At 37.8% G+C, this 57,671-nt stretch carries 60 protein-coding genes and 1 riboswitch (1 of these 61 running past the window's edge); of the genes, 23 read left to right on the top strand and 37 right to left on the bottom strand.

The features are described from left to right. Positions 1–64 precede the first annotated feature (64 nt). From ABMQ40_RS11480 to ABMQ40_RS11505, 6 genes are all read right to left on the bottom strand, one after another. Positions 65–1,684: a right-handed parallel beta-helix repeat-containing protein gene (locus tag ABMQ40_RS11480; RefSeq protein WP_370899681.1), complete on the bottom strand. Its 1,620-nt coding sequence runs from the start codon at positions 1,682–1,684 to the stop codon at positions 65–67. A 259-nt stretch (positions 1,685–1,943) separates the two neighbouring features. Further along, positions 1,944–2,648: a class I SAM-dependent methyltransferase gene (locus ABMQ40_RS11485; RefSeq protein ID WP_370899683.1), complete on the bottom strand. Its 705-nt coding sequence runs from the start codon at positions 2,646–2,648 to the stop codon at positions 1,944–1,946. 167 nt (positions 2,649–2,815) lie between these two features. Continuing rightward, complete coding sequence (locus ABMQ40_RS11490) at positions 2,816–4,444, bottom strand: efflux MFS transporter permease (protein ID WP_370899685.1); 1,629 nt, start codon at positions 4,442–4,444, stop codon at positions 2,816–2,818. Between the two features lie 50 nt (positions 4,445–4,494). Further along, on the bottom strand, positions 4,495–5,607 hold the full coding sequence (locus tag ABMQ40_RS11495) for an HlyD family secretion protein (protein ID WP_370899687.1): 1,113 nt from the start codon (positions 5,605–5,607) through the stop codon (positions 4,495–4,497). 23 nt (positions 5,608–5,630) lie between these two features. Further along, the gene (locus ABMQ40_RS11500; protein WP_370899689.1) at positions 5,631–6,941 is read right to left on the bottom strand and encodes a TolC family protein; all 1,311 of its coding nucleotides are present in this window, start codon (positions 6,939–6,941) and stop codon (positions 5,631–5,633) included. Positions 6,942–7,030: 89 nt separating this feature from the next. Beyond that, positions 7,031–7,876, bottom strand: a complete 846-nt coding sequence (locus ABMQ40_RS11505) for a helix-turn-helix domain-containing protein (RefSeq protein ID WP_370899691.1) — start codon at positions 7,874–7,876, stop codon at positions 7,031–7,033. 71 nt (positions 7,877–7,947) lie between these two features. Between ABMQ40_RS11505 and ABMQ40_RS11510 the strand changes: the two genes are divergently transcribed. Continuing rightward, on the top strand, positions 7,948–8,421 hold the full coding sequence (locus tag ABMQ40_RS11510; protein ID WP_370899693.1) for an Mpo1 family 2-hydroxy fatty acid dioxygenase: 474 nt from the start codon (positions 7,948–7,950) through the stop codon (positions 8,419–8,421). Here the strand turns inward: ABMQ40_RS11510 and ABMQ40_RS11515 are convergent. The 7 genes from ABMQ40_RS11515 to ABMQ40_RS11545 all read right to left on the bottom strand — a co-directional run bounded on the left by ABMQ40_RS11515 (position 8,418) and on the right by ABMQ40_RS11545 (position 18,626). Continuing rightward, positions 8,418–9,482, bottom strand: coding sequence for a DUF2891 domain-containing protein (locus tag ABMQ40_RS11515; protein ID WP_370899695.1), 1,065 nt, complete (start codon positions 9,480–9,482; stop codon positions 8,418–8,420). The two genes, ABMQ40_RS11510 and ABMQ40_RS11515, sit on opposite strands and share 4 nt — an antisense overlap. A gap of 246 nt (positions 9,483–9,728) precedes the next feature. Beyond that, entirely contained in the window at positions 9,729–10,217 is a 489-nt protein-coding gene (locus tag ABMQ40_RS11520; protein ID WP_370899697.1) for a hypothetical protein, read from the bottom strand. A 15-nt stretch (positions 10,218–10,232) separates the two neighbouring features. Then, positions 10,233–10,979, bottom strand: coding sequence for a hypothetical protein (locus ABMQ40_RS11525; RefSeq protein ID WP_370899699.1), 747 nt, complete (start codon positions 10,977–10,979; stop codon positions 10,233–10,235). Between the two features lie 160 nt (positions 10,980–11,139). Further along, positions 11,140–11,682, bottom strand: a complete 543-nt coding sequence (locus tag ABMQ40_RS11530; RefSeq protein WP_370899701.1) for a hypothetical protein — start codon at positions 11,680–11,682, stop codon at positions 11,140–11,142. Between the two features lie 6 nt (positions 11,683–11,688). Next, a complete protein-coding gene (locus tag ABMQ40_RS11535; RefSeq protein WP_370899703.1) occupies positions 11,689–18,159 on the bottom strand; it encodes an RHS repeat-associated core domain-containing protein in 6,471 nt (2,156 codons plus the stop codon). Positions 18,160–18,174: 15 nt separating this feature from the next. Further along, a complete protein-coding gene (locus tag ABMQ40_RS11540; protein WP_370899705.1) occupies positions 18,175–18,450 on the bottom strand; it encodes a T9SS type A sorting domain-containing protein in 276 nt (91 codons plus the stop codon). Between the two features lie 14 nt (positions 18,451–18,464). Then, complete coding sequence (locus tag ABMQ40_RS11545; protein ID WP_370899707.1) at positions 18,465–18,626, bottom strand: hypothetical protein; 162 nt, start codon at positions 18,624–18,626, stop codon at positions 18,465–18,467. A gap of 443 nt (positions 18,627–19,069) precedes the next feature. Between ABMQ40_RS11545 and ABMQ40_RS11550 the strand changes: the two genes are divergently transcribed. Then, positions 19,070–19,909: a DUF4349 domain-containing protein gene (locus tag ABMQ40_RS11550; RefSeq protein ID WP_370899709.1), complete on the top strand. Its 840-nt coding sequence runs from the start codon at positions 19,070–19,072 to the stop codon at positions 19,907–19,909. Positions 19,910–19,985: 76 nt separating this feature from the next. Here ABMQ40_RS11550 and ABMQ40_RS11555 read toward each other — a convergent pair whose 3' ends face one another. From ABMQ40_RS11555 to dnaA, 4 genes are all read right to left on the bottom strand, one after another. After that, a complete protein-coding gene (locus tag ABMQ40_RS11555) occupies positions 19,986–20,363 on the bottom strand; it encodes a hypothetical protein (RefSeq protein WP_370899711.1) in 378 nt (125 codons plus the stop codon). Positions 20,364–20,457: 94 nt separating this feature from the next. Beyond that, complete coding sequence (locus ABMQ40_RS11560) at positions 20,458–21,156, bottom strand: SAM-dependent methyltransferase (protein ID WP_370899713.1); 699 nt, start codon at positions 21,154–21,156, stop codon at positions 20,458–20,460. A gap of 17 nt (positions 21,157–21,173) precedes the next feature. Then, a complete protein-coding gene (locus tag ABMQ40_RS11565; RefSeq protein ID WP_370899715.1) occupies positions 21,174–21,638 on the bottom strand; it encodes a low molecular weight protein-tyrosine-phosphatase in 465 nt (154 codons plus the stop codon). A gap of 121 nt (positions 21,639–21,759) precedes the next feature. Then, positions 21,760–23,214 (bottom strand): chromosomal replication initiator protein DnaA, encoded by a 1,455-nt coding sequence (gene dnaA, locus ABMQ40_RS11570; protein ID WP_370899717.1) that lies wholly within the window; start codon positions 23,212–23,214, stop codon positions 21,760–21,762. 137 nt (positions 23,215–23,351) lie between these two features. Between dnaA and ABMQ40_RS11575 the strand changes: the two genes are divergently transcribed. From ABMQ40_RS11575 to ABMQ40_RS11595, 5 genes are all read left to right on the top strand, one after another. Continuing rightward, a complete protein-coding gene (locus ABMQ40_RS11575) occupies positions 23,352–23,765 on the top strand; it encodes an acyl-CoA thioesterase (protein ID WP_370899815.1) in 414 nt (137 codons plus the stop codon). 12 nt (positions 23,766–23,777) lie between these two features. Beyond that, the gene (gene pheA, locus ABMQ40_RS11580) at positions 23,778–24,626 is read left to right on the top strand and encodes a prephenate dehydratase (protein WP_370899719.1); all 849 of its coding nucleotides are present in this window, start codon (positions 23,778–23,780) and stop codon (positions 24,624–24,626) included. Positions 24,627–24,931: 305 nt separating this feature from the next. Then, positions 24,932–25,651, top strand: a complete 720-nt coding sequence (locus tag ABMQ40_RS11585) for a hypothetical protein (protein ID WP_370899721.1) — start codon at positions 24,932–24,934, stop codon at positions 25,649–25,651. A gap of 117 nt (positions 25,652–25,768) precedes the next feature. Next, the gene (locus tag ABMQ40_RS11590) at positions 25,769–27,973 is read left to right on the top strand and encodes a DUF2339 domain-containing protein (RefSeq protein ID WP_370899723.1); all 2,205 of its coding nucleotides are present in this window, start codon (positions 25,769–25,771) and stop codon (positions 27,971–27,973) included. A gap of 111 nt (positions 27,974–28,084) precedes the next feature. Further along, positions 28,085–28,516, top strand: coding sequence for a hypothetical protein (locus ABMQ40_RS11595; protein WP_370899725.1), 432 nt, complete (start codon positions 28,085–28,087; stop codon positions 28,514–28,516). A gap of 51 nt (positions 28,517–28,567) precedes the next feature. Here the strand turns inward: ABMQ40_RS11595 and ABMQ40_RS11600 are convergent, their stop codons facing one another. After that, entirely contained in the window at positions 28,568–29,845 is a 1,278-nt protein-coding gene (locus tag ABMQ40_RS11600) for a replication-associated recombination protein A (protein WP_370899727.1), read from the bottom strand. Between the two features lie 99 nt (positions 29,846–29,944). Between ABMQ40_RS11600 and yidD the strand changes: the two genes are divergently transcribed. Then, a complete protein-coding gene (gene yidD / locus ABMQ40_RS11605; protein ID WP_370899729.1) occupies positions 29,945–30,187 on the top strand; it encodes a membrane protein insertion efficiency factor YidD in 243 nt (80 codons plus the stop codon). Between the two features lie 432 nt (positions 30,188–30,619). Further along, on the top strand, positions 30,620–31,486 hold the full coding sequence (gene lgt, locus ABMQ40_RS11610) for a prolipoprotein diacylglyceryl transferase (RefSeq protein ID WP_370899817.1): 867 nt from the start codon (positions 30,620–30,622) through the stop codon (positions 31,484–31,486). Between the two features lie 92 nt (positions 31,487–31,578). Here the strand turns inward: lgt and ABMQ40_RS11615 are convergent, their stop codons facing one another. After that, complete coding sequence (locus ABMQ40_RS11615; RefSeq protein WP_370899731.1) at positions 31,579–33,096, bottom strand: NAD(P)H-hydrate dehydratase; 1,518 nt, start codon at positions 33,094–33,096, stop codon at positions 31,579–31,581. Positions 33,097–33,255: 159 nt separating this feature from the next. On the opposite strand from ABMQ40_RS11615, the gene mscL reads away from it, so the two are divergent. Then, positions 33,256–33,636: a large conductance mechanosensitive channel protein MscL gene (gene mscL / locus ABMQ40_RS11620; RefSeq protein ID WP_370899733.1), complete on the top strand. Its 381-nt coding sequence runs from the start codon at positions 33,256–33,258 to the stop codon at positions 33,634–33,636. A 60-nt stretch (positions 33,637–33,696) separates the two neighbouring features. Here mscL and ABMQ40_RS11625 read toward each other — a convergent pair whose 3' ends face one another. After that, positions 33,697–34,656: a D-2-hydroxyacid dehydrogenase gene (locus ABMQ40_RS11625; RefSeq protein WP_370899735.1), complete on the bottom strand. Its 960-nt coding sequence runs from the start codon at positions 34,654–34,656 to the stop codon at positions 33,697–33,699. Between the two features lie 81 nt (positions 34,657–34,737). After that, positions 34,738–35,142, bottom strand: coding sequence for an LNS2 domain-containing protein (locus ABMQ40_RS11630; protein ID WP_370899737.1), 405 nt, complete (start codon positions 35,140–35,142; stop codon positions 34,738–34,740). A 275-nt stretch (positions 35,143–35,417) separates the two neighbouring features. On the opposite strand from ABMQ40_RS11630, the gene idi reads away from it, so the two are divergent. Genes idi through gcvT form a run of 3 tightly spaced genes read left to right on the top strand, consistent with a single transcriptional unit; the run spans position 35,418 to position 37,486 of the window. Next, positions 35,418–35,927, top strand: a complete 510-nt coding sequence (gene idi, locus ABMQ40_RS11635; protein WP_370899739.1) for an isopentenyl-diphosphate Delta-isomerase — start codon at positions 35,418–35,420, stop codon at positions 35,925–35,927. 3 nt (positions 35,928–35,930) lie between these two features. Next, positions 35,931–36,404 (top strand): hypothetical protein, encoded by a 474-nt coding sequence (locus ABMQ40_RS11640; RefSeq protein WP_370899741.1) that lies wholly within the window; start codon positions 35,931–35,933, stop codon positions 36,402–36,404. Between the two features lie 5 nt (positions 36,405–36,409). Beyond that, a complete protein-coding gene (gene gcvT / locus ABMQ40_RS11645; protein ID WP_370899743.1) occupies positions 36,410–37,486 on the top strand; it encodes a glycine cleavage system aminomethyltransferase GcvT in 1,077 nt (358 codons plus the stop codon). A 52-nt stretch (positions 37,487–37,538) separates the two neighbouring features. Here gcvT and ABMQ40_RS11650 read toward each other — a convergent pair whose 3' ends face one another. After that, positions 37,539–37,970, bottom strand: a complete 432-nt coding sequence (locus ABMQ40_RS11650) for an Hsp20/alpha crystallin family protein (RefSeq protein WP_370899745.1) — start codon at positions 37,968–37,970, stop codon at positions 37,539–37,541. Positions 37,971–38,075: 105 nt separating this feature from the next. Beyond that, positions 38,076–38,435, bottom strand: coding sequence for an arsenate reductase family protein (locus ABMQ40_RS11655; protein WP_370899747.1), 360 nt, complete (start codon positions 38,433–38,435; stop codon positions 38,076–38,078). Positions 38,436–38,520: 85 nt separating this feature from the next. Here ABMQ40_RS11655 and ABMQ40_RS11660 point away from each other — a divergent pair, with 85 nt between their 5' ends. From ABMQ40_RS11660 to ABMQ40_RS11685, 6 genes are all read left to right on the top strand, one after another. Continuing rightward, positions 38,521–38,988, top strand: a complete 468-nt coding sequence (locus ABMQ40_RS11660; protein WP_370899750.1) for an acyl-CoA thioesterase — start codon at positions 38,521–38,523, stop codon at positions 38,986–38,988. Positions 38,989–38,995: 7 nt separating this feature from the next. Further along, complete coding sequence (locus tag ABMQ40_RS11665; RefSeq protein ID WP_370899752.1) at positions 38,996–39,865, top strand: sugar phosphate isomerase/epimerase family protein; 870 nt, start codon at positions 38,996–38,998, stop codon at positions 39,863–39,865. A gap of 23 nt (positions 39,866–39,888) precedes the next feature. Then, a complete protein-coding gene (locus ABMQ40_RS11670; RefSeq protein ID WP_370899754.1) occupies positions 39,889–40,728 on the top strand; it encodes a GLPGLI family protein in 840 nt (279 codons plus the stop codon). 18 nt (positions 40,729–40,746) lie between these two features. Next, positions 40,747–40,814: riboswitch (Fluoride riboswitch) on the top strand. Positions 40,815–40,844: 30 nt separating this feature from the next. Then, positions 40,845–42,149, top strand: coding sequence for a voltage-gated chloride channel family protein (locus ABMQ40_RS11675; RefSeq protein ID WP_370899756.1), 1,305 nt, complete (start codon positions 40,845–40,847; stop codon positions 42,147–42,149). Positions 42,150–42,282: 133 nt separating this feature from the next. Further along, positions 42,283–43,164, top strand: coding sequence for a LysR family transcriptional regulator (locus tag ABMQ40_RS11680; RefSeq protein WP_370899758.1), 882 nt, complete (start codon positions 42,283–42,285; stop codon positions 43,162–43,164). An 83-nt stretch (positions 43,165–43,247) separates the two neighbouring features. Beyond that, a complete protein-coding gene (locus ABMQ40_RS11685; protein WP_370899760.1) occupies positions 43,248–44,183 on the top strand; it encodes a YeiH family protein in 936 nt (311 codons plus the stop codon). An 86-nt stretch (positions 44,184–44,269) separates the two neighbouring features. Here ABMQ40_RS11685 and ABMQ40_RS11690 read toward each other — a convergent pair whose 3' ends face one another. The 7 genes from ABMQ40_RS11690 to ABMQ40_RS11720 all read right to left on the bottom strand — a co-directional run bounded on the left by ABMQ40_RS11690 (position 44,270) and on the right by ABMQ40_RS11720 (position 48,974). Further along, positions 44,270–44,446, bottom strand: a complete 177-nt coding sequence (locus ABMQ40_RS11690) for a hypothetical protein (RefSeq protein WP_370899762.1) — start codon at positions 44,444–44,446, stop codon at positions 44,270–44,272. Between the two features lie 170 nt (positions 44,447–44,616). Continuing rightward, positions 44,617–45,858: an MFS transporter gene (locus ABMQ40_RS11695; protein ID WP_370899764.1), complete on the bottom strand. Its 1,242-nt coding sequence runs from the start codon at positions 45,856–45,858 to the stop codon at positions 44,617–44,619. A gap of 250 nt (positions 45,859–46,108) precedes the next feature. Beyond that, the gene (locus ABMQ40_RS11700) at positions 46,109–46,948 is read right to left on the bottom strand and encodes a hypothetical protein (protein WP_370899766.1); all 840 of its coding nucleotides are present in this window, start codon (positions 46,946–46,948) and stop codon (positions 46,109–46,111) included. Between the two features lie 201 nt (positions 46,949–47,149). Beyond that, entirely contained in the window at positions 47,150–47,905 is a 756-nt protein-coding gene (gwsG, locus tag ABMQ40_RS11705) for a grasp-with-spasm system ATP-grasp peptide maturase (RefSeq protein WP_370899768.1), read from the bottom strand. Positions 47,906–47,935: 30 nt separating this feature from the next. Then, positions 47,936–48,115: a hypothetical protein gene (locus tag ABMQ40_RS11710; RefSeq protein ID WP_370899770.1), complete on the bottom strand. Its 180-nt coding sequence runs from the start codon at positions 48,113–48,115 to the stop codon at positions 47,936–47,938. Beyond that, positions 48,112–48,684 carry a DUF6624 domain-containing protein gene (locus ABMQ40_RS11715; RefSeq protein ID WP_370899772.1) on the bottom strand — a complete coding sequence of 191 codons (573 nt, stop codon included), beginning with the start codon at positions 48,682–48,684 and terminating at the stop codon, positions 48,112–48,114. Before ABMQ40_RS11715 ends, ABMQ40_RS11710 begins: the two co-directional genes overlap by 4 nt. A 74-nt stretch (positions 48,685–48,758) precedes the next feature. Beyond that, positions 48,759–48,974 carry a hypothetical protein gene (locus ABMQ40_RS11720; protein WP_370899774.1) on the bottom strand — a complete coding sequence of 72 codons (216 nt, stop codon included), beginning with the start codon at positions 48,972–48,974 and terminating at the stop codon, positions 48,759–48,761. A gap of 284 nt (positions 48,975–49,258) precedes the next feature. Here ABMQ40_RS11720 and ABMQ40_RS11725 point away from each other — a divergent pair, with 284 nt between their 5' ends. Then, entirely contained in the window at positions 49,259–49,480 is a 222-nt protein-coding gene (locus ABMQ40_RS11725) for a hypothetical protein (protein WP_370899776.1), read from the top strand. A 79-nt stretch (positions 49,481–49,559) separates the two neighbouring features. On the opposite strand, the gene rny is transcribed toward ABMQ40_RS11725, so the two are convergent. From rny to ABMQ40_RS11755, 6 genes are all read right to left on the bottom strand, one after another. Further along, the gene (gene rny / locus ABMQ40_RS11730) at positions 49,560–51,128 is read right to left on the bottom strand and encodes a ribonuclease Y (RefSeq protein WP_370899778.1); all 1,569 of its coding nucleotides are present in this window, start codon (positions 51,126–51,128) and stop codon (positions 49,560–49,562) included. Positions 51,129–51,358: 230 nt separating this feature from the next. Next, positions 51,359–51,646 (bottom strand): cell division protein ZapA, encoded by a 288-nt coding sequence (locus ABMQ40_RS11735; protein ID WP_370899781.1) that lies wholly within the window; start codon positions 51,644–51,646, stop codon positions 51,359–51,361. Continuing rightward, positions 51,646–51,948, bottom strand: coding sequence for a hypothetical protein (locus ABMQ40_RS11740; protein ID WP_370899783.1), 303 nt, complete (start codon positions 51,946–51,948; stop codon positions 51,646–51,648). Before ABMQ40_RS11740 ends, ABMQ40_RS11735 begins: the two co-directional genes overlap by 1 nt. 139 nt (positions 51,949–52,087) lie before the next feature. Further along, positions 52,088–52,870, bottom strand: coding sequence for a type IX secretion/gliding motility protein PorT/SprT (porT, locus tag ABMQ40_RS11745; RefSeq protein WP_370899785.1), 783 nt, complete (start codon positions 52,868–52,870; stop codon positions 52,088–52,090). Positions 52,871–52,873: 3 nt separating this feature from the next. After that, on the bottom strand, positions 52,874–53,605 hold the full coding sequence (ubiE, locus tag ABMQ40_RS11750; protein WP_370899787.1) for a bifunctional demethylmenaquinone methyltransferase/2-methoxy-6-polyprenyl-1,4-benzoquinol methylase UbiE: 732 nt from the start codon (positions 53,603–53,605) through the stop codon (positions 52,874–52,876). 3 nt (positions 53,606–53,608) lie between these two features. Continuing rightward, entirely contained in the window at positions 53,609–54,178 is a 570-nt protein-coding gene (locus ABMQ40_RS11755; protein ID WP_370899789.1) for a hypothetical protein, read from the bottom strand. Positions 54,179–54,278: 100 nt separating this feature from the next. Here ABMQ40_RS11755 and ABMQ40_RS11760 point away from each other — a divergent pair, with 100 nt between their 5' ends. From ABMQ40_RS11760 to ABMQ40_RS11770, 3 genes are all read left to right on the top strand, one after another. Next, positions 54,279–55,346: a 3-oxoacyl-ACP synthase III family protein gene (locus ABMQ40_RS11760; protein WP_370899791.1), complete on the top strand. Its 1,068-nt coding sequence runs from the start codon at positions 54,279–54,281 to the stop codon at positions 55,344–55,346. A 66-nt stretch (positions 55,347–55,412) separates the two neighbouring features. Beyond that, complete coding sequence (locus tag ABMQ40_RS11765; RefSeq protein ID WP_370899793.1) at positions 55,413–56,618, top strand: metallophosphoesterase; 1,206 nt, start codon at positions 55,413–55,415, stop codon at positions 56,616–56,618. 42 nt (positions 56,619–56,660) lie between these two features. Continuing rightward, positions 56,661–57,494, top strand: a complete 834-nt coding sequence (locus ABMQ40_RS11770) for a class I SAM-dependent methyltransferase (protein ID WP_370899795.1) — start codon at positions 56,661–56,663, stop codon at positions 57,492–57,494. A gap of 17 nt (positions 57,495–57,511) precedes the next feature. On the opposite strand, the gene ABMQ40_RS11775 is transcribed toward ABMQ40_RS11770, so the two are convergent. Next, on the bottom strand, positions 57,512–57,671 hold the final stretch of the coding sequence (locus tag ABMQ40_RS11775; RefSeq protein WP_370899797.1) for a polysaccharide deacetylase family protein. It continues 593 nt past the right edge of the window; 160 of the gene's 753 nt are visible here — the last part of the coding sequence; its start codon lies beyond the right edge, outside the window; it ends in the stop codon at positions 57,512–57,514.

Genomic DNA, 57,671 nt, shown 5'->3' on the forward strand with positions numbered 1-57,671 from the left:
GATTAAAAAAAACATGAGCAGAAAAAAGACTGTCCTTTTGAGACAGCCTCTTGTTATTTAATTATTATTTTTCAATAAGTTTTTTCTCTACAAATATTTTTAATCTACCTGATGAGACAGTTTCGGAGCTACCTGAGTTATTTTTGATTGTTATCAAGACCTTATTGCCTGGAAAAGCAACGAGCCCTGTAAGCGAGAATTCTTTGAACCGACTCTCGTTAAGTGTAGTCAGTGTTGTGGTAACAATGTCACCAAATTCTGCTTCGGGAAACTCCACATCAATTGTTTGCAGAGCCCCTGCATTAATTTGTCCAAAATTTATATCCAGACTTTTTGTTAAAATATCATCGCTTACAATTTTGAAATCAGCTCCTTCCCACAGGTATCTTTTGGTTTGGGTATTCCGGATTATTGCAGATTCGATATTCTGTAAAATTCCACGAATTATATTAGTATCAGATTCACTATAGGTTTGATGACAATTTCTGATGATGATGTTTTGAATAGATTTCAACAGTAGCTTTCCGATAATATTACAATTATCAATAACAATGTCATCATAAAGATAAACCCCATGAGTCAGGTTAGCCTGGGCACCGGTAATGGCAATAGCTGTAAATTCCGGATTTTCAATACCAAAATCAAACTCACAATTTTTAAGGAAAATCTTGCTTCTTTTTTTAAATCCGGCTTCTGTACCTGTCGCTGCATCATATACCAATAAACCATATTTAATATTTTCAATGAACTGACAATTGATAAACTGGATATCGCGAATGTTGGATCCCACGCCATATCCTTCCATATCCCATCCGTTTCCATACAAAACCCCGTTAAACAGAGCTCCCTGATTTCCTTCTGATGAATTGTCTATTGTATGTCCATTGTAATTAAACCTTGAATTTCTTACAATAAGATTTTTAATACTATCTCCGCTTGCGCCATGCCTTCTGTTTAATTCGCAAACTAATCCGTCAATTTCAATATCAGTCGCTGAAAAAACCGTATCGTCGGCAACACGTAATAAGCTGCTGTAAATCTGCAGACCGTCCGTAGCGCAGTGTATCACTTTACAATTTTTAATTTTGATGTCAGAAACCTTTCCTTTAATGCAGATCCCTTGCTTTCCACCATCTCTTTTTTCTGGGCCTAAGCCTGTATGATCTTTTCTGTTTCCATCAATAGTTACATTTTCAATTCTGATATTAGACTCTCCAACAGTTATACTCTGTTTATAAACCCTTTCGGCATATCTGTCCGCCAGAAAAGGATTGGGATTATTTAAATAGTTAAAATCATTTCCAATGCATAAAACACTTACATCGGATTCGGCAGTACCTATAGATTTTAAATTAAAGTTTCTAAATGTGATATCAGACTTCAGCCATATTGAGTGTACCTCATAGAAACCGTTTTCGCCATCGATAATGGAATATGGAGGCGCACAATCAATTGCTGAATTAATGATCTGGCTCACATCCGTATTGGTCATAAGATGTTTATACCAGGCCATTCTAACCGTACCGGTAATCTGGCGTCTGTAAAAAACACCGCATTCCATTTCTTTATACAATACACCATCACATTTTTCCGGTGTCATAGCAGTTCCGTCATGCCAGATATCTGTTTTTACATAATTGGCTACTTCTAACGTATTCGGATCAATAATTTGAATTTTTTCCATTTTTTTTAAGGTTTTAAGATTAATATTTTATGATGTGTCAAATGTAAATGGGCATGACGACAAAACTAGTCGTAAGATTTTTTTATTGATTAAAAAATCTTATTCTACTAAAAACACAACACAAATACTGATTAAAACGATGGAAACGCAATCTATGGAATTGCGGCGCAGACAATTATTTTGTAAAGATATAATTGAATGATAAAGCCAAAAAACAGCCTATTTTAGTTTTTGATCTCTAAAAAAGAAACAGAGCTCTTTATGCTTTAGTCAGTATTGTGAGATAAGAATCTCCGTCCTGCAATACGTTTTCTGCTTTAAAGCCGTTATTTTCAGCTGCATTTCTTAATGTATCAAAATCCAGATATAACCACTGTATAGGTTCTTCGGATTCGCCTTTGTAATGGACCACATAATCCAGCTCACCATAATATCCGTCTGCAGGAATGTAAACGCCACCATCCTCATCCCGGTCAAACATATATAAAATATCCGTACTGTCAATTAAAATCCGGCCATCCGTATTTAACAATGAATACAGCTTCTGAAGGTAAGCATCGATCCTGGAGAGGCTTTCAAAAATGCCTGTTCCATTCATCAACAATAAAATAGTATCGAAGGTTTCCCCCGAAAATTCAAGCACGTTTTTGCAGATAACATTTTTTACGCCACGCAGCTGGCAGATCTCAATAGATTTTGGGGAAATATCCAGAGCTGAAATATCCAGCTTTTTCACATTTTGAAGATACAAGCTGTGAGAGCCTGCTCCGGCTCCGATATCCAAAACCTTTCCTTCAGTCAACTGGAGTGCTTTCTGCTCGATCTTATTCATCCCTTCAAAGTCCCGAAAAAGATATTCTACAGGAAGCTCATCCAGCTCAGAGATCGAAGTTTCCGTCTGCAAATCTTCAGGATGATTATCATGATAATAATCCCAGATTGCTTTGCCCATTAAATCTTTCATGCCTGATCTTTAAGTTGCCAAAGATACGGGTTTTCTGATAAATAAAGCCCGGACAAACCAGCAATGATTTTAAGATAAAATAGCTGAAGGCCTTTCTATACATCATTTGCCGTGAAGCCCCGGTTTTAAGATAATCGGAGCTTCACTACAATGAAAACAAGGTGTCCTTACACAGCTGGTCCTGCGGCGTCTTTAATATCTTCAATTATTTTTTGTTCTTTTAATCTTCTTCCTGCAATCACCGATTTACCTCTGATCAGCCTCACAAATCTTAAATGCCGGAACCGCTCTTTTCCGAAATGATGGGTAAGAACATATACCAGTATTCCGAGACCAGCCCAGATAATATATCCGAACATTTTCTTACCGGAAATCAGCAAAGCGTTCAGCTGTACGGTTTTAAGGCCTGAAGCCATATTTTGCGGGCTGAATGTCATCCCGTCCATGTAAACTGCCAGGTCCCCTATCGCAACGATCTGGAAACGGTATTGGAACCAGGAATATAATGCTGAAAAAATCCCTACTGTAAGAAAGGTTCTCCAAACCAGCACCAGCCCGATCGCTGCCAGCATCTCATCCACTTCAAGCTTATCAAGAGTATAAAACCATACTGAAATAAAAAGTGAGCACATCCCATACCCTTTGAGAAACATCGGCAAATACCACCTGTCATAGCCAAATTCAGGCACCATTGAAAAATACATCACCATTGCATATCCCACCATTGCAGAGAACCCAGAAAAAATAAACATTTTCAAAGGGATTTCATTCCTGAACCACACTATGGCAAGTATTCCTGCCAGAATAATCCCGGGAATCATCAGAATATTAAGCCTGGCATTGGTAAGCTGATCATATCCCAAAACCCCGACGGCAAAAGTATTCTGAAGAGAGGTAGTCGCCAGGAACATCCCAAGAAACAGCAGCATGAATAATCCGTGCCGCACATTGTTCCTGGAAAATATCCTGAAAGACAAATAGGGCCTTTTCAAATACAGCTGCCTGATCACCAGTAAAGCAAAGCTTATACACGCTGCAAAGCTCATATTGATGATATTTTTTGAGTTTAGCCAGTCCTGCTGCCTGCCAAAGGAAAGAACATATGCCGAGGACATAAAAGCAGACATGAAGAGTAAGATACTCAGCCAGTCGATATAATACAGGGGAACTTTCAGCGCAAAATATTTGTCATGCATAAAAATCCTCTGTATAAAGGCCATAATAGCACATAAAGCTGATATCAGAACAAAAAACTGCTGCCAGTTGTACATTATTGAAACTTCTACGGCATAATAACTGGCAATCTGATTCATGACCAGGACAAAGGTGTAAAACACCCCATAGAACATGCCACGGTTCCCAATCATGGCCATCAGCGGTAAAAACAGTTCAATTGCCACCATCATTTTGAAAAAGCCTATCAGAAGGGAAGTAAAAACGATTATCTGTGGCTGTAACGTGGTTGCATTGATATAATTTAAGATCCCCAAAATGATCAGTACTACAGTAATCTTATCTCTTATTTTAAACCGCATTTTCAACCTCAGAACGATAGGCATACAGGCTCCCATACCAATTGTCGTGGCATAGTTCGCCCAGATATAATATTCTGAAAGCTCGCCCGTACCCCCTACAAGATAACTGATATTTCCGGTGTAAACTCCTCCAAGAGGCATCACCAGGGTCATCAGCAGTATAATCAGTAAAAGCTGGACAGGCTTTGGCACCCAATCATAATATAATCCTTTGTTGTACATGTTTACGATAGATAAGGTTCCATATAACGAGATTTTCACTCCTGATCTTCGCTATCATATCAGAACCTTTTATTTTAAGATTTATACTTTTAATTCACCGTCACATTCATATTCATACCTGCGCTTAGCTTTTCAATATCAGCTTTTCTGTTTAAAGGTGTAAATTCGATCCTTACAGGGATCCTTTGCTGTACCTTGATAAAGTTACCTGTTGAATTATCCGTCGGAACACTGGAATACCTGGAACCAGTTGCCGCTGAAATTGCAGTTACAATTCCTTCAAACTTTTGCCCGCCGAGCGCATCAGCTGTCATTATCATTTTTTTGCCGACTCTTACATCAGGCATCTGGCTTTCAAGAAAATTGGCCGTCACCCACTTTTGCCCGTCAAGAACGATGGTTGCTACCTGCTGTCCCGGCTGGATCAGCTGGCCTTCAGCAATGGTTCTTCTTCCCATCACCCCGTCATAAGGTGCTGTAATTACAGTATAGGAAAGGTTGATCTTCGCCATATCAAGGGCTGCTTTTGTCCTCTTGATTTCGGCATCAATAATACCGAATTTGCTTTTTACCTCAGTCGTGGACAGGCTTGCTGACCGTTTCTGATCAACCAAAGTTTCATAAGCTGCCTTTTGACCATCATATTCAGTTTTCACCTGATCATATTGTTGCCGGGTCACTGCCTCAGCAGCCAGAAGGTTTCTGTATCTGTTCAGATTCTGCTCAGCATTCCATAATCTCGCTTTTGCCCCGGCGATATTGGATTCCATTACATTAACGTTATTTGAAACCGTATTTACGGATGAGCTCGTTGCTGCACGCTGGGCCAGTGCATTTTGATAAGCTGCTTCCGCTTGCCCCAGTTGGGTTAAGATCTCACGATCATCCAGTACTACCAGAGTATCTCCCTTTTTTACCCTCTGGTGTTCTGTAAATTTAATTTCCCTGATATAAGCGGAAACCCTGGTATTGATCGGGTTAATAAATTCTTCAACCTGTGCTGCCTCCGTATACGTTTTATCTCCCATATGAAAATATTCGCATACCAGCCAGTACAATCCGAAACCTATGATAAAAAAAACAATGATATTGGATATGACGGCTCTGATCTTATTTTTTCTTGCTTCCTTTTTCTTATGTCCTGCAGCCGATAAAGCCGGAGCTTCCTGTACATTTTGAATATTCTGTTCGTTGTTTTCCATTTCACTGATTTTAAGTTTTATGATTATAAGGTTCCGGTAGATTTCAGAAGATTATAATATTGGTATAAGACATTGATTTCTGCATTGGCATAATCCAGTTCCGATTGCAGCTTCTGATTCTGGGCGTCAATCATCTCTGCCTGAACTGCCAGCTGGTTTAAATACTTCGCTTCTGTGATCTTGTAGTTTTCTTCTGCCAGCTCTCTGGCATTATTCAGAATTACAGCCTGCTGAATAGCTTCCTGATACTTGGTATAGGCGGCATTTACGGCCATATCCACATTTTGTCCGGCGAGAATTACGGCATCGTTTGCCTGGCTTTTTTGCAGTTCACCCAGCCTGACTCTTTCCTTCGTTTTGTAGAGGTTATCAATGTTATAGCTGAGTGAGATCCCCGTCTGCCAGCCTCCTGAATACATGTCTACAACGGGATTCCTTGTAGTAACCGGCCGCTGCAGGGTATAACCGCCAAAGCCCGCCAGCGCCGGCATCTTATCGGTCTTTATAATCTCTATATTTTTATCGGCAACAGCAACATTGGTTTTTGCTGATCTTAATTGCGGATGGCTGTCGTGGGCAAGATTTAAATAATAGTCCATTCCGATCCCTTCTTCCTTATGTTCCAGATCTTCAACCGGAATAATCTCTGTATCGGCAGGCAGTCCCAAGGCGATATTTAAATTATAGTTAAGGATCTTACGGTTATTGGACAAAGCCAGTATTCCCTGGTCCAGGTTTTTAATTACTAGCTCACCGCGGATGACCTCGTTCCTGGTCACCATCCCCTGATGATAAAATTTGCGGATATTTTTCAGCCGTTCTTCGGCCAGGGTCCTATTACTTTGAAAAACTTTTTGCTGATTCAAGATCTTATAAATATCCAGATAGCCGGATATCGCTAAAAATTTAACATCCTGTTTGTTCTTTTCCAGATCCAGCTCAGAGAGCTGTTCCCGGAGCCCCGCCAGCTCAACAGATTTATTCACCAAACCTCCCTTAAAAATCAGTTGAGTAGCCTGTACGGCATAAGAACTGCCATAGTGAGGTAACGGGATACGGCTTGAATTTGAAAAATCCTTATCAATAGCCAGTCCATCACCCAGATAAAACTGGCTCGCTGAAGCTGTAATAACAGGAAGCTTCTGAAGTTTTACAATATTCGTATTCTGTTTTGCAACATCAATATTCCGGAATGAAATCTTCAATTGCTGATGGTTTTGTACTGCAAGTAAGGCAATCTCATCTGCTGTCATCCGCCTTATCTCCTGTGAAAAAAACAGCATAGGAAATATCATTATCACAAGTGATAAGGCTGTTTTTACATTTTTAATCATTTTACCTTGTTTTACAGGTGCAAAGTTAGTGCGCCCATAATATCAAACAAATGTTTGATTTTTAGAAAAAGATGTTCAAAAGTAAGATTTCAATTCTCAAATTGATTCCGGTACTGCGTAGGGCTGACCTTCATATGCTTTTTAAAAAAATGGGAAAAGGAATATTGGTCACTAAATCCTAAAGATGAGGAAACCGAAGAAACAGGCATTTTGGAGGAATTCAGAAGAACTTTGGCCTCATTCATAATGATCAGGTTAATGATCTGGCCTGCGGATTTCCCTGTAATGGATTTCACTACAGATGAAAGATGTCTGGTTGTAATAGATTGTCTTGAAGCATAAAACTCTACCGATCGTTCTTTATGGTGATGCTCTGCAAGATCGTTAAGAAATATAAAGACAATTTCTTCCTGTCGCGACATCTGGTTCATTGAGTTGCTGTCTTCTTTAGAAATGATTCCGGCCATCTGATAACAAAAAACGGAAAAGAGATGCTTTACAATTTCTTTTTTGTAAAGTATCCCCTCATCAGTATTCAGCACATATTTGAGGAAGTTCACACTTTCCCATACCATAGCCATCTCGCCGGGTTCAAAAGGAACGCCACGGTTCATTTGCTGCCTGAAATAACGGTACGCGATCAGCCTGTTGAATTTCAGTGACAGAGCCGAAATGAACTCTCTTTTATATGAAAGCATCCGCCCTTCAAAATCATCGCTTATTGAAATCATTTCGTACACCGTTTGCGGATCTGCCACCATAAACTTATTGGCGGAAAGCTCCAGATCGCTGAAATGCTGCCGAAGCTTTATTTTTCCGGCTTTTACGAAGATAAAAGCCGGATTCTCAGGACGAAAAGGTTTATCGAAAGCGATTCTCTCGAAAATATTATGTTGAGTAAAAATCTCAACCCCGAACTTTTCTAAGACAGACATAGTACAAAAGTAAGCAATCTCCTCTGCGATTACAAAATTTTACTATTTTAGTATTTTCCAAATCCTGTATTATGAGAAAGATAGATTTATTATTTGCAGAATATGGTGAAAGTCACAGAAATGCAACCAATAAATTAATTCACTGGTTCTGTGTTCCCCTGATATTCTGGACAATTCTAGGTTTTATTTCTCTTATCCCGTCGTCACATTTTTGTGCTTCTTATTTCGGTTGCATGAGCGTTGTAAGCAGTATCACCGTTATTCTGATAACTTTGTTCTATCTGAGGCTGTCTGCATTGATAAGTTTCCTGATGGTCCTGGTAATGCTAATAATGGAACATTTTGCCTATACAGTGAACATCCGCTATGGAACAAGATCGTGGATCATTTACCTTATCACTTTCATCATCGCATGGATTCTTCAGTTAGCAGGCCATAAAATCGAAGGCAAGAAACCGTCTTTTCTTAAGGATCTGCAATTCCTCTTGATAGGCCCTGTCTGGCTTTTAGGTCTTGTTTTAAAAAAGCTGGGGATCAGATATTAATCTTCCAGGGCATATACGGCAAAGCTCGCCAGCCAGTGGTCTCCTCCATAATTTCCCTGAAACAGTAAAGGCAATCCGTTAGCCAGGAACTTATCCGCTGTTCTCTGAAAATCTTTTTTCAAACGGTGATTATCGGGAAGCGCCCTGGCGATCCCTTTCATGCACCAGGCCCTGGAAAAGGATAAGCCAACGAGATGAACCGTCTGATAATCGGTCAGGTCACTCACTACAGGAGCTTTTTCAATATTCTCCAGGCTTCTTTTCTCATAAAAGCCGTCTAGCCATTTTATAAAGTCATTCTGAGGCAGGACCCTCCGCATAAGATCTGCAATTTCGAGGCTTGGGGAAAAGAAATCTGACCCGTCAGGTTCCAGATAAGCAGGAGTATTTTGGTCTTTCAGATAGAAGTATTTTGCTTTTTCCATAAGCTGTTTTTCAAAATCCTTATCCTGATTCGCTCTTGCCCAGTCTATTGCAAAAGCCATGGCAAAGGCGGTATTGGGATGTACCCCCGTTCTGTTCGGATAGGTTTGCTTAGGAAGATAGGCTTTCCAGGATTTTAAGATCTGATCCGTCAATGGCTTCAGATTCATATGCCAGGCTCTGGCTTTCGGATGATCCCAGGTAGCCAGTTCTTCATCCAGCTTCAGCAGCCAGGCCCATCCATAGGTTCTTTCAAATGTATTGGTAAGCTGATATTTGGTAAAATAGTCAGCTTCGGCCTGTAAGTTTTCTTTCTGAAATGAATGGTCAAGAACTTTTTCGATCTCTTTGGCATTGGATAATGTAGGTTTTGTTTTCAGGAGTCTTACCAGCATCCAATGCCCGTGGACCGAGCTGTGCCAGTCAAAACATCCGTAAAAGCTGGGATGCAGATCTTTCGGACTCAGGGGAACCTCAGTTTCATTATTGATGATGTGAGCCGTTTTGTTGGGATATTCCTGCGTAATGCAATGGAGCGGCTTCTCCGATAATTTCATGGCTATTTCATCCGTCAGCCTGGGAACTTCCTGAGCATATAGGAATGATGCCGAAATCAATGCTAAAAAACTTTTTTTCATTCAATAAAAATATAAAATAATTTCTATTTACTCACCTTAAAACGAAAGCGAAATTACCGTGTGAGTATATTCTAAAAACTCCATCTCCTTTTGTATCTTTGAAAAGATCTTGCATTTTTCAAAGACTTGATGAAAAGCTTTTTCGTCAGTTTTCCCAAAGAAACTCACAACTTAAATAACTTCCTAGCAATTTTCATAATTTAGAGTATTGATTCAATACTCTAAATTATTTTTACAGCTATAATATTACTCCTTACAATAGATTGATGAAGACTTTGGAATTGGTTTATGTTCATTAATATAAAAATCTTTTACATCATCTTTCGCAAAATCATCTCCCAATTCATAAGATTTTAATAATGAATAATCTCCAAATTTACTTGAATAATTATTTTTTTTATAAATTGAATCCGTTGGTCTTAGAGATAGGATTCTTGAAATGTCATAATAAGCTCTTCGATAGTTGTGTTTTTCTGCCATTATTATAGCATAATACAAAAATTCTTTATCTCTACCATTAATAGTATATGTTTTGTAACTTCTTATATAACCTAATGTATCACCATTTAAAATTGCTTTATTAAGGTTAGTTTGAAGTTCTTTATCATGGAAATCAAACTTTGGGATTTCAAATCTATTAATACTATCATTATTGACAATTTTATTTATTTGTTTTTCTTTTTTAGCACAGTTGAATAATAAAAGTAATGCTAAAAATAATTTTATTTTTTTCATTTTACTAAGTTCTAATTACTGAAATTTAGGATATTTTTTTAGAAATTCAGAATATGATTGTCTGTTTAAAATTTCTCCATTTCTATAAAAAACAATTGAGCCTAGACCATCCCCTTTATTTTCATTTCTATTAATATTTCTTATTCCTTTTATTGAATTATCATAAGTTACATATTCATCAAAGGCTATTACAGTAAGATTAGGATGTGCTATTGATACCTTTTGGCCAAAAGGTTGATATCTTTTAAGTTCTGGGTAAGACGTTGCAGATCTACAAACATATAATATTAAAATAGGGTCTTTCATTTTATCAACATTTTTCCAATTGCTATTTCTAGCATTCATCACACTATCAAACTTATCTGCATGTTTAATCTCATCTTCACCATTCCATATCGAGCCATACCCCCCATGTCCATAAGCTCTAAAAACTCCATCTCCGGCAGTTCCCTTAAAGAAACTATACATTTCTTTATACTTTTGATAAAATGGCGCATCAGCTCCAGTTTGTCCAAAGAAGTTCACAGGCTCTTCATCGTTTATAGCATAAGAAGCACTTACAAAGCTATAATCCTCAGAATTTGTTTTATACCCTCCATATGGGCTATCTGAAATATCCGTTGAAGTTACACTATTTCCTGATAAATTAAATGAGTAATTTATTCCTGAGAATCCTATTAAGGCACTTTTAAAAATGTTCTGTCCATTTGCTATTCCATTAAAAATACTTCCAACAGCACCCACTACGGAATTTTGAATCATTTTTGTCCCGGTTACACTAATATTTTGTATTGCCCGCCAAATATCTATAACGGGAGATAAATCCCTCTTGAATTAATCAAGAGGGATTTTTTAGATGCTATTAATATATTTTTCTTTCCTATCAAAATTATTTGAAAAGAGAAACAAAGTAAGAAAACACCTACTTTGTATTTTTAGGACAATATATTGATGAAGATTTAGGAATTTTTTTTCCTTTTTCTGTATAGATATAATTTACAGATTGTTTTGCTCCATCATCTCCCATTTCATAGGCTTTTAGCAGACAATACAATTTATATTTACTAACAAATTCCATGTCTGAAGGGTTTTCATAATTATATATTCCCAGTATTGTAGATATGTCAGAATATGCTTGTATATAATTATTTTTTTCAGCCATAAGTATCGCATAATATAGAAACTCTTTTTGACGACCATTGATAATATACTGTTTAGCTGCTATATTATATGCAAGAGTATCTCCTTCATTTATTGCCTTCTTTAAATTTTCATAAAGTTTTTTATCATTAAAGTCAAACTTATCATCTTTGTATGGAATATATTCTTGTGTTTTTAAATTTTCTTCTTCAAGAATATTTTTCAATTCATGTTTTTCTTCTTTTTTAGTTTCTTTTTTTTGGTCTGTTATCTTATTACAAGTAAATAGGAAGAAAATGGCTAAAAATAATACTAACTTTTTCATATGTTTTTATTTAAATGCGGGGTAATGTTTAAGAAATTCTCGATATTCATAGGCTACAATAGCCTTGCCTCCATAATATACTTTAATAATGCCATTACCATCACCAGAACCTTGTCTAAGATTACTATTTTGTATACCTCCTACGCTTGTATCATAAGTCACAAAACCATTAAATGCAAAAACCGTAACATTTGGATGTGCTTTAGATATTTGTAATCCCATGGAATTCTTTTGACCTCGATTGTCAGTACCTGATAAGCAAGCAAACAATATCAAAATAGGATCTTTCATTTTGTCTACATTTTTCCAATTAGAATTTTTAGAATTCATTACAGCATCAAAAGATTTTGCACTTTTTATTCTTTCTTCACCATTAAATAACATTTCAAAATTACCGTGAGAGTATACCCTAAAAATTCCGTCCCCTTTTGTATTCTTGAACAAATTATACATTTCATTAAATTTCTCATGAAAAACATTATCATCATTTTTTCCAAAGAAACTTACAGGCTCTTCATCGTTTATAGCATAAGAAGCACTTACAAAGCCATAATCCTCAGAATTTGTTTTATACCCTCCATATGGGCTATCTGAAATATCCGTTGAAGTTACACTATTTCCTGATAAATTAAATGAGTAATTTATTCCTGAGAATCCTATTAAGGCACTTTTAAAAATGTTCTGTCCATTTGCTATTCCATTAAAAATACTTCCAACAGCACCCACTACGGAATTTTGAATCATTTTTGTCCCATTTGCACTAATATTTTGTATCGCTCCACCAATAGCAGCTCCGGCAATTCCTCCACCAAGAACGGCAGTCCAGGTATGTTTCCAGTCCCACTTTACAGGGTTCCAATTACCATTATTGGCCTGAACGCCATTTAAATAGCTTCCTACCAAAGCCCCAATAAGCCACGCTATAAACTCTCCACTCGGGTCATTATACATCATCGGATTATTCATCACATACCCATACTTATTATAATTCTGGGTATTGGCAGGGTCCTGTATATTCTCATCTGCATTAAGGAATCTTCTTAACAGAGGGTCATACAACCTTCCGTTCATGTGGACAATGCCTACTTCAAAGAAATGTTCATGGCTTGTATAACCACGATCTGTGATTAAACCATACTTTGCTATCATTTTCTCTAATGCAGGTTTTTCGGTAATTATACTTCCGGTATTTAATTGTAAATGGGTAAGGTTCCCCCACGCGTCAAAGTGTCTTTGCTCCAGCTTTTTCCCTTTCTCGTCAGTTATGGCAAGGATGCTTCCCAAATAATCTTTATGCAAGAATTTATAAGAACCTGATGTATCTTTATAATTCTTCAAGTAAATAATATTGCTTTCATAAGGTGTGCCACCAATGTAAAGCATATGCTTTTCTAATTTGGTTGTATTGTCAATAGTCACTTCAAAGCTTCCATCTTCACTATATAATTTTGTGAATTTCCCATACTTGTCCGATGCAAAATTTCCTCCATAGGAAGCTCTCTGTCGCATTGATGTTAATCCATACTCAAAATTTACATCCCCTTTTAGCCCGTCAATGAATATGGGATCGTTATTTTCGTTATAGGCAATGGTCTGAATCAAATCATTGTTATAGTTTTGGGTTCCGGCAGCATTTAAAATCATTCCGGTAGGTTGATAGATCTTAGCAGAATTTTCATACTTCATGGTTCCCACCTGGTCGTTTTCCATGATCCTTCCTTTAACATCGTATGTGTTTCGGTTGGAGGACGGTTTAACCCCTGTTACCGGATCTGTCCAATTGACCAAACGATTATTGTCATCATAATCAAAATTTTCCTCAATATAAAAATCTCCTTCCGTCTTTCTATACTTCAATTCATTCTTTAAAGCATCAAAGGAATATGATATTTTAAGAATATCAGGTTTAACAACAGATGAATGATTGATATTGGTAAAGAACCCATTATTATCATAGGTATTATTAATGCTTACTGCTCCAAGTTTAGAAGTAAGTGCCTGTCCTTTGGCATTGGCTCTTTGCAGTTCCCAAAGAACCATGCCTGTTTTCTTATCCCTTAACTGGTATAGTTCACCATTCCAATCATTATATTTATGCATAATTGTTACTTCAGTAATGATACCTGAAGACGTTAGACTTTTCGTATAAGAACTAACCCTCGACTGAGCATCGTAGAAGAATCCTTTTTCAGCATAGATTTTGCCATTACTGTTTTCAGTCTTCGTTTTTATCCTGCCGTAGGTATCAAATTCAAGGGTTGAACTATAAGCTTTTCCATTGGATGTACCCGATTTAGCAGTAAGCCTGCCTTTAGTATCATACGTAAAAGCCATAGTTTTATTTGTAGAAATCCCATCGGACGATAATTCCGTCTGGCTGATAAGCTGTCCTAGATTATTGTAGGTGTATTGTTTCGTTCCTTTCGGGCTTATTATTTTCGTAGGCTGTCCTAGCCCATTGTATTCATATTTGTATAAGCCGTTAGAAGGGTCATTAAATTGAGATTTTCTTCCCCATGAATCATACCCGGTAGAAACAGTATTCTGCTCATATTTAGCCTGAATTTGCTCTCCTGCTGCATTATAGGAATAGGTTATTGTACCTCCTTTATCGGTGGTGGAGATTGTATTGCCTAATGCATCAACCGTTTTGGTGTAGGTTCTTACATTGCCATTGATCTCCTTAACGGTTGTTGTTAACCCGGAAACCGCTGTTTCCGTTTGCTTACCGTTAAAAGCTGTAGCCGTAACTTTGGCAGGGAACACTGAATCATCATAAACGATAGTATTCCACTGGCTTGGGCTTTGCCCCTCAAAATAAGGCTCGGATTCCTTAATTTTTCTTCCCAATACATCAAACTCAGTTTCTTTGGAGACAAACTGTCCCTGTCCGAAAGCCTTGGTTGTGACTTTATATTCCTGTCCTAGCTTATTTGTGATACTTTTTGATACATCACCATCCGGGCTATACTTCGTAACAGTAATATTAGAATTGCTGTCTCTTTCATAGGTATAGGTGGTTGCACCTTCAAGATTGCTTGTAGAGGAAAGCAATTTACCCCAATGGTCATAGGTATTGGTTATGGTATTGCCTAAGGGGTCTGTCTGGGTTAATACCTGCCCCCAAATGTTGTAATTAAACGAAGATTCCAACCCTAAATTATCTGTTGTCTTTACTACAAACCTTCCGTCTGCATCGTATAATGAAGCTGTAGTCTCGGTTCCGGAATCAATGTTGTTGCTTGTTACTTTTTGGGTAACATTTCCAAAACCATCATAATTAAAAGTATTTAAAATGTACGCCGTATTATCACGATTCCATTTTTTTATAGTTTTTAGAAGGTTACTATCATAGGAAAATTCTTCTTTGCCTGACTTTGTATCACCGTATGCCTGTACCGTTTCTGTTTTCGACTTAACACGTCCTATGTAGTAATCTGATCCTGTTCCTGAAGGATTATTGTAATAATCATAAATTTTGGACGTTACCGCATAGTTGGTGTTAATCTTTGATACATTTTGTACGGGAAGATAATACTGTCCATAAGTAATCGTACTTTCGGCAATTGCCCCTGTTAAGAAATCTTTTTCTTTAGTTGTTTTTGGAAGAATGACAGTAACTATTTTAGGTTTATCCGCATCCGGAACCGTGGTCACTACCTGACCGTTGAGAAGCTTGTCAGTTTGGTATGTTGTAGATTTAAAACTTAATAATTGGGTATTGTTTTCAGAAATATCGGCCGGAAAAATTTTAGATTCATCATTTGTTCTGATAGACCATTCTTTTACAGGTGCTCCCTCATTCAATGGATCGGTTTCGGTTCCTGACCATAGGTTTGTTCTAAGTAAATTGTTTGCAGGATAAACTTTTGAATTCCATGAAGAACTTGCCATTTGTCTAAAACCAATGGTCTTCTTATTGTGTAGATTTATAATAAGCCCACGATAACGAAATTCTTTAAATCTATTACTATTAGGTTGACTTCCACTTTCATAAATACTGGAAACGAATTCTGAATTTACATTCTCTAATTCCATTAATGGATATTGTTCACTTTTTACCGGCTTATAATATATTGCTGAATTATTTGTAGAACCATAAAAAATTGATGTTGTATTTCCTCCCTGTATAATTCTATTAATTGGTCTCTGAAGATTAGAATAATGACCATAATTATTGATACTTCCTTCTGTTTGATTTGATGACCTGTAAATATATAATTGATTCTGTCTTAACCCTAAAATGTCTCTAAAAATAACAGGATAGCTATAATTATCAGTAACGGTCTGATTAGACACAAATTGAATTCTCCCATTCAAATACCCCTGACTTTCACTAACTCTTATTGAAAATGATGAACTTGCTGAAGTGGGTGATGCAATATTATAGCTTGAACTAAAATTTATGATATCAGATTTTCCATCTTCATTTATATCTAAAACTTTGGCTGTAGAATAAGTGCCATTTTGAGAGCTGGTGTAATTTTCAGTCGAATTAAAATCATTAAAATATGGCGTTTTTACAAAGTTTATTCCGGTATTCAGGTTGACAATGTAGTGATTATTAACATTGGTACGTACAAATAAATCAGATAGACCGTCTCCATTAAAATCTCCTATTTGCGCTTGTGAAGAAAGCCCAGAATAATCCGCAGAAAAAACTTCATATAAGCTTAAATTTCCTTGTGCATCTTTTTTCAGATTGTATGCTTTTAGGATATTTCCAGGTACAGACTCTCCATTTATGATAGCAGATACTGTAGAAGAAGATTTTCCAATATCTTCAACTCCATCACCATTAAAATCACCAAATAAAAGATTCTCACTTTTATCAACATAAAATTGGAAAAATGGGAAAGAATTGTCCTGTTGTTTGATTACAAAATATTTACTCTCGTCATAGGTAGATGTTTGCCAGTCATCCTCTGTTGGGAATTGATTACCTGATACAGTACATACTCTATTGGTTATGTTATTATTTTTTTCGATTAAGATTTCAGAGACACCATCTCCATCAATATCATACGAAATAAGCTTTTTTATGGTTGTGGTTTTATTATAGGTACTAAAAGGATTGGAGAAATTACTTTCGCTCTCATCCCATTGATTACCTGCAATAACTTTTGTCCCCACTAAAGATAATGCGTTAGGATACATAATAGATAATCCACTTGAATAATCAATAGGTTGGGATAAATCAATAAGATAATATTTAAAAGTTAAATCTTTTGTCGTGGGATTTATAGAATAAGAAACAAACCCCTGCCTGCTACTTACAGTATTATTAGCATCTTTAATATTAATCGGAATTGCACCCTGATAGACATTCTCTGTACCCAAATAATATGCCGGGCTGTCAAACCCATTTCCTAAAAGCAAATAGTATCCATCCGGACCGATTGTAGGTGATTTATCTACTATAAAATCTGTAATATGTGTTCCCCGAAAATCACCACTCAATTTAAGATCATAAAAATTTTTCCAAGATCCATTAGAAACATATCCGCTATTTGACAGATTTTCCTGCCGGAAAAATTCAATTGGATTCGCAGGCTGATTATCTGCATTATATTCCTGTATTTTTTGTACAAATTGATATTTTGTATTGTCAGATTGATATATTACTTCGTATTTTCTATATTGAGAGTTGTTAGTCCTCACAATAATATTGTTCAATAACTTATCTTGAATAAGGGATATTCCGTTTACATAAGACTGTTCTATAAGTCCCCGAGTAGATGTTGCATTATAAGTAAATCCAATTTCATTATAATGTGGTTTTCCTAAAGTTTCATTTCCTCCCCAATTAATGGAAGAAATTACTGCAACATTAGTTCCTGTATCTTGTAAATAATTATATGTGATATAATTTCCCTGCGAATCTTTCCATTTCACAATATTATATTCTAATGGAGTTCTCGCATTACTATCCCCTGAACTTGTTGCTCCATACCAAGCCTGTGATCCATCTGCAAAGGTGACTTCCCAATATTCTGGTCCTTGCCATGCTTGTCCAGTTACAGCACCAATAGATTTAATTTTTGTATTGGAAAATTTTTCTGTGACATATTCGGCTCCATCTTTTCCATATACCCCGGATTTTAGAACTAACCTTTGTCCGTTAAAATTATAAAAATCAGAATAATCTAATTGAACCCCTCTCATTTCCCCATCCTTTTCAATATTTTTTCCAGCTCTTGAAATCGAAGTAATTCCGGAAATATTCCATCCATAGCCTACAACTCCATTGGATGATCCGCTGGTATAAACAAGATTCACCTGTGGTGCTACGCTTTTTATACCAGGCGGTAAAGCAATTGGCAAAGAAAACTGAAGCTGTCCGGCTCCATTAACGTCAATATTTCCTTTAGTATCATGAAAATACTGTACCGGAGTAGTTTGTGCAAAACCTACCATTGAAATCAAAAGCAGTACAAAAGACAAAAAGGATTTTCGTTTATTGTTATAAAATTTCATAGTTGTGTTTTTGTGTTATCTTTTGGTTATGTTTTTACTAAAAATCCTTCCGTCTTTCAAAGTGAAACGTAATATGTATACCCCCCAATCATAACCTGACATATTAATTTTAAGCTGTTTATTCAAGTCCGGAAAATTTTGCTGCTGAAACTTCCAGTGTACCGTACTATGCTGATACAGTGAAACTGATTCTATAAGTCCATCCACTTCTTCGGACCAATCAATAGTTAGCACATCGTTAACCGGAACGGGATACAAGCGTATTTGCTTCCAAAATGCTTTTTCATCCATTATGAAAGCCGATTTTAATTCTGTTTTCGCCAAAGTTTCTGGCGCCTGTTTTGCATTGGCATCCGGACCACGATACCGTTGATTGCCTGCTTCGTCATATTTGAAGTAGACTTCGGTTGGGAAAACCCCAGGAACCCTATTAATAAAGAAAATAGGGAGAATGCTTTTTTTCTCATAAAGTTTATTTTAAAAATTAGTGATATGAACTTGTAAATTTTGGATAAGGTAAAACCAACGCCAGTGACGATAATAATTTTTGTTTCATTTTGATATGTTTTTGGTAGCTAATATATACATTTAAATTATTCCCTACAATGTGAAAAATAACATAAAAGAAAATGGAATTTTTACGGATATATTCTTATTTACCAAGCCTTTTAGAAGTATCTTCATACTGTATAACTATAAACCATTAATTTTATCTACTTTTAGGATAAGCTAAGGGGAATGGCGGATCATACATAATAAAATGCGAAAGGCGCGGAACTGAAATATCGTTTAAGAAGTACTGCGAAGAATTCTCCAATCCAGAAAGACTCGATCAATCATTTTTTTGTTGTTAAGCTTTTAAAAGCGCATTTTAAGCACGATTTTTGATCAGACTCAAAAAAACTCAATCATGGGAAGACTATTTTTATCCTTATTTTTACTCGTATTTTTTAATTGTAATAAAACGCAACAGGTTTCAGAAGCCGAAGCGGTGATGTTATCGGCCCCAGAACCTCCGTCAAATGTTTCAGAAAAATTAATGCCTGATCCTTCATCAGATAAAAAAACTTCTCCAGCCAAAACAGATACTATCGCCAGAAAGATCATCAAAAATGGTGAAATGACCATCCAGATTGGGGATATTAAAAAGGCCCGGGACCAGGTAGACGGGATATTAAAGAAAAACCAAGCTTACATTCAGACCGAAAAGTTCAGCAATACCGATACTGAAGAAAATCTGAGCCTCATTATCCGCATTCCGTATAAAAATTTTGATGCTTTAATTAATTCCTTTTCAAGCGATGTCGGCTCCGTTATCTCTAAGAATGTATCTTCCAATGATGTGACCGAAGAATATACGGATGTCTCCATAAGGCTGGCCAATAAGAGAATATATCTTGAGAAATACCGTGATATGCTTAAAAGTGCGGCTACCACAAAAGATATCCTTGAAATTCAGGAAAATATCCGTGAGCTTGAAGACGAGATTGATGTTGCCGAGGGCAAACTCCGTTTTATTGATGACCGGGTGAATCACAGCACATTGAACCTCACCTTGTACAGGGAAAAGATAAGAAGCTCCGCAACTTCAAAAATAGGCTTTGGAAACCGCTTTGCGGATTCACTTACGGAAGGGTGGAACAGTTTTGTGAGTTTTTTCCTAGGGCTGATTTCCCTTTGGCCATTTTTACTGATCATACCATTCATCATTTTTGTGTGGAAGAAATGGAAAAGGAGAAATAAAAAGTAGCTTTATATACCGGCTTGTAATACAAGATCCGGATATGATCATGCCCGGATCTTATTATTTTTACGGTTTTACGGTTCTAAACTTTAAAATGTTCTTTCACTGTTTCCAGTACCTGCTCGTCAGACATCTGCTGGGATGTTCCCAATGTTATCTTCAGGTCCCTGAACTGAGCGATATCCTGGAGATGATGTTTCAGTTCCTCCTGGGTAACACCAGGCCCCGTAATATATAGCTCCTGGGTGTTGGTAAGTAAGCGTTCGATTTCTTTGAAGTACTTGTTCCTATTGCTTATTTCGGCATTATTTCCCGCATTCTCACTGGAGTTCCCATGCTGTATTTCTGCTTTTATCGGTTTGCAAAGAAAAAAATCGGAAGCACTCCGGGCATCGTGGTTTTTTACAACGATGGCCTTTTCAGTATCTATCCAGATTCCTGCTAATCTTTTATCAGACATAATTTAATTTTTTTAAGTTATGTCTTAATAAAACAAGAATAATGCAAATTTTACGTTAACGGCTGTTAAATGTAACTTTACACAAACGACAAGTTCATCTGCCCAAAACAAACACTGCCGGGATCTTATGAAGTTCAGGCTGTGACTTTTTCCAGTTGCCGATCTTCTTAGTTTTAATAAATTCATGCTCAGGATCGTTGATGTCAGCAGCTATACAAAGCCTGGTCTCCGGTGAGAGGAACTTGCACAAATCTTCAAAAAGCTGGTTATTCCGGTACGGTGTCTCCATAAAAATCTGGGAATAGCCGGTCTTTTGTACCAGGCTTTCCAGATGAAGCAGCTGCTTTTTTCTTTCGCCTCTTTCTATCGGCAGATATCCGTTAAAAGTAAACTCCTGTCCGTTAAAACCACTGGATATCAAAGCCAGGATAATGGATGATGGCCCTGAAACAGGTATAACCCTGATGCTTTTTTCATGGCACCATTTCACAATAAGATTTCCAGGATCAGCAATACAGGGAAGGCCGGCCTCAGAAAGCAAACCAAAATCCTGTCCTTTCAGCATCAATTCCTGAGCATCCTTGATATCGTCATTTTCAGTGTATTTATCCAGCAAAAACAGCTTCAGATCGGCCTGCTTTTTCTCCGGAGCGAAGAATTTAATGATCCGCCTTGCGGTTTTCTCGTTTTCTACAAAGAAATAATCCGTCTGCATTATATAATCCTTCAGAACAGGAGAAAAATGAGTGATCGGCGTATTTTCCGATAGATAAGCTGGAAGTAGGAAAAGCATGAGTAGAGAATTATCAGTTATGAATTGTCGCGAGTAAGCTTAAGCTGATGCGCTATCTTATTGCAGCCATCATCCAGAATCCGGAAAACATTTTCAAAATCATCCATATCACCCCAGTATGGGTCAGGAACCTCCGCATTTTCATGATTTCCCGCAGCTTCCAGGAACAAAAAAATCTTCTGTCTCTGTTCTTCATTTTCTGCTTTTGAAATCACATCTTCAAAGATATCAATATCCATACAGTAGATCCGGTCAAAATTTTCCAGATTCGATTTTGAAATGGGCCTTGATACCTGTCCTGAAATATCGATCCCGTGATTGGCAGCAGTCTTTATAGCTCTTTTATCCGGATGTTCGCCTTCATGCTGGGAGATGGTCCCTACGGAATCTACGAAAAAATCTGCGGGAAGTTTTGTTCTCATAATTCCTTCTGCCATAGGGCTTCTGCATATATTTCCGAGACAAACCATGAGTATTTTCATAATAACTTTTCAAAGATTAAATTAAGTATTCGGATTATCAATAGCTTCAGCTTTTCAGCAAAGCTAAATAAAAAAATGAAGAATAAAAATTATTCTCCATTTCCATTATTTCAATAAACTATTAGTGCTTGATACGTTCTGTAAGCTCTTTTACATATTTTTTTACTTCCTTGTCAATTTTAGAAACATCTTTTATGGTTTCGCAGGCATACATTACGGTTGAATGATCTTTTCCTCCCATCTCTTCACCGATTTTAGTAAATGTGGCATTGGTGAACTCCTTGGCAAAGTACATTGCCAACTGCCTTGGAAGGGCGATTTCTCTTTTCCTTGTCTTGGATAAAAGCTGCTCTCTTTTGATCCCGAAATATTCACACACGACTTCCTGGATGTATGGGATATTAATGATTTTCTTTTGATTAGCAGCAATTTTGTTAATGGTTTCTTTCAGTAGATCAAGGCTCAGATCCGACTTATAGATCGTGGAATAGGCAATAACGGAATTGATGACCCCTATAAGCTCTCTTACATTGGTTTTTGCTTCAGAGGCCAGAAAATCAAGCATATCTTCTGTAAGTACAATACCGTCCCTGCTCAGTTTATCAATGATAATTTTCTTACGGGTATCATAGTCCGGAGATTTGATTTCTGCGGAAAGTCCCCATTTGAAACGGGAAACAATTCTGTCCTGAATATCCATGATATCTGCGGGTGCTTTATCTGATGTCAGGATGATCTGTTTACCATTCTGATGCAGGTAATCAAAAATATGGAAGAAGCTGTCCTGGGTTGCCGATTTTCCGGACAGGAACTGGATATCATCAATAATCAGGACATCCACCATCTGGTAGAAATTGGCAAATTCTGTCTGCTTATGGGCTTTCGCAGCGGATATAAACTGCTGGATGAATTTTTCCGAAGAGAGATAAAGAACTACTTTATCGGGAAACTGGTTTTTAACTTCCAGACCTACAGCCTGGCCCAAATGGGTCTTCCCTACTCCATAGCCTCCATACAAAAATAAAGGGTTGAATGCCGTTGCTCCCGGTCTTTTTGCAATAGATTTTGCCACGGTAGCGGCAAACTTGTTGCTTTCCCCTTCTACATAATTGTCAAATGAAAAATCTGATTTCAGATTAGAATCGATATTCACTTTTTTTATTCCCGGCACTACAAAAGGGTTCACAATATTGGATGAAAAGCCTTGTGGCATGGTTTCCTGGATTTTCGGAGTAGGAACACTTTTCCCTTTCATATTCATGGTAACGGGCTTTTCTAAACCGGCAGGCTTATTTTCCATTACAGAATACCATAATTTCACTCCTTTTCCTATATTTTTCTTCAGGGCAGCAGAAAGAAGAGAAAGGTAATTATCTTCAATATATTCCTTGTAAAAATCACTCGGAACCATCAATGTAAGGTTATTATCAACCAATGAAATCGGCTGAACTTTATCAAATAGCAAATCGAAAGATTTTTCAAGCTTTTTCAAATCAGAATTGTCTTCAGCTGCATTCAGATTATCCCACATGAACTGAAGGCACTTCTGCCATATCAACATTAAATTTTCATCCATATTATGCCCCGATTAAATTCTTAGTTAGTATTTTTTTGTAGAAGGAAGACAAAGGTCTAATTTTTTATTTTTAAAAAAAAATATTGCGGGTATTGATTATTTAAAAATATATTTGTATGTATAATTTAACAGTAAAAATGATACACACAACTCATTCAATACGAGTGCTTTACGGAGAAACAGACCCTATGAAATACGTATATTACGGCAACTATGCCGAGTACCTGGAAGTCGGCAGGGTTGAACTTTTCCGGAGCATAGGAATGCCATATAATGAGATTGAAAACCAAGGAATTTGGCTACCGGTTTCGGAGTATAAAATTAAATATTTACGTCCGGCTTTATATGACGAAGAACTGGAAATCCATACCTATGTAAAAAAAATTCCGGGAGTAAGAATTGAGTTTGAATATGAAATTTACAATGGAAAGCATATTAAAATAACTGAAGCCTCTACCACCCTCTTTTTTTTAGATGCCAAAACAAATAAAATCATCAAATGTCCGGATTTCTTAGTAAAGCTTATCGAAGAAAACTGGAAGCCTGAATAAAACACAAACAATATGAAAATCGCATTTCTTGGCCCTCAGGCAAGCTTTACACAGCTTGCCGCCACACAACTTTTCCCTGAGTATAAACTTATCCCACAGGCTAATATTTTGGATTGCTTCCATGCCGTTGAAAACGGGGAAGCGGACAAGGCAGTGGTTCCTCTTGAGAACTCAATTGAAGGAACGGTTTCCATGACTCTGGACTTCTTATATAAAATACCTTCCATAAAGATTGAAGCTGAAGCCGTAATGCCCATTGCCCACCACCTGATGATTCATCCCGGAAATAATCCCGGAAGTATAGAAAAAATATACTCCCATCCCCAGGCTTTGGCCCAGAGTTTCCATTTTCTGGACACCCACTACAAACAAGTCCCAAGGCTTGATTTTGCCTCTACGGCTGCAGCGGCACAGTATGTCTCTGAAAACCCGGAGCTGAAGCTGGCTGCGGTGGCCAATCAGTTTGCTGCCAATTTGTACGGCTTACAGATCATCAACCACAACATCCAGGATTTTGAACAGAATCATACCAGATTTATCATTATATCCAGCCAACAGACCTCTTATATGAATGACCATCTTGAGATCTTAGGAGAAAAATCAGGCTTGCTGGTCACTCTTCCTGAAGATCATGCAGGAGGGCTTCATCAGGTTTTATCGGTTTTTGCCTGGAGAAAGATGAATTTAAGCAAGATAGAGTCCAGAACCCTGAAAACCGGCCTTGGAAAATATTTCTTTTTCATCAATGTCGAAGGCAAATGGGAAAGCATTCTGCATGAAAACGCCCTGGCAGAGCTCAGATCCATTGATGCAGAGGTAGACTTTCTTGGAAGCTACAAAGAATTTCTATTGAAAAGCTAGTACTTTAATTTTCAAATACTTATTTCAAAAAAAGCATTGAAAAGCGCATATATTATGCATAACATAATAATTTAAAGACAGCCAATTACAAAAAAACTCAAAAAAGACAATTAAATTTGTGTAATGCATTCATATTAAATTATTATACGTATATTTACTAAATATATAGTATTATAATTAATGATATGATCATAAAAATTAACATTAATTTAAATATTTATCAATGCAAAGATGCGTAATTTGTTGCCTGTAAAGTATTGATTAATAAACTATCTAGAAAACCATTAACAATTAATTTTTTAAACATGAAAACAAAATTTTACAGTCTAGTATTATCACTGGCCGCACTCCCTTTTTTTTCACAGCAAAGTGGATGGGTAGGTATTAACACTCCTATTCCCACAGCATCATTAGATGTTAACGGTACATTAAAGGTACATGATATGCCTTTGGTTACTGCCCTTCCAGGTTATCAGATCATGGCAGTGGATGAAGCAACTTCTCAGGTATCAAAAATTGATTCGAACGCCTTTTTCAGTGCTGTGAATACAAATGCATCTGTATATGCCGCAAAAAAGACCTCCGGAATCAGCCTTGTTAATCTTGGAGTATTTCCTTCAGGGTTCAGATCTATAAACTTCCTTACAACCGAAAGAACCGTAGGGGCGGCTTCATTATTCTCTGATTCGGATAATACTTACACCATCCCGTCAACAGGAGTTTACGCGATCAGCTATTCTTTCCGTTATGGTACCGGGCTACAGGCAGCATTATTATCTTCATCTCCGGGTATCGGAATCCTGAGAGACAGAGCCGGTGTAGGCACCATGATAGACACGCGTTCTTTCAGCGGAGCGAATCTTGGATTGGTAAGCTTGACCATTTCAGAAGCAAGCATCAATGCTCTTTATATGTTCCAGGCAGGAGATAAGGTCAGCTTTGGACTTACAGGCACCTCAGCATTGGAACTTGGATTATTAGGTTCAAGTACGGCCGCGTTCTCCATCTATAAAGTTTCTAACTAAAAAGGACATTTAAGTTAACCATTTCACACAAGTCAATCCATCATACCGTGTATGATGGATTAACTTGTTTAAAGACCTTTGTCAACATTTGACTATATTTGATCAAACAAACATAAAATGGCATATTCCTTTTTCGTCATACTGATCATTATGATCATTATTATTTTTAATCATTTAAATAATAAGATCCGGAAGCTGGAAGATGAAATTTCTGAGCTCAACAAAAAAATAACGGATGGATCACAAGTTGAAAAGAAAGGAATACAAGAGCTGGAAGAACAGCCGCAAGCGCCTTTTAATGCTCGGCCTGAACCCAAATCTTATTTTGAAGATGAGCCGGGTCCTGATAAGCCCCTCAAAGACCGGGTCTCCCCTGTTCTGGATTTTTTAAAACAGAACGCCTTAACCATCATAGGCATCTTCACGCTTGTTCTGGGAATAAGCTATTTCGTAAAATATGCCATTGATAAGAACTGGATCGGCGAAACGGGCAGAGTGGGAATCGGAGTTTTAACCGGGGCTGCCATCATGGCGGTCGGCTACTTTCTCAAAAGGAATTATACAGTTTTTTCTTCCATCCTTACGGGAGGCGGGATAGCGGTTTTATATTTTACAATCACTATCGCATTCCGGGAATATCATCTGTTCTCACAAAATCTGGCTTTTTCCATTACCTGCCTTATTACTCTCATTTCCATTGCGCTTTCTTACTGGTATAAAAGTGAGGTCCTGATCATTTTCTCATTATTCGGAGGATTCCTGGCCCCCTTGATGGTAAGCACCGGACAGAGCAATTACCTGTTTCTTTTCAGCTATTTGACCGTCTTAAATACCGGAATGCTGGCCATTGTTTTTCTTAAGCACTGGAAAAGCATTGGCTGGGTTGCTTTTATTTTCACCAATGCTTATCTCTTTTACTGGACAGCAGAAAAAACTGATATCCTGAGCGTTTATTTTTACATGGTCACCTATATAATCTTCTATGCCTTTGCATTACAGAATTATAGCAGAAATAATCTTTTGTCATCTTCTGACATCTTAATGCTGGTTCTTATAAATTTCAGCAGCATCCTGGGTCTGGTGTATACTTTTAATAAGCTACATTATGAGCCTGTGATCATATTTCCCGTGATTTTCGCGGTATTGAACGGCTTATTGCTCGGAAGGGAATACAGGAAGGAAAGCTTCGGAGCTGATTATTCAGTATTTACCGGGATAACGATAAGCCTGATTACCATAGCCGTTGCATTACAGTTTAAAACGCATCTGGTAACAAGTGTCTGGGCTATTGAAGCTACCTTATTGCTATTTATCTGGAAAAAAAACGGGCATACTATCTTTAAAAGGGCTTTTTATATCCTGTTTCCCCTGGCTGTTGCCGCTCAGATGATCACATGGAGCCAATACCTCCATGCTAAAGACCTCAGCATTATTTTTAACCCGGTATTCCTTACAAGTACAGTAATGGCCGTTACCATCTTCATCAATTTATTTTTATTAAGAAAACTATCTGACAACCGTCAATCTGAGCCCGGCTTTTTTGAGAATACTTTTACCGTGCTCAGCTATGGGGTCATCTATATTGCCTTATTACTGGAGATCACCTATCATCTTTCGGAAAGGCCTTTAACGGTGATCGCCTGCATTGGAACATTGTTTACGGTCTACTATATTTTCATTTTATTGCTGTTCCGTAAGGTATTGAATATCGGCGGATATATTGAAACAGGGCTTTTTTACACTTTTTCAGCATTAATCATCTGCCATACCTCCCTGGCCGGTTCTGAAACTATAAACGACATCCTGGAAAGGAAAGTCCGGGGAGATTTTTATGGCATATATCTGCTCTACCTCATTCCCTTTATCTATTTCAATGTAAGGATGTTTTCAAAAACTGACTTTTTTAAGAAACCGTTCTCTTACTGGATATTTTGTTCTGTGTGGGTGGTCACTTTAAGTTTTGAGCTTTATCATCTGTATATTCTCGGAAACGTTCAGCATATAGCCGAGATCGGTAAATACCAAAAGCATTTTAGTATTTTATTTTTGCCTGTAATCTGGGCCATTCTCGCAAGTGTTTTCATCTATACCGGTATCAGAAAGAATATTCCGGAGCTCAATAAAACCGGCTTTACCCTTGTAGGCATCACGGTTTTAAAATTATACGCTTATGATGTATGGCAGATGGATAATATTTCAAGAATCATCGCATTTACTGTCCTGGGGATTATTCTGCTATTAAGCTCTTTTTTATTCCAGAGGCTGAAAAGGATTATTAAAACCCTTGTTGAACGCAATGACGACAGCAATTCAAAATCTTAATAATTTTGTCTATTTATAAATATTTTTTTAACCCCTAATAAATTTTAGTTCATATTTTATAAAAAATAATTATATTTATCAAGTTTTTAACAGTTACTTATTCTAATAGATATGAAAAAAATATTCTATTCTCTTCTGGTATTTTCTTCGGCAACATTGTTTGCGCAGAAGAATACTACAACAAAATTTGCGGTTGCCAATGATATCGTTGGTACAGTAGATATGTTCAACAACAAAAAAAACATCATACAAAGTATGAATGTATATAAAACACCAGCCAATCTGCCTCAGAATCTGAAGAAATACAGCTATCTGGCAGAAAACGGGATCGTTGAATTTAAAATTAAAAACGGTTATGAGAACTTAGACAGGATATCTCTGGCACAGCTGAACGAGCAGCAAAATATCGCAAAGGAAACTCCCGTTTTTATTGACGGCTATGAATTCACCGATACGGATACAAAAGTTTTTGGCGATATCCTGACAAAAATGGAAGTAAAGGACAATGCAGGAAAAAAGACCTTGTTCATAAAAACCAAATAGAACAATTTTCCAGATATATTTTTAGAAGGATGCTCACACGAGTGTCCTTTTTCAGTATTTATTGTTCCATTTTTTCTTCAGCTCGTCATAAATCTTCTTCTCTGTGGAATTATTTCCCGGCTCGTACAGCTTCACATCCCGGATCTCCGGCGGAAGAAAATCCTGATCTACAAAATTCCCTTCATATGAATGTGCATATTTATAATCTTTTCCGTAGTTCAGATCTTTCATCAGCTTGGTAGGCGCATTCCTCAGATGGAGCGGAACAGGAAGGTTACCTGTTCGCTTTACCAAATCCAGGGCGTCATTGATAGCCATATAAGTTGAATTGCTTTTCGGTGAAACAGCCAGGTAAACAGCCGTTTCGCTTAAAATGATCCTTGCTTCGGGGTTTCCGATCACATTAACCGCCTGGAAACAATTGTTGGCCATCACTAAAGCATTGGGATTAGCGAGGCCGATATCTTCCGCTGCAAGAATAAGCATCCTTCTTGCAATAAATTTAATATCTTCTCCTCCTGCAATCATCCTCGCCAGCCAATAGACCGTACCGTTGGGATCACTTCCCCGCATGGATTTAATAAAGGCTGAAATAATATCATAGTGCTGCTCGCCATTCTTATCATAAAGCGCCATGGTTTCCTGCAAGACCTCCAGCACATCCTCATTGCTGATCTCCTTCTTTTCCGTATTTTTATACTGGTTAAGCACCAGCTCCACGGAATTGATCAGCTTTCTTGCATCTCCCCCGGAATATTGAATGAAAGCTTCCTTTTCACGGATCTTGAATTTTGTTTTTTCATCCTTGTTATACCTTTCGGAAGCTATATCTATCAGCTCCTCCAGCTTTTCATAGCTCAATGCCTTTAAAATATATACCTGGCTCCTGGAAAGCAGCGCCGAAACTACTTCAAAGCTTGGATTTTCTGTTGTTGCCCCGATCAAAACGATCCATCCTTTTTCAACAGCATGAAGCAATGAGTCCTGCTGTGATTTATTGAAACGGTGGATCTCATCAATAAATAAGATCGGGGATTTTCCTGAGAACAGGTTTTGTTTTTTAGCATCTTCAATTACGTCCCGTACATCTTTTACCCCTGAGGAAACTGCAGAGAGCTTATAGAATTTCCTTCCCGATTGCTCAGAGATAATCTCGGCCAGCGTAGTTTTTCCGGTTCCCGGCGGCCCCCAAAAGATCAGGGAATTGAGAGTATTGTTCTCCAGCATCTTCCTTATGGTCCCCTTTTCTCCGGTAAGATGTTCCTGCCCAAGAACATCGTCCAATGTTTTGGGTCTTAACTTTTCTGCTAATGGAATATTTTGGCTCAAGATATTTAATTTTTGTGCAAGTACTTCAGAGATTATGCCGCTGAAACTTCTAACAAATTTAAACTAATTTTAATTTTTTTACCCTATTTTTGCATTGTTTTGAAACTCACCTTCAATAAAATCATTACTTTTCCTTTGGTAATTTTAATCAAATTTTACCAATGGTTTATCTCGCCCCTGCTTCCCAAAAACTGCCGCTATGAGCCCACCTGTTCCCATTATATGGTGAAAGCTTTACAGGTTCACGGCATTTTTAAAGGTTTATGGCTCGGGCTGAAAAGAATTGCAAGGTGCCATCCGTGGGGAGGCAGCGGATATGACCCTGTTCCACCCAAAAAGTAAAACCAGTAAATAACTATTAAAAAAATAGAGATGAGTAATATTTTTTTCAGAATTTACCTCGTATTATTTGCATTCATCACCCAATGCTTTTTTGCCCAGGATTATCCTGACGGATTATCTGACGGAACCTTAAAGGTAAATTCAGCCGAAATTCCCGTAAAGATTTATGCGACTACAGAGATCGATGAGCTTAACGGCTTTGCCGGCAGAAGCATCAATAATAATGTGCTGGTAATTCTGAATGAATCGAATTTTGATCCTGCCTATTTTGATTTCAGTGCCACCATCTTAGGTAAATTCAAAAGTGACAATTACCAGTTTTTTGATAAAAAATTCAGGTTAATTGACGTACCGGTTACCAGAGAGAATATTGAGACCTTCAAATATGCGGTAAAAACAGATAAGCCGATTGCAGGCTCCGACGAGGTTCGGCTGGAAACACCATTTAAGATATGGGATCCGGCCAAAGGGATTCAGCTGGGACCAATCACACTTCATTTTTATAGCCTGATGTTTATTTTTGCTTTTGGATTCGGCTATATACTGATGTCCAGAATCTTTAAAATCGATAATGTCAACCAGAAATACCTTGAGCCACTTTTCACCTGGACCCTGATCGGCACCATTCTGGGAGCAAGATTAGGGCATGTCATCTTTTACCAGCCTGAATTGTTCAAAGAAGATTTCTGGAGTGTGTTTCTACCGATCAGCACCAAAAATGGCTTAAAGTTTACAGGCTTTTCAGGACTGGCAAGCCACGGAGCAACCATTGCACTGATTTTTACCACATTGTATTATTCATTTAAAATCATCAGAAAAAACCCTTTCTGGGTATATGACAGACTGGGAATCGTCATTTCTCTCGGAGGAGCCTTTGTAAGAATGGGTAATTTTTTCAATTCCGAGATTATCGGAAAGCCTGTTGATCCCACTTCTCCATTTGCGATGCTTTTTCCACAGCAGAGCAGTGAATATGGCGTAACCGTACCACGCTATCCTACACAATTATTTGAAGCGTTCGGATATGTCTGTTTATTTGTCCTGTTATGGATCTTATACAGGAAAACCAATAAGAAATACCAGCAGGGCTGGCTGTTCGGGCTGTTTTTTATTATTCTCTGGGCGATCAGGTTCTTTGTAGAGTTCCTTAAAATGCCTCAGGGTGATGAATTTATCCAGCTGGGCTCTCTGAATACGGGGCAGGTACTTTCCATACCTTTTATGATTGCCGGAGTTATTATTATGATAGTATCCAAGAGGTTTACAATTACCCAGGCTGAAAACGAAAAGCCTGAATAGTTTTAATTGCTAACGATAAATAAAAAGCAGGTTTGCGGATTCGGCAGACCTGCTTTTTATTTATCATCATTCCATCGGTATCTGGATTTATCCTAGAGCTTAACCTGGGTTTTCCTGTTCAGCTCATTGAACACATTTCCAAATTCATTGATGACATCAGTAGGCAGCATTGATTCTTCAGAATACTTTGCCGCCGCATAATCAGCTGCCCTGCCATGAAGCCAGACCCCTAAGATGGCAGTATTCTCTTCAGAATATCCCTGTGCCAGGAGAGAGGTAAGGATTCCGGTTAAAATATCCCCGCTTCCGCCTTTTGCAAGACCTGCATTTCCTGTCACATTGTAATACACCTTTCCTTCAGGGGTAATGATCTGTGTATGATGGTCCTTCAGCACAATATATATCTGGTATCCCCGTGATTTTTCCCGGGCCCGTTCCAGCCGTTCAAAAGAATTACCGGTTTCCCCGAATAGTCTTTCAAACTCTTTGGGGTGAGGGGTTATAATGGATTTTTGGGGGATCAGCTTCAAATTATTCTCATCAGCGGAAATGATATTTAACGCATCCGCATCAAGGATTAAAGGTTTGGAATAGCTTTTCAGAAACTTTAGAAGATTTTTTTCTGACTCCGCATCTTTTCCGAGGCCCGGACCGATCCCACAAACGGAACTTTCATCAATTTCAAAATTATGAATGTATTGTTCACCTCCTTCTATAAACATGGCTTCAGGACAGGATATCTGCAATATTTCATAGCCACATTTCGGTGCCAGTGTAAATGTAAGCCCTGCGCCGGTTTTTAAAGCTGACCGCGTTGAAAGTACCGCCGCTCCCATTTTCCCGTAGCTTCCGGCAGCTATGGTAACCTTTCCAAAGGTTCCTTTATGTGAAAATTCCTGTCTTGGCCTGAAAATATCTGTTATAATGGCTTCATCGATCACAAAATCATCCGTACCGGCCTCCTCAATGTATTCCTTATCCAGATCAATATCTAAAATAACAACTTTTCCGGTGTATTTCCCTGTTTCGGAGTGGAGAAAGCTTTTTTTCCAGAACTGGAAGCTTAACGTATAATCCGCCTTAAAAATTGTAGCGTCTCCCGGGGTAATATGATCTGCGAAAAGTCCTGAAGGGGTATCAATGGAAATTTTAATATTGTTTTTTAAATTGAGCTGATCAACCAGGTTTTTATATTCCCCTTCCAGAGCCCGTGATAATCCGGTTCCGAAAAGCGCATCGATAATAATGGTTTTATTATCAAAATGGTAATGGTCCGCATCTTTATATTCTTTTACGGAGATCCCGGAAATACCTTTCAGTCTTTTAAGATTTATCGTGGCATCTTCGGAAAACCCGGCTTTGGAATCACTGATAAACACATCCACATCAAAGCCTTTCAGGTATAGCATCCTTGCAATGGCCAGCCCGTCCCCGCCGTTATTTCCGTTACCGCAAAAAACAGCTGTATTTTTATGATTTTTGCAATGTTCGGCAATCCAGTTCACACATGCCTGTGCAGCCCTTTCCATAAGCTGTACCGATGATACCGGCTCATTGATGATGGTAAAGGTGTCACATTCACGGATCTGTTTGGCTGTAAAAACTTTCATGGTTGTTCAGTTATAAAATACTCTTTCTAAATTACAAAAGAATTTTAAAATAATTATGATCACGATTTGTATAAGTAGACATTTATATTTATTTCCGAAAAATGAGGAAATGTCTGAAAGTTTTCATATTTTTAACACAAAACAGAAAAAATATAAATTATGGGATTTGTAAAAGAATTTAAAGAATTTGCATTTAAAGGCAATGTGATTGATCTTGCAGTGGGTGTAATCATAGGGGCAGCCTTCGGAAAGATTGTTACCTCTCTGGTAGAGGATGTAATCACCCCATTACTATTAAATCCGGCATTGAAAGCTGCGGGAGCGGAAAACATTTCAAAACTTTCCTGGCATGGGGTTACTTATGGTAATTTCCTTTCGGCCGTGATCAGTTTCTTATGTATAGCTTTGGTACTTTTCTGGCTTATTAAAGGAGCAAACAAACTTATGAAAAAAGAAGAGGCTGCTCCGGCAGGGCCTACGGATGACCAAAAGCTGTTAATGGAGATCAGGGATATTCTGAAAAATAAAAATAATATATAATCCGGATTAAAAAACACCTCGGTTCTGAGGTGTTTTTTATTATCGTCCTATCATTTTTCATTAATGAATCTGCAGGATACTGGCGATCTGCTCAGCCAGGGAAATCCCGATTCTATCCTGGGCTTCCAGCGTAGATGCCCCCGTATGCGGAGTAAGTGAAATCTTCGGATGGTTTAAGATCGCTTTAGACGGTACAGGCTCATTGATAAAAACATCGAGACCCGCGAATTTCACTTTTCCGGAATCCAAAGCCTCAATCAAGGCGGTCTCATCAATAACCCCGCCTCTGGAACAATTGATCACTGCTACCCCATCCTTCATCATCTCAAATTCTTTTTTTCCGATCATATAACCTTCTTTCTGAGCGGGAACATGAAGGGTAATAAAATCCGAATGCTTCAAAACATCCTGCAAAGGTTCTGTTTCTATATCTACATTGATAAACTGATTGTTATAGAATTTCACTTTGATGCTTGCCCTGCCCACATTATTATCCGCTGCAATTACCCTCATGCCAAGTCCCAGAGCTACCCTGGCCACTTCCTGCCCGATCCTTCCCATACCGATGATCCCGATAGTTTTTCCTCTTAGTTCAATACCTTCTGCATAGGCTTTCTTAAGGCCTGCAAATTCCGTATCTCCTACCAAAGGCATTTTTCTGTTGGAATCCTGTAAAAATCTTGCTCCTGAAAAAAGATGGGCAAATACCAGCTCTGCCACGGATTCTGATGAGGCTGAAGGGGTATTGATCACGTGAATGCCCTTCTCTCTGGCATAGTCAACATCTATATTGTCCATACCTACCCCGCCTCTGCCTATAATTTCAAGGGACGGGCAATTATCTATAATATCCTTCCTTACCTGTGTTGCGCTGCGTACCAGCAAGGTACGGATCTTATGTTCATTGATATAGTCTGCTAAAAATTCCTGCGGAACTTTTGTAGTGATTACTTCAAAACCTTTCTCAGTTAATGCGTCAATTCCAGATTGATCCAGTCCGTCGTTTGCTAAAACTTTCATAAATGCCTGTGTATATTTTTAAACATAGAAGATTCAAAACCAGAATCGCCTATATTATCGTTAATTTAAATTTTTCAATAACTAGTCTTCTTTAAAAACTTCAATGGTAACCTGCTTTTCTACCAGATCGGTAAATTTCCCTTTATATCTTGTAGCCCGCACAAGATGGTTGTCTATCCAATGATAGTTTCCACCTCTCGGTTTGCCGCATAGAACGCTGTGGTATTTGAAACCATGCTTGTCAAGCCAGTCGATTGTAATCTGTTTTAAATTCTCGGTCCTCGAAGTAAAAAAGCAGATCTGATGCCCTTCATCATACCATTTGTTGATTGTTTCCAAAGCGTCAGGATAAGGTTCACAGGTAATCATTCTTTCAGGTTCTTCATTAGGGATATCATCTGTTATGGTTCCGTCAATATCTATCAGGTAATTCTTTATTCCATCCTTAAGAATCGGGCTTATATGATCTTTGTATTCTAATTCCATCACTAAAATTTAATACAAAGTTATGGCTTTTCTATCTAAAAGTAATGTCAAACTTGTTTTATATTAATTTATTACATCAAATATTACTATTCATAGAATAAAATAAACAAAATGCTACGATTTAATTAATTATAGTTAAAATTTTTCTTAAATTTTACCTGTGAGCAAAAAACAATACATAAAAATAGATCAACAACCATAAACTCACACATAACTTATAACTCATATATACAAATTATTTCCAAAATACATTTATTAGGCTTACATTTGTAGGAATGGAAGAATTCGTAGTTTTAGTAAATTCTGAGGATGAAGTCCTGGGCCTGATGGAAAAGCAGCAGGCTCATATCAATGGCCTTTTGCACCGTGCTTTTTCCGTATTTTTGTTCAACAGTAAGGGTGAAATGCTTTTACAGAAAAGAGCCACAGGAAAGTACCATTCCCCTAATCAATGGACCAATGCCGTATGCTCGCATCCCAGAATGGGTGAGACCTATCTGGAAGGGGCAAAACGCAGGGTAAAGGAAGAATTAGGCATTGAGGTCGAACTTTCAGAAAAGTTCGATTTCATTTATAAGGCCGATGTGGGCGGCGGGCTCTGGGAACACGAGCTTGATCATGTATTCACCGGAGTTTACGAAGATGAATTTGCTTTGAATAAGGATGAGGTGGAAGAAATACGGTATATCTCCATGGAGGACCTGGATAAGGAAATCACAGAAAACCCCGGGAATTTCACAGAATGGTTCAAAATCATCCTGGAAGAGTATAAACATCATTTTTAAGTAATGAAGAAACTTATTACAGTATTATTTTTAGGAGGAAGCCTGGCCTTTGCACAGACTGTTCCTACAAAAACCTATGATAGCCCCAACTACTCCATCAGTCTGCCGGAGGGCTGGAAAGTTACCAACGACAGCGAGATCATCAATATTTTCCCGGATAATGAGATCGGGGCCATTACCATTTCGGAATACCATGATCTGGATCTTCCGGAAACCGAAACCAAAAAATTCATCCTTGCCCTTTTTAAATCTGATGATGATGAAAAGAAAATAAAAAGCAGAAACGGCAAAAAGGGATATACAGAATATTCTTATGAGTATTTTGATGAAAAAAATAAGCTTTTCTGGATCACCAGGGTTTTCCAGAAGGACAAAAATCTATACCTGATCTCCATTAATTGTGAACAGCAATACTGGAACGGAAACTACATGAAACTTTTTAACGAATCTTTTAACAGTTTTAAAATAAAGAAATAATAAATATGAAGAAAACGGCTTTGTACGATAAACATGTTTCTCTGGGAGCTAAGATCGTACCTTTCGCAGGTTTTGAGATGCCTGTACAATATTCGGGAGTAACTGAAGAGCATTTTGCAGTAAGAGAAAAGGCAGGGTTATTCGATGTTTCCCACATGGGACAGTTTTTTATTGAAGGTCCGGGATCCAGAGAGCTTCTGCAACTGGTAACCACCAATAACATAGATGTTCTGGAAAACGGAAAAGCCCAATACTCCTGCCTTCCTAATGAAAACGGAGGAATTGTGGATGATCTTATCGTTTACAAAATGGAAGACAACAAGTATTTTGTAGTGGTAAATGCTTCAAATATCGACAAAGACTGGAATCATATTTCAAAATACAATTCTTTCGGAGCCAAGATGACCAATGCCTCAGATGACATGTCTTTATTGGCCATTCAGGGGCCAAAAGCCACAGAGATCCTTCAGAAGCTTACGGATACCAATCTGTCTGAGATTCCCTATTACAACTTCACCGTAGGAACAGTAGCCGGAGTGAATGACGTCATCATTTCCAATACCGGATATACCGGCAGCGGCGGTTTTGAAATTTATTTTAAAAACGGTGACGCTGAGAAACTCTGGGATGAAGTGATAAAGGCCGGAGAACCGGAAGGGCTCATCCCTTGTGGTCTGGCAGCCAGAGATACCTTAAGACTGGAAAAAGGCTTCTGCCTGTATGGAAATGATATTGATGATACCACCTCTCCTATTGAAGCCGGCTTAGGATGGATCACCAAATTTGATAAAGAGTTTATTTCTAAAGAAACCTTCGCTAAACAGAAAGAAGAAGGTGTTACCAGAAAATTAGTTGGCTTTGAATTACAGGACAAAGGTGTTCCGAGACATGATTATCCGGTTGTAGATGCTGAAGGCAACGTAATTGGAAAGGTGACCTCAGGAACGCAGTCTCCTATGAAAAAAATAGGATTAGGGCTTGCGTATGTTGATAAGCCGCATTTCAAGTTAGGTTCAGAGATTTTTATTCAGGTAAGGAATAAGAATATTCCTGCCAAAGTGGTAAAAATTCCTTTTGTATAGGAGAAAAAATAATATATTATAAAATAGGAGAAGCGGCCTTCGGCCGCTTCTCCTATTTTATTGTTATCTGTCTTGCAGATTGCCGGGTATTTTCTTTTTTAGGTATCTGGATTTTAAGAATTCCGTTCTGATAGTCAGCCTCTATATTTTGGTCATCCACACTATCCGGCAGGGTAAAGGACCTGTTGAAAGACCGGTAGTTAAACTCCCTTCTCGTATAATTTCCTTTCTCATCCTTATCCTCATGCTCCGTTTTGCTTTCAGAAGAAATTCTAAGTAAATTTCCGTGCAATTCTATTTTGAAATCTTCTTTATTCACACCCGGGGCTGCCACTTCAATCTCATACCTGTCCTCCGTCTCTTTTACATTTACAGAAGGCAGGGTATCCTCAAACTTTCCAAAGTTTTTGTCAGACCAATCAAATAAATCCGTATTGAAAAAGCTATTCAGTAAATATGGATTTCTCCTTATTAAATTTGACATAACTTTAAATTTTGGGTTAAACATTCAGTGAATTACAGTCAAAATACATCAAAAGAAATACCAATACCCTCTAAAAGCTTTGTTAAAATTTTAGTACACAGATAGTTAAGATGGGTCTACACCAAAAAAGGCTTTAAGGTTTTCTATGTTCTTTTTGTCATTTCCTACAAAAATTTCGTGGTCTGTTAAGAAAACAGGCCTCTTTAAGAAGGTATAATGATCGAGCAACAATTTTTTAAAATCCTTTTCCCCTAACGATTTCACATCGATTCCTCTTAGTTTTATCTGAGTAGACTTTTTACTGAATAAGGCCTCATAAGATTTTGTTTTTTTATACATTTCCTCGAGCTCTTCCGCAGTGACAGGTTCTTTTTTGATTTCACGCAGCTCCCAGCCTTCCAGGTCAAACTGTCCTAATATTTTCCTGCACGTGTCGCAGGTATTAAGGTAAAATGCTTTTTTCATTTATTTTTTCTTATCGCCTTCAAAAGTAGGATTTAATCTAAAATTTTGAAAATTATTGAATACCTTTATTCAAATTTTTACAAGAATGCAGAACAAGCCTATTACTTTCCAGTTTATATCAGAGCCTTCAGACGTAAATTATGGAGGAAATGTGCATGGAGGAAGTGTAATGAAATGGATTGACCAGGCCGGCTATGCCTGTGCTACCACCTGGAGCGGGAATTATTCAGTAACCGTGTATGTCGGCGGGATCCGCTTTTATGATCCCATTAAAATCGGTGAGGTGGTAAAAGTGGATGCTCAGGTGATCTATACCGGAACTTCAAGCATGCATATTGCCATCAATGTTTATTCAAGAAATCTGAAGCAACCCGATTTTGACAAAAAAACGCATTGCATTATCGTTTTTGTAGCCGTAGATGAAAACGGGAAGAAGCTTCCGGTTCCTAAATGGATCCCCGAAACCGAAGAGGAAAAGCAGCAGGAACAGTACGCGAAACGTTTAATGGAGCTGAGAACCCAGATTGAAGATGAAATGAGACCCTTTTTATGATTTTACCATGCAGAGAAGCGATTTTATTAAAATTTCATCATTGGGCTTTTTAGGCTTGTACTCCTGTGGCGTCTCTATGGCCGGAAACAGCAGGAAACCTCTCGGAATACAGCTTTATACCGTTCGTGACGCTGTTTCGGATAACCTGGAGAAGGCTTTGGAAAAGCTGGCTGCTTCAGGGTTCACCGAATTGGAAATTTATGGATATAATGGTACTTTTTTCGGGAGATCCAGGAGCGAATTTCAAAAAATTCTTAACAATACAGGTCTCAGGGTCATCAGCTCACACCACACCACAGGGATCATGGGGCTGGATAAAGGTACCCTCTTGCATGATTGGGAAAAATCAGTGGAAGATTTAAGTTTTATTGGTTCCAGATATATGGTGTGCTCTTACCTTTTCCCTGAAGAAAGAACTCCTGAGAACTACCAAAAACTGCCCGGTTTACTGGAAAGATCCGGAGAGGTAGCCAAAAGCGGGGAAATCGGGTTTGCCTATCACAACCATGACTTTGAATTTGAAAAAATGGAAGGTCATCAAAGTGTCTACGATTTTATTCTGGAAAACTCTTCTCCGGAGCATGTCAAAATGGAGCTTGATCTATACTGGATATCAAAGGCAGGCGTTGACCCGCTAAATTATTTTGAGAAACATCCCGGTCGTTTTCCGTTATGGCACGTAAAGGATATGAAAGCCGGCAACAGGGACTTTACGGAGATAGGCAATGGAACTATTGATTTCAAAAGGATTTTTGGGGCAAAGGAAAAGGCGGGACTTAAATATTGGTTTTTGGAGCAGGACTCCAGTGATAAAGATATTTTTGAAAGCATCGCGATCAGCAAAAAATATATTTTGGATCATTCTTATTTCAAATAAGCTAAAAATCAAAAACGTTAATTATGAAATTTTTTTTAAACCTTATATGCCTGCTGATCATGGTTCCTTTGAGTTCCCAAACCCACAGATTTATTTATGAACTTCAACTAAAGATGGACTCTACGGAATCTGATTATCAAAAATTTTATATGAATCTGGATATCAATTCCAAAGATGTAAAGTTCTACGGACGTAATCTCCTCATAGCCGATTCTCTTAATAAAAAATTCGGGAATATGGATAATAAGCATGTTGATATGACCGGACAGATCGTAAAAAGAAAGATAAATACATCTGAAAATGACAACTTTATCAATATTAAATTTGGGTATTATTCTTTTAAAACCAATGATAAGATTACCTGGCACATCTCCAATGAGACCAAGCAGGTGCAGAATTATACATTGCAAAAAGCGACAGCAAAGTTTGGTGGAAGAAACTGGGTAGCATGGTTCAGTAAGGATATTCCTTTTAATGAAGGGCCTTTTAAATTTTCCGGTTTACCGGGACTGGTTTTTGAAATCTCCGATACCAATAAGAACTTCATCTATCATCTTATAAAAAGTCAGGAACTTCCGGAAATTTATCCTACTGATGATTTTCTTGAATCCAATTTCGGGAATAAAGCCATTCCTATTAATGAAAAACAAAAACAAAAGCTTTTATTAGAGTTTTATAATGACCCTTTTTCATTTGAGAGAACTAATTTCAGCAAAACAAACAACAATTTGAATATAAACATCGGAGGAAAGGAAATACATAGCATTGATGAACTTAATGCACAGGTAAAAAGCATGCAGGAGATCATAAGAAAGTATAATAATCCTATTGAAATAGATAAAGCAATCCATTACAAAAATTAAAAATAATAACTATATTTGCAGCATAAAGGAAATGGTGTTCTTCCTTACCCAACCGCTTTACAAAAGCTGATGACGCCTGATTAAGAGATTATTAATATTAATTGATCAGGATTGTTATGTCTAAAAAACCACGAACCTTAAACCACCAGGCAAGATTTCATACCCGATTTTTCTTCAGGAAATATCCGGCATTGCCTTATATCATCAAATGGCTTGGCATCAGTATCGTAATCGGGGTCCTGACAGGAAATGCCTCTGCAGGCTTTCTGCGATCACTGCAATGGGCTACCGATTTCCGTGAAAGCCATATATGGCTGATTGCATTTTTGCCTGCGGCCGGATTCTTAATTGGGCTGTTATACTATCATTCAGGAAAAGAGGTTGAAGCCGGAAATAACCTGCTGATCGACAGCATCCACGATCCTAAAGAAATCATCCCTTTCAGAATGGCTCCCCTGGTCTATTTGGGAACCATTGTCACCCATTTTTTCGGAGGGTCTGCGGGCCGTGAAGGAACTGCTCTTCAAATGGCAGGGGCTATTGCCGACCAATTCAGCAGACCTTTTAAACTGAATAAGGAAGAAAGGAGAATATTAATCATCTCAGCAATTGCTGCGGGCTTTGGCTCGGTTTTCGGTACTCCTCTTGCCGGTGCCGTTTTCGGGCTCGAGGTTTTTCTTATTGGCAGGATCCGTTATAACGCTCTTTTTCCTGCGTTTGCCTCATCCATATTAGCGGACTGGGTTACCGGTCTCTGGAATGTCCAGCATATCCATTATCATATTAGCATTATTCCAAAGCTTGAACTGCTGCCGGTATTATACAGCATCCTGGCGGGTACTGTCTTTGGCATCTGCGCAGCTGCCTTCAGTAAAGGTATCCGTTGGGCGGGCACTATTTTTAAATCGAAAGTCCAATACCCTCCTTTACGCCCCGTTGCCGGAGGAATCATCATTGCCATGGCCGTTCTCATTACGGGGACAACAAGATATATCGGTTTAGGCATTCCGGTTATCGTAGAATCTTTTGAGCAGCAGCTTCCTTTATATGATTTTGCCCTGAAAATGATATTCACTATTGTTACGTTATCCGCCGGGTTCAAGGGTGGAGAAGTGACTCCCCTGTTTTTTATCGGAGCAACCCTGGGAAGTGCTTTATCTCTGCTGATCCCGCTTCCGTTCAGTCTATTGGCAGGGATGGGGTTTGTGGCGGTTTTTGCAGGGGCCACCAATACTCCTTTGGCCTGTATACTGATGGGAATCGAGCTGTTCGGGGCAGATTGCGGGGTTTATATCGCTATTGCCTGTATTGTTTCTTATCTGCTCTCCGGGCACAGCAGCATTTATACCGGACAGAGGATCGGAGAAGCAAAGCACCGGCGGTACATCAATCATCAGGATAAAAAAGTTTCTGATCTATAAGAGTATGTCAGATATATAAATGCATAAAAGCCAGTATTTTAACACTTATCTCATCACAACTCATAACTTACAACTTACCCCGTAACCCATTTAAAAATTTCATTAAGTTTGTTCCACTAATTCAGATTAGCATATGTTCGATTACAGATTAAAAGTATTTTACACGGTAGCCTCGAGAATGAGCTTTACAAAAGCATCCGGGGAGCTGAATATTTCTCAGCCGGCCGTAACGAAACATATCAGGGAAATTGAAGATCAGCTTCGCACCAAGTTATTCGACAGGAAAGGTTCTTCCATCCAGCTTACACCGAGTGGAAAAATCTTATACGGATATGCAGAAAAGATCCGGAACATTTACCGTGACCTGGAGTTCGAAATCAGCCAGCTTAACCAGCAGCATCAAGGAAAGCTGATCATAGGGGCCAGTACTACGGTCGCTCAATATATTCTGCCTGAAATCCTTGCCGGGTTCAATACCTATTATAAAGATATCAGGATAGAACTGCTAACCTATAATACAGAAACCATTTCAGCGCTGCTGAAGGAGGGAAAAATTGATCTGGGCATTATAGAGGGAGAATCCCGGTCTTCCTTATTTGATTACCGCCCTTTTAAAGCTGATGAAATCGTACTTGTTGCCAAAGCTGATCATGCTTTAACGAGTAAATCCTTAAGCCTCAAGGATCTATATGGCCTGAATTTTATTTTCAGGGAACAGGGTTCCGGTACTCTGGAATTTATTCAGAACCGACTAAAGGAAAAAGGAATCAGTATTGATGAATTAAATATTGAAATGCAGCTTGGCAGCAGTGAAGGTATTAAGAATTATCTTTTACATTCCGACTGCGTGGCATTCCTGTCGATCAGCACCGTTATAAATGAACTGAAGAACAACAGTTTAAGCATTATTGATATTAAAAACTTCAGCATTGAACGGAATTTTCATTTTATCCTTCCAAAGGGCGAACAGTCTGAACTTATCCGGCTTTTCCTAAGGTTTCTCAATTATAACTAAATGTTATTTCATATAACAAAATATGATTTATTTTGTTATAATAATTTATGGAATTTTGAATCATCATTTCAAAGTTCTACAATATGAAACATTTTAACCGGAAGGAAACTTTCCAAAAATCTATTTTTATTTTACTGGCTATAGTTTGCCTTACTCCGCTGGTAAGTTCACCGGTCGCCTTAGCTTTAGGTTTCGTCCTGGCAATTTTTACAGGAAACCCATTTGAAAAATACCTGCACCGGTATATTCATCTCCTGCTTCAGATTTCAATAGTGGGATTGGGCTTCGGACTGCAACTGAATGAAGCGCTCCATGCCGGCAGGTCAGGTTTCATCCTGACGATACTCAGCATTACCACCGTAATGATCACCGGATATTTTTCAGGAAAGCTCCTGAAGCTTGAAAAACCGCTGTCCTACCTGATCTCAGTGGGAACCGCCATTTGCGGCGGAAGCGCCATCGCCGCAACATCTCCCATTATTAAGCCTGATACCAGACAAATCTCCCTGGCTTTAGCCATTATTTTTACTTTAAACTCTGTAGCCTTATTTGTTTACCCCGTTATCGGGCATATGCTGAATCTTTCACAGGAGCAATTCGGATTGTGGTGTGCCGTAGGGATTCATGATACAAGCTCGGTAGTAGGAGCGGCAGCAAAATACGGGAATGAAGCGCTGAAAACCGCTACAACGGTAAAATTGGCCCGGGCTCTGTGGATCATCCCTGTCTCCGGGATTACGATGCTCATCTTTAAGAATAAGGGATCGAAGATCAGGATCCCATGGTTTATAGGATGGTTTATTCTGGCTATCCTGTTGAATACCTTTGTTCCGGGTATCAACCGCTTCAGCCCGGTAATCACTGTCTTTGCCAAATCAGGTCTGAACCTTACCCTGTTTTTTATTGGCTCTACTCTTTCGATCCGGACATTGAAGGCCATCGGCTTAAAGCCTCTTGCACTAGCAGTCTTTCTCTGGCTTACCATAAGTGCAGGAAGCCTTTTCTACATTACCCATTAAATGACAAAAACCTTTTGGATAAACAAAAGGCTTTTGCATATTAAATGTGGAAATGTTTATTTCAAAATGAAATAATTCTTCAGGTTTTAGCAAGTGATCACCTGTGGACAGGCGATATACTGTACACAATATTTAGGACCGGTTACCGCTCCTGTACAGCTGCATCCGCATAAGGACAGATCCGGGGTGGCAATTCCTCCCGTAATGTTTTTAAGGTCTGCTTTTCTTAGTTTTTTAGCGTTTTTGAAGATGTTGTTTGACATGTGAATTGGATTTTTTGGATTAAACATTATTATTTTAGTGTTCTTTCAAAGTTAAACAAATATTAATTATTCAGAGCATAATTTAATATTAAATTTTATAATTTATTTATTCTGTTATACTTAATGTTATATAAACGGGAGATTATATCCAAATATTTTTTTAAACAGTATTATTCGGTAAACTCCAGATCCCTGTTATGGGTCTCTGAAATAGTAAAAGCGGAATAAAAGGCCAGCCCGAAAACAACCGCTCCTACGATAGCCGCACTGGTAATCACTGAAAAATTGTTTTTTAAAAGATCAAAAGCCAGAATCATTACGGGCACGAGTCCTCTTACCATATTAGGAACAGTAGTGGTTGCCGTGTTCCTGATATTGGTCCCGAATTGCTCGGCTGCCAGGGTAACGAACATAGCCCAGTAGCCAGTGCCCAGCCCGAACCATACGCAAAAAATATAATATTTGGTCTCAGTATCTGTATTTCCGAAGAGCATGATCATAACCCCCACCAGGGTAAAGGCCAGCATATAAAATATGGCCATTTTCCGTGACTTCAAAGCATGGGAAATAAAGCCGCTCATCAGATCACCGATGGAGATGCCTACATAGCCCCACATTATCGCCTTCCCGGGGCTTACTTCTCTGATACCCAGTTCAGGGGCGAACTGATTGGCTAAAACTGCCAGTATCCCTATACAATACCAGGTTGGCAATCCTACCGCAATACATTTCATATATCTTATAAAACGATCCTTACGGGTAAAGAATGACAGAAAATTCCCTTTGGAGACAGACTGGTGCTCTATATTTTTATAAATCCCCGATTCTGAAACACTGATCCTTAAAAACAGCAGCATGATCCCCAGGATACCGCCAATGATATAGGAAATATTCCAGCCTCCGGCCAGCTCTACAGTAAGCTGGGCTACTACGGCTCCCATCAGGCCGAATCCGGCCACCACAGAAGTACCGATGGCCCTTAGATTCTTAGGCAGGCTTTCTGAAACCAGGGTAATGCCCGCACCTAATTCTCCGGCAAGACCGATTCCGGCAATGAACCTTAAAGCCGCATACTGATACACAAGATGGGTTTTGGGAAAATAAGGCAGGAAACCACAGGCTATATTGGCCAGGGAATACACTAAGATAGAGCCGAACAAAACGGAAAGCCGCCCCTTTTTATCCCCGAATATTCCCCAGAAAACGCCACCTATAAGTAAACCGACCATCTGACAATTAAGAATAAATGTTCCGTCTGTATCAGGATCCAGGCCTAAAGCCTTCAGGCTCGGAATCCTTACGATACCGAATAGAAGAAGGTCATAAATATCTACAAAATATCCTAAAGCGGAAATGATAACGGGAATGGAAAAAATATACTTCAGTTTAGAAGACAAAGGTAGATCGCTCATTTGGTTTTTTTAAATTTTGTTAAAAATAAAAAACCTTTCAATTTCTTGAAAGGTTTTTATAAAATATCTTATTCTATCCTCCATTTATTAGTATATGGATCGAACGGGCATTGATTTAATTTTTTCCAAGAAGAACCATTAAATTCAATGTCAGAATTGTCAAAACAAATATAGCGAAATTGACAGTCTTTACAAATAACTATACTATCATTATTGACAAACCATTTTCTTGTGAAACTATTATCTTCAATTAAGTTGTAATGCTCTTATTTTTATAATTTCCATGGGTACTTTTATGTGCAAGAAAATTTTTGAAATTTCCTTCATCATCAATACAAATTTTTCTATTTAAAGCGACATTATATTTTTGTGCCTCACAAAAAAAATCAATATTTGTAATAAATCTTTCTTTCGTTATTACATCTCTGGTTGAATTATCTATTACTTTTGAAGTAAAAACGAGCTTTTTATCTTTATAATACTTAGAATTTTTAAATTGGTCATTATTTGCTTTTTCATTTACAACACTATGGACCAATATACAGGAAATTCTATTCTCTATATCTTCTAAATATTGAATTAAAGAATCTTCAAATAAAGATTCCGGTAAAAGAATTTCAACACTTTTAATTCTGGAAAAACGAGTCACATGAACAATTTCAGACAATATTTTATCAATATTCGGATTGCAAATTCTTATCTGTATGCTTGCACAGCCTAAAGCGCCAAGTTCTTTAATGGCTGAATTGAAGTTATAATTATAATTTTTTCCAACTTCTAATATTGCATTATTTACCTTCAAAGGAGAATCCCAAGTTAAATCCAGTTCGGGAAAATTTTCAGGATTTTCAAGAAAAAATCCATAATCTATTTGGTTTAAATATTGAAAGTAACTATCTATACCGTCATTTAGATCATTATTGAAGAAATTTTTGATTTCATCTATTGTATAGCTACGAGTTTTTTTAAGAACATCGACCAGCAGATTAGGTATATTTATATATTCATTATTTTGTAAGTCTGCGATTATACTATCTTGATTACCTTGAACAATCACACAATTAGCATAAAGATTAAAATAACAGCTCATACGATATTAACTATTGGTTTATGATTATGAAAAATATCGTATATCGTAGTTTGATGGAAGCTACTTTGTGCAGAATAATGTAAATTGAACCGTTTTACTTCCTCTTTGGTATAATAGACATTTCTTATTAAGTGATAATTATTGGAAGACTTTTAAAGCTTTCTTTTGTAAAAAGCTTTGCAAATTCGTTCTTTATCATATTTATTGTGTTAAGTATTCGGCAATTTTTTTGTGGAGCTTATAATTACATGCATTTGAAACAAATCCAAACTGTCCTATTGGATTAACTTCTAAAAAAACATAGCTGTCTTTGGTCTTCACAATATCCAAAGAACCACTGTTTAAACCTATTTTTTGCATTAAAAGCCGGATACGATTTTCTAAAACAGAAGGTAATTTGTATGGAACACGTCTATTCATATTTTCTCTGTTATATCTTCTGAAATCTATACTTGTACGTTCATCTTTTTGAGAAAACATAGCCATGGAAAATAGCTCACCATCAAGATAAAAAGTTCTGACTTCATAAATCTTTTCTAACTTTTCCTGAAAATGGGCGACAAAAAAATGATCCGGTAATTCATTAATAAAGTTTATTTCAATTTTCTCTGTATAAGTTGCATAAGTGGAATACGTTTCTTTTATATCACACAACAGCATATCATGCATTTTAGAAATTACCTCACCATTGCATTTATAGAAAAAGTTAATAAGCTTGGATTTACTGTTTGTTAATATAGACTTTGGAATTTCTATTCCGAGCTCTTTTGCTATCCTTAAAACTTCAAATTTATTGACATCATATTTTAAAGAATCTCCTAAAGCCGTTTCTGCTTTATACTTATAGGTTATATCATAAGAATTTATGTTTTCGAGTTCTCTATTACCGCTTTGAATCAATCTTGATTCTAAGTTTGAATTATTATTCTTTTCCGAAAACAGACTTTCCGGAATCATTCTGATTGGTAATGGCTTCCTGCCAGGTCTTCAATACCATATTGATTTTACCGGAATACTTTCATTAATATCAATGTGGTAATCTTCATCCTTTGGCATTGCAAAATAATCGGTGTTTACTCTTTTTATTTCGCCACTATACAAAGCAGAAATCCAGTCAATGTCCAGATTGCTCGTAATATCATTACCTTCTGTATAAATAACTATCATTTCTTACGCATTACATTGTTTATTGAATCCATGCTTCTAATATAATCTTCAACAGGTCCTAAACCCATAAATTTTCTTCTCGTGTTAACATTCGCTGAGTCAATAAGGTTATTGATATATGTTTTACCATTTTTATCTGTTGAATATTGTGACCCATAGATTTGTTTTCTATTATTATTAATTTCGATCCTATCAATTAAATAAGCCAACTGGCTTTTATCAGCATTTCCTTTTTTTGCAGCTTCCTTCATTATGGGTAAATACTTTTCCATGGTTGATAATTTGTCGGCATGCTGAATAACTATAAATAAGGCAGTATTTGCGTCATTCCCGATTTTATCTTTTCCCAGCCATCCTAAACTGTCGATAATTTTTGTTACAATTTGAATATTCTTTCTGTCTAATGGACTTTGTTTTGTCCAGTCAATAACTATTTGTTGTCTATATTTTTGGTCATCTTCTAAAACCTTTTCTAAGGTTTTTCTTACTTCCGAATAGTCTTCCCTCTTTTTACAGGCGGAAAAGCACATTATAACGGTTAATAAAATGTGATATCGTCTGATGTGCATTTTAATATTATGAGTTAAAAGAAGGATAAAATTTTATCCTTCTTTGTGTTAATTTTTAGTTATTATTACAGATTTTAATTATTATCAGAAATTGATGAACCCCCGTTATACCAACGATCAGGTGCTGTTTGGGTATTGTCATGATTACCACTAGAAGTCATTCCCGTTTGAATGTCTTGTGAGGGAGACGTTACCCAACCACCGCCATTAATTTTTTCAAGCTTAATTCTTTCAATTTTTGAAGTTTGGAATCTGTTAAATAATTCGTCTTTTTTCTTTAAATTTTTCATAATAATTCTTTTTTAATTGTTCTCTATCGTATTATCACTCCCAAATATATCACTAACTATTGAAATAATTTCAAAGTTTTTATGTGATTTTTATGTGAATTTCAGCACATAAATAATATATTTGCATTAACGAAAACATAATTATGATAAAAAATAAGCTAATAAAAGCCCGTAAGGAAAAATATACTCAGGAAAGCATGGCTAAAATATTGCATATGACACAATCTCAATAGCAAAGAAGAGAAAAAGGAGAAATTAGAATTTCAGATGAGGAATGGGAACGTATGGCAAAAGCATTGGATACCACAGTGGAAGAAATAAAAGAGGATGATGTTCCGCAAAGTATCATTAATAATTACGATAATAGTTCTGGAAGTTATTATCCTCATATAAACAATAATTACAGCATTCCAGAATTTATCTTGAAAAATATGGAAGAATATATCAATCATCTAAAACAACAAATAGAAGAGCTAAAAGAAGAAATTAAAAGCCTAAAATCTTAATAGATACTTTCTTAATATTGCACAATAAAAAAACCTTTCAATTTCTTGAAAGGTTTTTATAAATATCTTTTATTTTTTATTATCTCGCAATATTTACGGCTCTTGTTTCCCTGATCACCGTTACCTTTACCTGTCCCGGATAGGTAAGTTCATTCTGGATCTTTTCAGAAATGTCATAAGACAGCTGGGATGCCACTTCATCATTTACTTTTCCGCTTTCCACCATTACTCTCAGTTCTCTTCCCGCCTGGATCGCATAGGCACTTGACACACCGTCAAAGCTTAAGGCTGCGGATTCAAGGTCTTTCAATCTTTGGATATAGGATTCCAGCACCTGACGTCTTGCCCCCGGCCTTGCGCCTGAAATAGCATCGGCAACCTGCACGATCGGTGACAATAACGAGGTCATCTCAATTTCATCATGGTGGGCTCCGATAGCATTAACAACTTCCGGATTTTCACCATATTTCTCAGCCCATTGCATTCCCAGAAGGGCATGAGGTAGTTCGGATTCCTGCTCAGGCACCTTACCAATATCATGCAGTAAACCTGCTCTTTTGGCAAGTTTTACATTCAGGCCTAGTTCAGCGGCCATTGTTGCTGCAATATTTGCCACTTCTCTGGAGTGCTGCAGCAGGTTCTGCCCGTAGGAAGAACGGTATTTCATTCTACCAACGATCTTGATCAGCTCAGGATGTAATCCGTGGATACCAAGATCTATGATGGTTCTTTTTCCTACTTCTATGATTTCCTCCTCGATCTGCTTCCTGGTCTTCTCCACTACTTCCTCAATCCTCGCAGGGTGGATTCTTCCGTCTGTAACAAGCCTGTGGAGGGATAGTCTCGCTATTTCCCTTCTTACAGGATCAAAGCATGAGAGAAGGATGGCTTCAGGGGTATCATCAACGATGATCTCCACTCCGGTCACGGCTTCCAGCGCACGGATATTTCTACCTTCCCTACCGATGATCCTTCCTTTTACTTCATCAGATTCAATGTTGAATACAGATACGGAATTTTCGATAGCCTGCTCCGTTCCTATTCTCTGGATGGTCTGGATCACAATTTTTCTGGCTTCGTTCTTGGCGTTCATCTGAGCTTCTTCCATAATGCTCTGAACGTGTGCCTGAGCTCTTGTTTTGGCTTCGGCTTTCATTGTTTCCACCAGTTCGGCTTTAGCTTCCTCAGCGGTATAGTTAGAGATTTTCTCAAGGATTTCAACCTTTTTGGCTGTTGCAATATCCAATTCCTGTTGTTTTCTCTCTAAAATTTCGTTTTTCTTAGCGTAATCTGCAATCTGCTTATCCAAATCTTTTTCAAGTTTCCCCGCTTTGCTAAGCTCGTCATTAAGCTTATGCTCTTTGTCCTTGATCCTTTTCTCGATTTCCTGCATTTTCTTTTCACGTGCCTGGATATCTGCATCGTGTTGGGATTTCAGCTCAAGGAACTTTTCTTTAGCCTGGAGGTTTTTCTCTTTTTTTATGGATTCAGCTTGCACATTAGCTTTTTCTATAAGGTTCTCGGCATTTTTCTTAGCATCATCTATAATAAATTTTGCCTTGGCATTGAGCGAGCTTCTGGAGAAAAACACTCCGATCGCAGCTCCTACTACCAAGCAAATAACGCCGACTATAATGGCTGTTGTCATAATATATATTGAGTTTTAATTGTCTTCTTATCCTTCTATAAAAAAAACCTACAACAATTCAGCGATTGAGAGTAAACTCCTAATCAACACGATTTGAACTGATTCCCACTGTCTGTAATCCGGAGCGGCCGGCACGCCATTCAATGGGCATTTGTTCGGTAATTGTTTAGCGTTGAGTTTACCGTTAATGTGTTAGAATTATTGTAGGCAGTTTATGCGGGAAAAAAATGCTATTTCCCGATTTCATTCAACGATTGATTAATCTGGGCTAATCTTTCATTGGTAGAGTTTATTGTCTTTTCATAGTTAAGAGATACCACTTCCGCATTGGTACCCAGTTTAAGGGCGCACATTGCCAAAGCATCCTGCTTATCTCTAACATCGAAATTTTGTTCAAAATCTTTAATCATATTTTCGATCTGCTTCCCTACCTTACGCAAAGTTTCTTCTTCTGCTGCCGGTACGTTCAGCGGATATACCCTTCCTGCAATATTGATGGTTATTCTTCTTACCTCCATTATAATCCACTGTTTTGAAGCTGAGCAATACAGAAATCAATCTCTTTTACCAATCTGTTAATATGGTTTTTCATTAACCTATTGTGCTCAGGATTTCCTGATATCGCTGAATAAAGTTTTATATTTTTTTGTTCTTCTGCTAATACCTGATTTTTCTTTCTTTCCTCATCATATTTCTTTTTCAGTTCTTCATGCTCAACACTTAATTCTGATAATTTTTCAGTAAGATTTTTATAACTTTTTTGTAAACTTAAAATCTTTTTTTCCAATTCTGAAAAATTGTTTTCTAAATCTTGAAGCATTTCAGGTTTTGTATATTCTAACTAGTAGCAAAAATAAAAAAATATTAACATTAACAAAAATAAAACGGCGTATATTTTGATCTTCCAGCAAAAAAGGATGTACCTCAGTACATCCTTTATATCTAAAATTGCAGATTTCTTATTCAAATTTCAGTACAAACATCACTGCCCTAGACTGTAATGTAGACATTGCAGCGGTCCAGTACGGAGGAGTGGAGGCATTATCCGAAACAATTTCGTTGTTCATAATAAAAGTTCCTCTGATTGCAGGTGTAAGCTTGAATTTATTGAAGTAAAACTGGATTCCCATTTCAGCAGACCAGGCAAAGTTGTGTGTTGTGGATCTGAACACCTGCTGCATGTTATCATCGGTAGAGTCAGAATTAGACTGCAGGTTAACAATATAGTTCACCCCTGCTGCCACATAAGGTCTGGAATTGTACCATCTGTGCCCGTGAAATTCCAAGAGTACAGGAACATCTACGAAAGTAGATTTGATCTCACGGACTCTGTCTTGTTCGGTTAGCGGGATCGGGATGAAAGGAGCATTCGTTAAAGTACCTCCGGCATACTGATCATTTGATTGCGTATTGAAAGTCAGCTGCCTCTGAGCAAATTGTAAGCCTGGTTCCACCCTTAGGTCTAAATAATCGTTGAGTCTCCATTTTCCGATAAGCCCGGCACCGAAGCTGTAGCTTTCTTTAGATGTAACGAGATTCTGATTTTCATTTATACCATATCTTGGGTTGAGTACTATACGGTAATCCAGTCTGTTGCCATTTAAATAAAACCCCCAGCTGAATGTCTGCTGATCGAAGTCTTCCAACTTATCCATTCTGTTTCGGGTTCTGAATTGCGCGTTTGCTAAAACTGCAACATTTACTGAGGCTAAAACCAGTGCTTTTAATAAAAATTTATTCATAGGTTACTTTGTTGCTTTATAAATTGTGGCTATACCTAAACTTAGTTTTTTATATTCAACTTTTTTAAATCCTGTATCTAAAAGAATTTGTCTCATCTTCTCCCCGAAAGGAAAAGCGTTTACAGAATCCGGAAGGTATGTATATGCCCTATTGTCTTTGGAAACCAGCCTGCCGATGGCGGGTAAAATGTTTTTGAAATAAAACATATACAATGGCCCCAAGAAACCCTCAACCTTTGAAAACTCCAGTATATAAACACTCTTGTTATCTTTAACAACTCTTCTTAACTCTGCCAAACCTTTGGTAAGGTTTTCAAAATTCCTTACTCCAAATGCAACGGAAACAGCATCAAATCTATTGTCTTCGAATGGTAAATTTTCTGCATCCCCTTTTTGCATGGAAATTTTGCCGTCTAATTTAAGTTTTTTTATTTTAATAACGCCAACATTTAACATTTGTTGCGATAAGTCTAAACCAATTACTTTGGCATCAGTGCCTTTTTCAATCGCAATAGCTAAATCTCCCGTTCCTGTAGCCACATCCAGCACTTCCTGCGGATTATCATTTTTCATCCATTTCACCAGTGTATTTCTCCACAAAACATCAATTTTCATGGATAAAACATGATTCAGAAGATCATACTTTGGTGCAATATTGTCGAACATGTCCTCTACCTGGCTCTTCTTTGTAGCCTCTGAATTGTAGGGGGTTACTTGGTTAATATCTTTTGTCAAAACTTAAAACTTGTAATATTCTTTATAATAATTAAGGAAATCCTGCTTCCTGAAGATCTTTGATCTGGATTCTACTTGCTGGATATTTTTGATCACCTTGTCATAATCTTCATCCACATTGTAGTAAAAATCATCCGTATATAGCTTGCTGAAGCGTTTAGGCGCCCCAAAATAAGCTTTCCCGTCAATAATGGTTTTATCAAGCGCCAAAAGTAATGAATCTTTTTTAAGATTATAGCCATAGTACTGATTATTGATATAATAATCCTGGTGGGCGATGTTGATAAGACCACGAACTTTATTCACTTCAAAAGCAGAATCGTATAATAATTTTTTATTCCGGTCAAAAACTTTAATGGAATTTTTTCCTTTTCTTAAATCCACCGGTACGGTTTGCCCTGCTGAAATAATTCCTTCGGAACCATTGTTGATTTTAAAATAGTAGGTATCAGGAGTAGGGTTATCCACTACATAGTAATTTCTTTTAGCCAAAAAAAGAAAGTAAATCCCAAAGGCAACGGCAAATGCCACAACTGCAATAAGTAAGCCTTTTAAGGAAGGATTGTTTTTCATAGATTGTAAAGTACAATTTTTGCAAATTTAATAATATTTTTAATTCTTCGTTATTAATATTAATTATTAACTTTGCATCTTTAAAAAATCATATAAACGAATGCCGAATACGATTATCATTGGTTCTGGATCTTATATTCCCAATAGAGTTATTGGTAAAGATTTTTTCTTAGATTCAGAGTTTTATACAGAGGACGGGGTGAAGATAGACAAGCCTGCTGAGGAAACTATTGCAAAATTTGTAGAAATCACGGAAATAGAAAACAGAAGATTTATTGATGAAGATCTTTCCAACTCCAAAATCGGTTACGAGGCTGCAAAAAAAGCTATTGAAGATGCGAAAATAGATCCGGAAGAGCTGAACTATATTATTTATGCAAGTAACTTTGGTGAAGTTACCGTGAACGGATATGCAGACTTCATGCCTACCATGGCAGCAAGGGTAAAGAATAAACTAGGCATCAAAAACAGAAGATGTGTAACCTACGATATGCTTTTCGGATGTCCGGGATGGGTAGAAGCAATGATCCTGGCGGATAATCTGATCAAAGCAAGGGTAGCCCAAACCATCCTCGTCATCGGAGGTGAAACACTAAGCCGGGTAACCGACCCGCATGACAGAAACAGGATGATCTTTGCCGATGGAGCGGGAGCCGTGGTCGTAAAGGCCACAGATGATGAAAATGTAGGAATCATAGCCCACAGCACCATCTGCGATAATGGACCTGAGCTCAATTACCTTGAAAACGGACCTTCTATCAATAAAGAGTCTGACCAGACCCGTCTGTTCGTAAGGATGCAGGGAAGGAAAATTTATGAATATGCCCTTAAAAATGTCCCTGTGGCCATCAAAGAAACCATTGGCAATGCAGGACTTTCTATTAAGGATATTGATAAGATACTGATTCATCAGGCCAATGCTAAAATGGATTATGCCATGATCGAAAGACTTCACAAGCTTTATGAGGTAAAGGATTATGACCACAAAATCTCTCCCATGACCATCCAGGAATTTGGAAATTCTTCAGTGGCAACCATTCCTACCATGTTTGATCTAATTATTAAAGGAAAAATGGAGGGTCAATCGTTTAAAGATAAAGGTAACATTGTTATGACTTCCGTAGGAGCCGGAATGAACATCAATGCTATCGTTTACAGATTTCCTTAAAATATTTTTTTAATTTAAATATTAAAGCACAGGAAATTTTTTTCTTGTGCTTTTTTTAAACTGATTATGCAAAGAAATTTTTTAATCATTGCCGCAGTCTTCCTGTTTTTAGAAGTATATATCTATCAGGCAATAAGGACCTTAACGGATAATTTCTGGCTAAGATTAGGATATTGTATCATATCCCTGGCTGTGTATGGCGTGTTTGCCTATGAAATCGCCCATTTTCAGAAATCGGACAGAAGCACTTTAAGAATCCAGATCATGGTTTCCCTTTTCCTGGTATTCATGCTGCCTAAAGTATTCATTGTCCTGTTCTTGTTAATTGATGATATTTTCAGGACGGGAAGCTACCTTATCGGACTTACCCAATCCAATGAACATTTTTTTCCCGAAAGGAGAAAATTTTTAAGTCTGATCGGCTTAGGCCTCAGCGGAGTGCTTTCCGCTCTTTTTATTGATGGTATCACGTTCGGAAAATACCGCCACAAAGTAAGAAGGGTAAAGGTAAAAATACCTGGCCTTCCCGGGAGTTTTAAAGGGTATAAGATCATTCAGATCTCTGACGTCCACAGCGGCAGTTTCTCTGATCCGGCAAGACTTGAGCATGCGGTAAGCTTAATTAATGAGCAGAAGCCCGATCTGGTTTTATTTACCGGAGATATGGTGAACAATGTAGCTGAAGAGTTCAAACCTTTTATCCCTTTGTTTTCCGATATCAAAGCCAAGGACGGAAAACTGGCGGTTCTCGGAAATCATGATTACGGAGATTATGTGACATGGACATCCCCGGACGCCAAATGGAAAAACCTTGAGACGCTGATTGATTATGAAAAGCAGGCCGGCTTTGATATGCTCCGCAACGAAAGCAGGGTCATTGAAAAAAACGGCGAAAAGCTGTATATCCTTGGAGTAGAGAATTGGGGCCTGAAGCCTTTCCCTCAGTTCGGAGATATCGATATGGCCCTGAAAGACGTGCCGGTATCTGCCGCAAAAATATTAATGAGCCATGACCCTACCCATTTTGATTATGTAGTAAAAAAACACCCGGGAAATATTTATTTAACGCTCTCCGGACATACCCACGGCATGCAGTTCGGTCTGGACCTTAAAAATATAAAATGGTCTCCCGTACAATACCGTTACCCAAAATGGGCCGACCTGTATGAAAGTGAGGGAAAACTGCTGTATGTGAACAGAGGCTTCGGCGTCATAGGATATCCGGGGAGAGTTGGGGTTTTACCGGAAATTACACTTTTTGAATTGGCCTGATTTAAGTATTTTAGCGAGATTTAATTAAATACTGTACCATCAATGAAAGATACCGGCGAAAGGCATATATTAAATGAGAACTTCAGAGATAAATCGGAACTCTATATTCATCTGATGCATATTGCCACCTACGAATATGCTAAAAACTTCGCGTCAGGTAAAAAGGTCCTTGACTTTGGCTGTGGCTCGGGATATGGTGCAAAGATCCTGTCTGAAAAAGCTGACAGCGTCACGGGTACGGATCTCAGCCAAGAGGCCGTTGATTTTGCAAAAGATAAATACAATTCGGACAACCTTAATTTTATAACGGATCAGGAGCTTGCGGATAAGAAATTTGATATGATCACTTCTTTCCAGGTGATAGAGCATGTTGAGAATGATGCTGAATATATTACCCGCCTGAAGGGGCTGTTAAATCCCGGAGGCCTCCTGCTTATTTCAACACCAGATAAGAAAAACAGGCTTTTCAATTATATCCAGAAGCCCTGGAATATCTTTCATTTAAAAGAATATACTTCCGGAAGCCTGAAAAAGCTGCTTGAAAACCATTTCACTCAGGTGGAGATCTTAAAGATCGGCTCAGGTTCGGATCTGGTGCTTGAAGAGATCAGCCGGACAAAAAAGCAGAGGATCATCACGCTTCCCTGCACCCTTTCTTTATACCCTTATTCTCTGCGCGTCTTCCTGTTGAAATTCCAAAAAAGTATTTTTGAGTCTCTGAAAAAAATTAAATCAGGTAGCGGGAAAATGCCTGCCGGAATGAATGGCGCCACTGCTGATTTCCATTCAGGCTACTCCCATAACGACATTACAATCGGAAAAGAGATACAGTATTCCACAGATTTGTTAGCCGTCTGTATAAAAAATAGTGACTAAAAATAACAGATTTGTTATTAAAAAATATAATCTTTCATGCGGGAAGTGGCCAGCTCCTTCTCATTGATCCAGGTAAGGAGGGCTTCTAATTTGTCCTCCATTTTCTTACCCGAAGACAGGCGCCTGTAAAACGGAATCTTAAATTGATATTTTTTAAAATCCGTGAACTGCCAGGAG

The organism is Chryseobacterium gossypii (genome assembly GCF_041361455.1).
GTDB classification, from domain to species: domain Bacteria; phylum Bacteroidota; class Bacteroidia; order Flavobacteriales; family Weeksellaceae; genus Chryseobacterium; species Chryseobacterium gossypii.

Bases quoted from the DNA above. Each gene is read 5' to 3' on its own strand.
- ABMQ40_RS11480 (WP_370899681.1), bottom strand. From the start codon at position 1,684: ATGGAAAAAATTCAAATTATTGATCCGAATACGTTAGAAGTAGCCAAT.
- ABMQ40_RS11485 (WP_370899683.1), bottom strand. From the start codon at position 2,648: ATGAAAGATTTAATGGGCAAAGCAATCTGGGATTATTATCATGATAAT.
- ABMQ40_RS11495 (WP_370899687.1), bottom strand. From the start codon at position 5,607: ATGGAAAACAACGAACAGAATATTCAAAATGTACAGGAAGCTCCGGCT.
- ABMQ40_RS11500 (WP_370899689.1), bottom strand. From the start codon at position 6,941: ATGATTAAAAATGTAAAAACAGCCTTATCACTTGTGATAATGATATTT.
- ABMQ40_RS11505 (WP_370899691.1), bottom strand. From the start codon at position 7,876: ATGTCTGTCTTAGAAAAGTTCGGGGTTGAGATTTTTACTCAACATAAT.
- ABMQ40_RS11510 (WP_370899693.1), top strand. From the start codon at position 7,948: ATGAGAAAGATAGATTTATTATTTGCAGAATATGGTGAAAGTCACAGA.
- ABMQ40_RS11515 (WP_370899695.1), bottom strand. From the start codon at position 9,482: ATGAAAAAAAGTTTTTTAGCATTGATTTCGGCATCATTCCTATATGCT.
- ABMQ40_RS11520 (WP_370899697.1), bottom strand. From the start codon at position 10,217: ATGAAAAAAATAAAATTATTTTTAGCATTACTTTTATTATTCAACTGT.
- ABMQ40_RS11525 (WP_370899699.1), bottom strand. From the start codon at position 10,979: ATGATTCAAAATTCCGTAGTGGGTGCTGTTGGAAGTATTTTTAATGGA.
- ABMQ40_RS11530 (WP_370899701.1), bottom strand. From the start codon at position 11,682: ATGAAAAAGTTAGTATTATTTTTAGCCATTTTCTTCCTATTTACTTGT.
- ABMQ40_RS11535 (WP_370899703.1), bottom strand. From the start codon at position 18,159: ATGAAATTTTATAACAATAAACGAAAATCCTTTTTGTCTTTTGTACTG.
- ABMQ40_RS11540 (WP_370899705.1), bottom strand. From the start codon at position 18,450: ATGGATGAAAAAGCATTTTGGAAGCAAATACGCTTGTATCCCGTTCCG.
- ABMQ40_RS11545 (WP_370899707.1), bottom strand. From the start codon at position 18,626: ATGAGAAAAAAAGCATTCTCCCTATTTTCTTTATTAATAGGGTTCCTG.
- ABMQ40_RS11550 (WP_370899709.1), top strand. From the start codon at position 19,070: ATGGGAAGACTATTTTTATCCTTATTTTTACTCGTATTTTTTAATTGT.
- ABMQ40_RS11555 (WP_370899711.1), bottom strand. From the start codon at position 20,363: ATGTCTGATAAAAGATTAGCAGGAATCTGGATAGATACTGAAAAGGCC.
- ABMQ40_RS11560 (WP_370899713.1), bottom strand. From the start codon at position 21,156: ATGCTTTTCCTACTTCCAGCTTATCTATCGGAAAATACGCCGATCACT.
- ABMQ40_RS11565 (WP_370899715.1), bottom strand. From the start codon at position 21,638: ATGAAAATACTCATGGTTTGTCTCGGAAATATATGCAGAAGCCCTATG.
- dnaA (WP_370899717.1), bottom strand. From the start codon at position 23,214: ATGGATGAAAATTTAATGTTGATATGGCAGAAGTGCCTTCAGTTCATG.
- ABMQ40_RS11575 (WP_370899815.1), top strand. From the start codon at position 23,352: ATGATACACACAACTCATTCAATACGAGTGCTTTACGGAGAAACAGAC.
- pheA (WP_370899719.1), top strand. From the start codon at position 23,778: ATGAAAATCGCATTTCTTGGCCCTCAGGCAAGCTTTACACAGCTTGCC.
- ABMQ40_RS11585 (WP_370899721.1), top strand. From the start codon at position 24,932: ATGAAAACAAAATTTTACAGTCTAGTATTATCACTGGCCGCACTCCCT.
- ABMQ40_RS11590 (WP_370899723.1), top strand. From the start codon at position 25,769: ATGGCATATTCCTTTTTCGTCATACTGATCATTATGATCATTATTATT.
- ABMQ40_RS11595 (WP_370899725.1), top strand. From the start codon at position 28,085: ATGAAAAAAATATTCTATTCTCTTCTGGTATTTTCTTCGGCAACATTG.
- ABMQ40_RS11615 (WP_370899731.1), bottom strand. From the start codon at position 33,096: ATGAAAGTTTTTACAGCCAAACAGATCCGTGAATGTGACACCTTTACC.
- mscL (WP_370899733.1), top strand. From the start codon at position 33,256: ATGGGATTTGTAAAAGAATTTAAAGAATTTGCATTTAAAGGCAATGTG.
- ABMQ40_RS11625 (WP_370899735.1), bottom strand. From the start codon at position 34,656: ATGAAAGTTTTAGCAAACGACGGACTGGATCAATCTGGAATTGACGCA.
- ABMQ40_RS11630 (WP_370899737.1), bottom strand. From the start codon at position 35,142: ATGGAATTAGAATACAAAGATCATATAAGCCCGATTCTTAAGGATGGA.
- idi (WP_370899739.1), top strand. From the start codon at position 35,418: ATGGAAGAATTCGTAGTTTTAGTAAATTCTGAGGATGAAGTCCTGGGC.
- ABMQ40_RS11640 (WP_370899741.1), top strand. From the start codon at position 35,931: ATGAAGAAACTTATTACAGTATTATTTTTAGGAGGAAGCCTGGCCTTT.
- gcvT (WP_370899743.1), top strand. From the start codon at position 36,410: ATGAAGAAAACGGCTTTGTACGATAAACATGTTTCTCTGGGAGCTAAG.
- ABMQ40_RS11650 (WP_370899745.1), bottom strand. From the start codon at position 37,970: ATGTCAAATTTAATAAGGAGAAATCCATATTTACTGAATAGCTTTTTC.
- ABMQ40_RS11655 (WP_370899747.1), bottom strand. From the start codon at position 38,435: ATGAAAAAAGCATTTTACCTTAATACCTGCGACACGTGCAGGAAAATA.
- ABMQ40_RS11660 (WP_370899750.1), top strand. From the start codon at position 38,521: ATGCAGAACAAGCCTATTACTTTCCAGTTTATATCAGAGCCTTCAGAC.
- ABMQ40_RS11665 (WP_370899752.1), top strand. From the start codon at position 38,996: ATGCAGAGAAGCGATTTTATTAAAATTTCATCATTGGGCTTTTTAGGC.
- ABMQ40_RS11670 (WP_370899754.1), top strand. From the start codon at position 39,889: ATGAAATTTTTTTTAAACCTTATATGCCTGCTGATCATGGTTCCTTTG.
- ABMQ40_RS11675 (WP_370899756.1), top strand. From the start codon at position 40,845: ATGTCTAAAAAACCACGAACCTTAAACCACCAGGCAAGATTTCATACC.
- ABMQ40_RS11680 (WP_370899758.1), top strand. From the start codon at position 42,283: ATGTTCGATTACAGATTAAAAGTATTTTACACGGTAGCCTCGAGAATG.
- ABMQ40_RS11685 (WP_370899760.1), top strand. From the start codon at position 43,248: ATGAAACATTTTAACCGGAAGGAAACTTTCCAAAAATCTATTTTTATT.
- ABMQ40_RS11690 (WP_370899762.1), bottom strand. From the start codon at position 44,446: ATGTCAAACAACATCTTCAAAAACGCTAAAAAACTAAGAAAAGCAGAC.
- ABMQ40_RS11695 (WP_370899764.1), bottom strand. From the start codon at position 45,858: ATGAGCGATCTACCTTTGTCTTCTAAACTGAAGTATATTTTTTCCATT.
- ABMQ40_RS11700 (WP_370899766.1), bottom strand. From the start codon at position 46,948: ATGAGCTGTTATTTTAATCTTTATGCTAATTGTGTGATTGTTCAAGGT.
- gwsG (WP_370899768.1), bottom strand. From the start codon at position 47,905: ATGATTCCGGAAAGTCTGTTTTCGGAAAAGAATAATAATTCAAACTTA.
- ABMQ40_RS11710 (WP_370899770.1), bottom strand. From the start codon at position 48,115: ATGATAGTTATTTATACAGAAGGTAATGATATTACGAGCAATCTGGAC.
- ABMQ40_RS11715 (WP_370899772.1), bottom strand. From the start codon at position 48,684: ATGCACATCAGACGATATCACATTTTATTAACCGTTATAATGTGCTTT.
- ABMQ40_RS11720 (WP_370899774.1), bottom strand. From the start codon at position 48,974: ATGAAAAATTTAAAGAAAAAAGACGAATTATTTAACAGATTCCAAACT.
- ABMQ40_RS11725 (WP_370899776.1), top strand. From the start codon at position 49,259: ATGGCAAAAGCATTGGATACCACAGTGGAAGAAATAAAAGAGGATGAT.
- rny (WP_370899778.1), bottom strand. From the start codon at position 51,128: ATGACAACAGCCATTATAGTCGGCGTTATTTGCTTGGTAGTAGGAGCT.
- ABMQ40_RS11735 (WP_370899781.1), bottom strand. From the start codon at position 51,646: ATGGAGGTAAGAAGAATAACCATCAATATTGCAGGAAGGGTATATCCG.
- ABMQ40_RS11740 (WP_370899783.1), bottom strand. From the start codon at position 51,948: ATGCTTCAAGATTTAGAAAACAATTTTTCAGAATTGGAAAAAAAGATT.
- porT (WP_370899785.1), bottom strand. From the start codon at position 52,870: ATGAATAAATTTTTATTAAAAGCACTGGTTTTAGCCTCAGTAAATGTT.
- ABMQ40_RS11755 (WP_370899789.1), bottom strand. From the start codon at position 54,178: ATGAAAAACAATCCTTCCTTAAAAGGCTTACTTATTGCAGTTGTGGCA.
- ABMQ40_RS11760 (WP_370899791.1), top strand. From the start codon at position 54,279: ATGCCGAATACGATTATCATTGGTTCTGGATCTTATATTCCCAATAGA.
- ABMQ40_RS11765 (WP_370899793.1), top strand. From the start codon at position 55,413: ATGCAAAGAAATTTTTTAATCATTGCCGCAGTCTTCCTGTTTTTAGAA.
- ABMQ40_RS11770 (WP_370899795.1), top strand. From the start codon at position 56,661: ATGAAAGATACCGGCGAAAGGCATATATTAAATGAGAACTTCAGAGAT.